The organism is Belliella filtrata (genome assembly GCF_022549775.1).
In the GTDB taxonomy this organism is placed as follows: domain Bacteria; phylum Bacteroidota; class Bacteroidia; order Cytophagales; family Cyclobacteriaceae; genus Belliella; species Belliella filtrata.
On the sequence record NZ_JAKZGP010000009.1, the window covers coordinates 57,672 to 102,840 of the forward strand.

General features: G+C 37.7%; 40 protein-coding genes (1 of these 40 running past the window's edge). 21 read left to right on the forward strand and 19 right to left on the reverse strand.

The features are described 5' to 3' along the window. From MM239_RS05695 to tilS, 4 genes are all read right to left on the reverse strand, one after another. Positions 1-414 carry the 5' portion of a hypothetical protein gene (locus tag MM239_RS05695; RefSeq protein WP_241347239.1) on the reverse strand. 2,304 nt of this gene lie to the left of the window's left edge, so only the first 414 of its 2,718 coding nucleotides appear in the window; the start codon lies at positions 412-414; its stop codon lies beyond the left edge, outside the window. A gap of 149 nt (positions 415-563) precedes the next feature. Further along, positions 564-1,502, reverse strand: a complete 939-nt coding sequence (gene mdh / locus MM239_RS05700; protein ID WP_241295991.1) for a malate dehydrogenase — start codon at positions 1,500-1,502, stop codon at positions 564-566. A 156-nt stretch (positions 1,503-1,658) separates the two neighbouring features. After that, on the reverse strand, positions 1,659-2,183 hold the full coding sequence (locus MM239_RS05705) for a Crp/Fnr family transcriptional regulator (RefSeq protein WP_241347240.1): 525 nt from the start codon (positions 2,181-2,183) through the stop codon (positions 1,659-1,661). A 2-nt stretch (positions 2,184-2,185) separates the two neighbouring features. After that, the gene (gene tilS, locus MM239_RS05710; RefSeq protein WP_241347241.1) at positions 2,186-3,502 is read right to left on the reverse strand and encodes a tRNA lysidine(34) synthetase TilS; all 1,317 of its coding nucleotides are present in this window, start codon (positions 3,500-3,502) and stop codon (positions 2,186-2,188) included. Positions 3,503-3,552: 50 nt separating this feature from the next. Here tilS and MM239_RS05715 point away from each other — a divergent pair, with 50 nt between their 5' ends. The 10 genes from MM239_RS05715 (at position 3,553) to MM239_RS05760 (ending at position 14,153) form a co-directional block, all read left to right on the forward strand. After that, the gene (locus MM239_RS05715) at positions 3,553-5,193 is read left to right on the forward strand and encodes an OstA-like protein (RefSeq protein WP_241347242.1); all 1,641 of its coding nucleotides are present in this window, start codon (positions 3,553-3,555) and stop codon (positions 5,191-5,193) included. A gap of 165 nt (positions 5,194-5,358) precedes the next feature. Further along, a complete protein-coding gene (locus tag MM239_RS05720) occupies positions 5,359-6,069 on the forward strand; it encodes a T9SS type A sorting domain-containing protein (RefSeq protein WP_241347243.1) in 711 nt (236 codons plus the stop codon). A gap of 67 nt (positions 6,070-6,136) precedes the next feature. After that, on the forward strand, positions 6,137-7,075 hold the full coding sequence (locus tag MM239_RS05725; protein ID WP_241347244.1) for an outer membrane protein assembly factor BamD: 939 nt from the start codon (positions 6,137-6,139) through the stop codon (positions 7,073-7,075). 8 nt (positions 7,076-7,083) lie between these two features. Then, positions 7,084-7,401 carry a DNA-directed RNA polymerase subunit omega gene (locus tag MM239_RS05730; protein ID WP_241347245.1) on the forward strand — a complete coding sequence of 106 codons (318 nt, stop codon included), beginning with the start codon at positions 7,084-7,086 and terminating at the stop codon, positions 7,399-7,401. Next, complete coding sequence (gene coaBC, locus MM239_RS05735; protein WP_241347246.1) at positions 7,398-8,606, forward strand: bifunctional phosphopantothenoylcysteine decarboxylase/phosphopantothenate--cysteine ligase CoaBC; 1,209 nt, start codon at positions 7,398-7,400, stop codon at positions 8,604-8,606. Before MM239_RS05730 ends, coaBC begins: the two co-directional genes overlap by 4 nt. A 41-nt stretch (positions 8,607-8,647) precedes the next feature. After that, entirely contained in the window at positions 8,648-9,550 is a 903-nt protein-coding gene (gene porD, locus MM239_RS05740) for a type IX secretion system protein PorD (protein ID WP_241347247.1), read from the forward strand. A gap of 44 nt (positions 9,551-9,594) precedes the next feature. Next, on the forward strand, positions 9,595-11,250 hold the full coding sequence (gene recN, locus MM239_RS05745) for a DNA repair protein RecN (RefSeq protein WP_241347248.1): 1,656 nt from the start codon (positions 9,595-9,597) through the stop codon (positions 11,248-11,250). A 76-nt stretch (positions 11,251-11,326) separates the two neighbouring features. Then, positions 11,327-12,142 carry an enoyl-ACP reductase FabI gene (locus MM239_RS05750; RefSeq protein WP_241347249.1) on the forward strand — a complete coding sequence of 272 codons (816 nt, stop codon included), beginning with the start codon at positions 11,327-11,329 and terminating at the stop codon, positions 12,140-12,142. Between the two features lie 197 nt (positions 12,143-12,339). Beyond that, positions 12,340-12,981: a DUF2911 domain-containing protein gene (locus tag MM239_RS05755; protein WP_241347250.1), complete on the forward strand. Its 642-nt coding sequence runs from the start codon at positions 12,340-12,342 to the stop codon at positions 12,979-12,981. Positions 12,982-13,085: 104 nt separating this feature from the next. After that, on the forward strand, positions 13,086-14,153 hold the full coding sequence (locus MM239_RS05760) for a 6-bladed beta-propeller (RefSeq protein WP_241347251.1): 1,068 nt from the start codon (positions 13,086-13,088) through the stop codon (positions 14,151-14,153). 73 nt (positions 14,154-14,226) lie between these two features. On the opposite strand, the gene truA is transcribed toward MM239_RS05760, so the two are convergent. Together truA and MM239_RS05770 are read right to left on the reverse strand one after the other, a co-directional pair. Then, positions 14,227-15,021: a tRNA pseudouridine(38-40) synthase TruA gene (gene truA, locus MM239_RS05765; RefSeq protein WP_241347252.1), complete on the reverse strand. Its 795-nt coding sequence runs from the start codon at positions 15,019-15,021 to the stop codon at positions 14,227-14,229. Between the two features lie 7 nt (positions 15,022-15,028). Continuing rightward, positions 15,029-16,006 (reverse strand): glycoside hydrolase family 5 protein, encoded by a 978-nt coding sequence (locus MM239_RS05770; RefSeq protein ID WP_241347253.1) that lies wholly within the window; start codon positions 16,004-16,006, stop codon positions 15,029-15,031. 572 nt (positions 16,007-16,578) lie between these two features. Here MM239_RS05770 and MM239_RS05775 point away from each other — a divergent pair. Genes MM239_RS05775 through MM239_RS05795 form a run of 5 tightly spaced genes read left to right on the forward strand, consistent with a single transcriptional unit; the run spans position 16,579 to position 23,788 of the window. After that, positions 16,579-17,448, forward strand: coding sequence for a sensor histidine kinase (locus tag MM239_RS05775; protein ID WP_241347254.1), 870 nt, complete (start codon positions 16,579-16,581; stop codon positions 17,446-17,448). A 50-nt stretch (positions 17,449-17,498) separates the two neighbouring features. Then, positions 17,499-19,496: a cellulose biosynthesis cyclic di-GMP-binding regulatory protein BcsB gene (locus MM239_RS05780; protein WP_241347255.1), complete on the forward strand. Its 1,998-nt coding sequence runs from the start codon at positions 17,499-17,501 to the stop codon at positions 19,494-19,496. Beyond that, on the forward strand, positions 19,483-20,334 hold the full coding sequence (locus MM239_RS05785; protein ID WP_241347256.1) for a hypothetical protein: 852 nt from the start codon (positions 19,483-19,485) through the stop codon (positions 20,332-20,334). Before MM239_RS05780 ends, MM239_RS05785 begins: the two co-directional genes overlap by 14 nt. Beyond that, complete coding sequence (locus tag MM239_RS05790; protein WP_241347257.1) at positions 20,331-22,244, forward strand: glycosyltransferase family 2 protein; 1,914 nt, start codon at positions 20,331-20,333, stop codon at positions 22,242-22,244. The genes MM239_RS05785 and MM239_RS05790 overlap by 4 nt, the downstream gene beginning before the upstream one ends. Then, positions 22,241-23,788 (forward strand): hypothetical protein, encoded by a 1,548-nt coding sequence (locus MM239_RS05795; RefSeq protein WP_241347258.1) that lies wholly within the window; start codon positions 22,241-22,243, stop codon positions 23,786-23,788. The genes MM239_RS05790 and MM239_RS05795 overlap by 4 nt, the downstream gene beginning before the upstream one ends. A gap of 58 nt (positions 23,789-23,846) precedes the next feature. On the opposite strand, the gene leuB is transcribed toward MM239_RS05795, so the two are convergent. The 9 genes from leuB to ilvD form a co-directional block, all read right to left on the reverse strand. After that, positions 23,847-24,908: a 3-isopropylmalate dehydrogenase gene (leuB, locus tag MM239_RS05800; RefSeq protein WP_241347259.1), complete on the reverse strand. Its 1,062-nt coding sequence runs from the start codon at positions 24,906-24,908 to the stop codon at positions 23,847-23,849. Next, a complete protein-coding gene (locus MM239_RS05805) occupies positions 24,877-26,505 on the reverse strand; it encodes an alpha-isopropylmalate synthase regulatory domain-containing protein (protein ID WP_241347260.1) in 1,629 nt (542 codons plus the stop codon). The genes leuB and MM239_RS05805 overlap by 32 nt, the downstream gene beginning before the upstream one ends. Before the next feature lie 232 nt (positions 26,506-26,737). Next, on the reverse strand, positions 26,738-27,331 hold the full coding sequence (leuD, locus tag MM239_RS05810; RefSeq protein WP_241347261.1) for a 3-isopropylmalate dehydratase small subunit: 594 nt from the start codon (positions 27,329-27,331) through the stop codon (positions 26,738-26,740). A gap of 18 nt (positions 27,332-27,349) precedes the next feature. Next, complete coding sequence (gene leuC, locus MM239_RS05815) at positions 27,350-28,750, reverse strand: 3-isopropylmalate dehydratase large subunit (RefSeq protein WP_241347262.1); 1,401 nt, start codon at positions 28,748-28,750, stop codon at positions 27,350-27,352. 1 nt (position 28,751) lies between these two features. Beyond that, a complete protein-coding gene (locus MM239_RS05820) occupies positions 28,752-30,263 on the reverse strand; it encodes a 2-isopropylmalate synthase (protein ID WP_241347263.1) in 1,512 nt (503 codons plus the stop codon). 4 nt (positions 30,264-30,267) lie between these two features. After that, complete coding sequence (gene ilvC, locus MM239_RS05825; RefSeq protein WP_241347264.1) at positions 30,268-31,311, reverse strand: ketol-acid reductoisomerase; 1,044 nt, start codon at positions 31,309-31,311, stop codon at positions 30,268-30,270. Between the two features lie 12 nt (positions 31,312-31,323). Beyond that, positions 31,324-31,836 (reverse strand): acetolactate synthase small subunit, encoded by a 513-nt coding sequence (ilvN, locus tag MM239_RS05830; RefSeq protein ID WP_241347265.1) that lies wholly within the window; start codon positions 31,834-31,836, stop codon positions 31,324-31,326. A 13-nt stretch (positions 31,837-31,849) separates the two neighbouring features. Further along, positions 31,850-33,532 carry a biosynthetic-type acetolactate synthase large subunit gene (gene ilvB, locus MM239_RS05835; RefSeq protein WP_241347266.1) on the reverse strand — a complete coding sequence of 561 codons (1,683 nt, stop codon included), beginning with the start codon at positions 33,530-33,532 and terminating at the stop codon, positions 31,850-31,852. 13 nt (positions 33,533-33,545) lie between these two features. Beyond that, entirely contained in the window at positions 33,546-35,222 is a 1,677-nt protein-coding gene (gene ilvD / locus MM239_RS05840; RefSeq protein ID WP_241347267.1) for a dihydroxy-acid dehydratase, read from the reverse strand. Positions 35,223-35,792: 570 nt separating this feature from the next. On the opposite strand from ilvD, the gene ispE reads away from it, so the two are divergent. From ispE to MM239_RS05855, 3 genes are all read left to right on the forward strand, one after another. Beyond that, on the forward strand, positions 35,793-36,599 hold the full coding sequence (ispE, locus tag MM239_RS05845) for a 4-(cytidine 5'-diphospho)-2-C-methyl-D-erythritol kinase (RefSeq protein ID WP_241347268.1): 807 nt from the start codon (positions 35,793-35,795) through the stop codon (positions 36,597-36,599). An 81-nt stretch (positions 36,600-36,680) separates the two neighbouring features. After that, positions 36,681-36,923, forward strand: a complete 243-nt coding sequence (locus tag MM239_RS05850; RefSeq protein ID WP_241347269.1) for a ribbon-helix-helix domain-containing protein — start codon at positions 36,681-36,683, stop codon at positions 36,921-36,923. After that, complete coding sequence (locus MM239_RS05855) at positions 36,910-37,242, forward strand: type II toxin-antitoxin system PemK/MazF family toxin (protein WP_241347270.1); 333 nt, start codon at positions 36,910-36,912, stop codon at positions 37,240-37,242. The genes MM239_RS05850 and MM239_RS05855 overlap by 14 nt, the downstream gene beginning before the upstream one ends. Positions 37,243-37,733: 491 nt before the next feature. Here the strand turns inward: MM239_RS05855 and MM239_RS05860 are convergent, their stop codons facing one another. From MM239_RS05860 to tgt, 3 genes are read right to left on the reverse strand one after another with little or no spacing between them, the layout of a single operon-like run. Continuing rightward, positions 37,734-38,654, reverse strand: coding sequence for a DMT family transporter (locus MM239_RS05860; RefSeq protein WP_241347271.1), 921 nt, complete (start codon positions 38,652-38,654; stop codon positions 37,734-37,736). A gap of 2 nt (positions 38,655-38,656) precedes the next feature. Beyond that, positions 38,657-39,730 (reverse strand): LptF/LptG family permease, encoded by a 1,074-nt coding sequence (locus tag MM239_RS05865; protein ID WP_241347272.1) that lies wholly within the window; start codon positions 39,728-39,730, stop codon positions 38,657-38,659. Position 39,731: 1 nt separating this feature from the next. After that, complete coding sequence (gene tgt, locus MM239_RS05870; RefSeq protein ID WP_241347273.1) at positions 39,732-40,862, reverse strand: tRNA guanosine(34) transglycosylase Tgt; 1,131 nt, start codon at positions 40,860-40,862, stop codon at positions 39,732-39,734. Between the two features lie 137 nt (positions 40,863-40,999). On the opposite strand from tgt, the gene MM239_RS05875 reads away from it, so the two are divergent. The 3 genes from MM239_RS05875 (at position 41,000) to MM239_RS05885 (ending at position 43,298) form a co-directional block, all read left to right on the forward strand. Next, positions 41,000-42,139: a glycosyltransferase gene (locus tag MM239_RS05875; RefSeq protein WP_241347274.1), complete on the forward strand. Its 1,140-nt coding sequence runs from the start codon at positions 41,000-41,002 to the stop codon at positions 42,137-42,139. Continuing rightward, a complete protein-coding gene (locus MM239_RS05880) occupies positions 42,130-42,741 on the forward strand; it encodes an RNA polymerase sigma factor (protein ID WP_241296025.1) in 612 nt (203 codons plus the stop codon). The genes MM239_RS05875 and MM239_RS05880 overlap by 10 nt, the downstream gene beginning before the upstream one ends. Positions 42,742-42,977: 236 nt before the next feature. Beyond that, on the forward strand, positions 42,978-43,298 hold the full coding sequence (locus tag MM239_RS05885; RefSeq protein WP_241347275.1) for a hypothetical protein: 321 nt from the start codon (positions 42,978-42,980) through the stop codon (positions 43,296-43,298). Positions 43,299-43,474: 176 nt separating this feature from the next. Here MM239_RS05885 and MM239_RS05890 read toward each other — a convergent pair whose 3' ends face one another. After that, the gene (locus MM239_RS05890; protein WP_241347276.1) at positions 43,475-44,512 is read right to left on the reverse strand and encodes a LacI family DNA-binding transcriptional regulator; all 1,038 of its coding nucleotides are present in this window, start codon (positions 44,510-44,512) and stop codon (positions 43,475-43,477) included. Between the last annotated feature and the right edge of the window lie 657 nt (positions 44,513-45,169).

Here is a 45,169-nt window from a genome sequence, read left to right on the forward strand (position 1 = left end):
GCTAGTTTCTAGCGCGGCGATAAAAGACCGGTCTGATTTTTTTGAGAAAGAAAGTGTAAACATAAAGTCAAACTCTTCTTTTCCAATACCATGAAGTGACACTACCAATTGATTACCTTTGAGCGACCTGTCAAGATTTCCAGATCTTCCCACCAAGCTGTCTAACCCAATCAATTGCTCTTCGGCATTTTTCAAAGCTGGTATCTCATTTAGTTTTTGCCAAAATGATTGAGTGACCATTTGATTCCAGGCCAATACTGGCTCATGCGTCTCAAAAACAAAAACTGCATCAGCTGCAATGAGATCTAACGCATCCACCTGACGATTCCCTAAGGTGCCATTATATAAAAAGTAAGCTGCTAATGCTGTAAGGACTAAGAAAATGCTGATAAGGGAAATCTTTATTTTTTGCACTTTATAGGATGATTGCTTGGTGTGACATGATCAAAACGAAAACAATGTATGCTAAATTATGAAAATAAATAGGTAGGTCAAAAATAAAAAAACCTAGAGACTAAAATGAAAATCATTAAAGTCTCTAGGTATTGTTTGACTAGGGAATATTACTTGCTTGTAATTTTCTCTAACACACTCATCACTTCTTTCACATGTCCTCTAGATACTTCAAGTAGTGCTTTTTCATCTTCATTAAGGTCAAGTTCGATAACCTTTTCGATACCATTTTTGCCCAAGATCACTGGTACACCTAGGTAGCAATCGTCAATGCCATACTCTCCATCGAGCTTGATACATACTGGGAATACTCTCTTTTGATTTTTCAAGATAGCTTCTACCATCTGTGCCGCCGCAGAACCTGGTGCATACCATGCAGAAGTACCCATCAACTTCACAAGCTCACCACCACCGAATTTTGTACGTTCGATGATTGCATCTAATTTATCTTTAGCGATAAGTTCAGTCACAGGTATACCTGCTACAGTAGTATATCTTGGTAAAGGCACCATGGTGTCACCATGTCCCCCCATTAAGATAGCTTGGATTTCTTTCGGAGAAATATCAAGTTCTTCAGCAATAAATGCTCTATATCTAGCCGTATCTAGTATTCCTGCCATTCCCATCACTTTTGTTCTAGGAAGCTTAGATGTGATATGTGCTTGGAAAGTCATTACATCTAGTGGGTTAGACACTACTATGATAATCGCATCTGGCGAATATTTCACTACATTTTCAGTCACAGACTTTACGATACCAGCATTGGTTTCGATAAGGTCATCTCTGGTCATACCCGGCTTTCTTGGTAGACCTGATGTGATTACTACTACATCTGAATTTGCAGTTTTGGAGTAGTCATTCGTGCTCCCTACAGTTCTGCTATCATATTGATTGATTGGTGCTTTTTGCCAGATATCTAGTGCCTTACCTTCGGCCACTCCTTCTTTGATGTCTACCAATACGATCTCTTCTGCAATCTCTCTGTAAGCCAACACATCTGCGCAGGTTGCTCCCACGTTACCAGCTCCAACTACGGTTACTTTTGCCATGATTTATATGTTTGTATTTAAGTTTTAATTTATTTTTTTCAAAAGTCTCGCTAAGTTATTAAACAATGGACACTTAATAAAGCCACAACAAGTATTACTTCAAAATTGGAAAAAATGTTTTGCTAAAAAGTATAGATTTCACATGCGACTCATCAATCACTCTTCTGAATCAAACATTTGTGCCAAATTGAAGAAACCGAAAGAGCCCTGATAAGATTTAAATAGCTTTTGATTATTTTGGTTATAAAACTCCGCCAACGAAGTCATAACCTTACCCCTGATTTTTGGATTGGCTTCAAATATCTCCTGAATCGAAAAGTGCGGGATCACCATCAGTTCCGCTTCTTCAGACTCTACTATGGCTGTATATATTCTTTTAGAATCTTGCAAAAGTGAGTTTTCACCAAATGCTTCTCCTGCCCTCAATTCCAAAATAGTTTCAAAATTCTCCTTAATATCAATGGTCAATTTCACCATGCCCTTCTTTACGATATAAAGCGCTTGACTTGGATCGTTACGAAAAAATACAACCTCATTTTTTTTATACTTACGCTGATGTATGGCAGGGAGAAACCTGTGCATTTCATGATGTCTGAGTCTTTCAAAGAATTTTACTTGTGATAAGAAATCAAATAACGCTAGTTCTGAGGGCGTAAATGTTTTAGAAAAAGGATTGATCATGTTCACGCTTTTTTGAAATATACAATTTTTTTACTGAAATCATCACATTTAAACCGATCACTAATTCTCAAACCGATCAGCCATACTATTTCTTCACCTGCACACATCACCTTAACATCCCTTTTTTGAATCATCGGAACCTTCATGTCTATCAATATATCAGATACTTTCTTTTCATGCTTCATTCCCAGAGGAATCATTTTGTCTCCATGAGCCCAAGTCCTGATTTCAAGCGGAAAAGCTAACTTATCCCTATCAAGCATCGCATTCTGAGATGATTTATCAATCGTAACAGGTGACTGCATGTGAAGTACCTCATATTTTTCTCCGTTGATTTGAAAAAGGATATCAGTTTCATCAATGCTGAATGCATCCATAGTTCCTTTCACCTTTCCCAATATAAAAACATCTCGATCCACATTGAGAGAATACTCACTAGAATAGAACAGCTTGCCCGTGCTTCCACTCTCGGCAACTTTTAAAATATCAGAAATATCCGCTGTAGAAAACCCATAATCTCTCAACCAATAATACAACATGGAGCTTCTTCCGGGCAGATTTATTACAGATTGCATCTCTAGGTATTGATAGCTCCCCTCATGTTTTATGGTTTCAGACTTCCATTGTTCAAAAAGGTAAAAGAATGCTTTACCTGTGTCTTTGACCCGCTGAAAACTCCCACCTAAGAGTTCTAAAGCGTTGGGGAAACCACTTTCAATTAATGGCATCATTTCATTCCTTATGAAATTCCGCTTGTAAACGTTCTTCTGATTGCTGCTATCGATTCTCCAAGGAAGCCTATGCGCTACCATGTAGGCTTCAAGTTGAGACTTCTTGAATGGCAACAAGGGACGAATCAGATGACCTCTTCTATCCGCCATCCCATACATTCCCTCAATCCCTGACCCTCTCAAAAGGTTTAAAAAAACTGTCTCCACTTGATCTTCCATATGATGTGCCACAATCACACCTGAGTAATTTCCAGACTGGTAAACATGCTCAAACCAACGGTACCTCAAGTCTCTCGCTATCATTTGAATAGATTTTCCAGGCGTTTGAAAATCAATATCACTAGCTCTCTGAACATACATTTGTACCCCCCACGTATCCGCTAGCTCACTTACAAACGCCTCATCTCCATTACTTTCCTCCCCTCTCAATCCGAAGTTATAATGCAGAAGAGAAAACTTCACGCCCGCTTCCTTGAGTAAATACCCAAGACAAGTGCTGTCTACGCCACCACTTATCGCTAATAAATAGTGATTTTCTAAATCAAAAAGATTTTTTGACCGTATATGCTGGATAAAATGTTCAACCATAGATCAAAAATATCATTTTTGCTTAAGTTTGTCGCCGAGTTAAGAATCAAATGATCAAAAAATATATAATTCCCACCTTATTTTGTCTTTTCACAACACTTGTGGCATTCAGTCAGTCTGACAATTCATTGGAAATCAAAAAGGCAGATAGGCTCATAGGTAGTGGTGGGTTCCAAAGACTTTTGGGTAATGCTGAAATGAGACACCAAAACTCTCTAATCTATTGTGATTCAGCTCACTTTTATGAAAAAGAAAACATGGCCAAACTGTATGGCAATGTTAGAATCATCGATCAGAATGATCCCGTTTCTACTGTAAGTAGATATGCCGAATACGACGGAAACACAAAAATAGCAAAGCTTAGAACCAATGTCGTATTCAAAAACGAGTCAACAACATTATACACTGAATTTCTCGATTATAATAGAGAAACTGGTATCGCAAACTATTTCAATGATGGCAAAGTAGTAGACTCCACCAATGTTTTGACAAGTAAAAACGGGGTGTATGAAACTGCTATAGAAAAAATAACTTTTACTGATGATGTGATTCTCGTGAACCCAGACTATACGCTAAAAACTAATTTCCTCATCTATTTCACAATTCCAAAAACAGCCGAAACAGTTGGTTTAACAAACATTGTATCGGCAGAAGGCAACAAACTGAATGCCCAAAAAGGAAGCTTCTATGATACTGAAAATAAAATATTCCGGTTCTATGAAGGCGATGTAGAAACTGAGACTTCTTGGGTCTATGCTGACAATCTCTACTACGACGAAAACGAACTCTATTACGAAGGAAGAGGAGATGTAGCTGTGTACAACAAAGAAAGGAAGACAGAGATTTTTGGTGATGAAGGGAAGTATTGGGAAGACAGGAAATATTCTAAAGTATATGGCAAAGCTCTTGTGAAAAAATACTTTGAGCAAGATACCATGTATATGATCGCTGACACCTTAATTTCTCAAGACAGCGAAGAAGCCGCTGAAAGATTTCTTCAAGCCTTTTACAATGTCAGAATCATCAAATCAGACCTTGCCGGCAGAGCTGATTCACTTAGTTACATTTACTCCGACTCTACAATACACCTTTATGATGACCCTGTGATTTGGAATGACAAAACTCAAATTTCGGCTGATAGCATAAGGTTCTTAATAGCAAATGAAGAAATTGAAAGGGTATTTTTAAATCGAAAAGCATTTTCCGTTTCCAAAGATACTTTGGGCCATTTCAATCAGCTGAAAGGAAGAAATATGGTTGGATACCTTGAAGATTCTCAAATCCAAAGGCTTGATGTAACTGGCAATGGAGAGTCTTTATATTTCGATCTACTCAATGACAGCACCCTAAGAGGTATAAATAAAAGCCTCTGCGCCAACATCATCATGTATTTTCAAGAAGGAAATGTCAGAAAAATCAACTATCTGGTAAAGCCTGAAGGCCAGTTCACTCCAAATCATCTCATCAAAGATGATCAAAAATCTTTGGAGGGCTTACGTTGGAGAGAGGCTGAAAAACCTAACATGGAAATCATCAAAGCTTGGCGTGATCCGATCAATCGGAGAGAAAATCAAGAGAACCTTTTTGATATACCAGAGATCGATATTCCCCTTCCGACAGATGAGGAAATTCAGAAATTAATTGAAGAAAGACTGAACTCAGACGAAATAAACAACCCCGACAAGATATAAAGTCAATAAAAAATACGGTAAACGATTAAGGCATAAAAAAATTTTAAGGAGAGTTAACAAAATTTAACCCACAAATCTTTTTAACCTGAAACCTATTCGGTAATTTTATACGTATTAGTATGAAGTAAATCAGTTAATTAGTTCAGCTTATCGTAAAAACTTTACATGAAATCTTTCCTCTTGATACTTGCATGCACATTGCTGCTGTTTCCGCTGTATTCGGAAGCACAAGTGCGCGTGTTGTCCGAAAGGGGAGAATTTATCGGTAAAATTGGCGCGACTCAGAGAAAATCTATCATTATTCAAAATGAGAGTAATGCTAAGAAGGATTATATTTTAAGATTTCTCAGGGGAAATGTCGGAACATCTCAAAAGGTGAAAATTTGTGTTGGCGATCAGTGCTACGACCCAACAAAGGAATTAAGCAAAATCAAGATAAGTCTCAAACCTGGAGAATTGGTGACTGATTTATATTTGGAATTCGATCTTGGGATAATAGAAACTAAAGGAAACTTTGAGCTTCATTTTGCAAACACAGAAAATAATAAAGACATATTTATAGTCGAATCAGTGTATAACGTTTCCAATCCAGAAAATAATTTGGATAAAACAAATCATAAAGACATTGCCATCGGTGATGTATACCCAAACCCAAGCAATAGAGTCGCACACTTAGATTACGAATACAAAAACAAAAATGCCTTGGCTAAAATCAGCATAAACAGCTTTATCGGAAACCCGGTGGCAGAATACAAACTTGATCCATCTCAGAGTACCTTAGTGATGAACATAGAAGGTCTCAGACCTGGAGTTTATTTTTATACTTTATTTGTAGAAAACAAAAATATAGTCACCAAAAAGCTCGTTGTGGAATAATAGGCTGTAGGCCAAACCGAAAGTTTGATCAAGACCAATAATTCCCTTATATTTGCACCCTGAAATTATGAAGAAATCCATTATTTATATCTTTACCTTCTCACTAATCTTAGCTTTTAGTGCCTGTGGCAAATTCTATAAGCTAGAGAAAAGTACAAATTGGGAAGAATTATACGAAGCTGCAAATAAGTATTACGAAAAGGGAGAGTACAACAAAGCCATTATTCTATACGATAGAGTCTTACCTGTAATCAGGGGAAGTGAAAGGGCCGAATTAGCAGATTTCAATTATGCCTATAGCCACTTTAGAACAAAAAGGTACATAGAGGCAGCAGGCTATTTCAACACTTTCTACCAAACATACAGCAGAAGCCCAATGGCCGAAGAAGCTATGTTTATGAATGCGTATTCGCTATATCTTGATGCACCAGATTACAATCTTGATCAAAAAAGCAGCAAAGATGCAGTAAATGCCATACAGCTATTCATCAACAAATTCCCACAGTCAGACTCTTATGAACGAGCAATGGGAATGATTGATGATTTGCAAAGAAGATTCGAGGAGAAAGCATACAAAGAATCATCCATGTACCTAAGACTAACGGAAGGTTTGTTCCCAGGTGATTTCTACAGGGCTTGTATCATCAATTTTCAGAATTTTGCCAAAAATTACCCAGATAGTAAGTACAACGAAGAACTAGCATTCAGACTTGTTGACGTATCTTTTAGCTACGCAGAGCGAAGCAATTTCGATAAAAAAGAAGATAGACTCAAAGACGCTATTAAGTTTGCAGAGCAATTCAAAAGAAAATATCCAGAAAGTAAATACTTATCTCAAGTAGACGCATTGTCACTAAAGACAACAAAAGAGTACGATAAATTCATCGTGATGAAGAAAGAGTACGATGAGCGACTAGCCAAGTACAAAGAAGAAGAGGCAGCAAGAGCTGTTTCAATCGAAGGAGAAGAGGTAAGAACTATCCCATTAACAGAAACAAATAATTAAAAATCGATATGGCAATCAATCCATCCATCATCACCAGAGATTTGGACAAAGTCGCAGAACCTACTGGAAATATCTATGAATCAATCCATGTAATCGGACAAAGAGCTAAGCAAATATCTTCAACACAAAAAGAAGAATTGACGAGTAAACTGTCTGAATTTGCTTCTACAGTGGATAATTTGGAAGAAGTATTTGAAAACAAGGAGCAGATCGAGATCTCTAAATTCTATGAAAGAATGCCAAAGCCATCAACCTTGGCAATGGAAGAATTCATGGAATCAAAAGTATATTATAGACATACTGAAGCTGATAACAGCGAAAAATGAAACTAAAAGGTAAACGAATTTTATTGGGCATAAGTGGCAGTATAGCAGCTTACAAATCAGCCAATTTGACTCGATTACTTATCAAAGAAGGAGCAGAAGTACAGGTTATAGCCAGTGCTTCTGCTCTTGACTTTATTACCCCGATCACACTGGCCACACTTTCAAAGAAACCTGTCTTATCCACTTTTGAAAAAAATCAGGCTGGGGAATGGAATAACCATGTAGAGCTGGGACTATGGGCGGATCTTTTCATCATAGCTCCGATCACAGCAAATACTTTGGCCAAATTCGCTAATGGATTGTGTGACAACCTACTTTCAGCGGTGTACCTATCAGCAAGATGCCCAGTTATGATAGCTCCAGCAATGGACTTGGACATGTACGTGCATCCCTCCGTCCGCAACAACTTACAGACGATGAGATCCTATGGGCATGTAGTGCTTGATGCTGCTTCAGGAGAACTAGCGTCTGGACTTTCTGGTCAAGGCCGTATGGTTGAGCCAGAGTTGATTTTATCATCAGCTATTAGACATTTTGAAGAAAAAAATATTTTTTCGGGCACGAAAGTTCTCATCACTTCTGGACCAACGCAAGAAGCCATAGACCCTGTTAGGTTTATCAGTAACCATTCCAGTGGAAAAATGGGAGCAGCACTCGCTGACGCATTTGCCAATGCTGGAGCAGAAGTACATGTAGTATTGGGAAAAGGAGCGGCTCGTCCCGTAAACCAGAAAATCCAAATAAGTCAAATCACCTCAGCTCAGCAGATGTATGAGGCTTGCTTGCATATTCACAGTCAAGTAGATATCGCTATATTTGCGGCGGCAGTTGCTGATTATGCACCTAAAACTATCGCATCCGAAAAAATCAAAAAATCTGGTGATGTGATGACCATAGAAATGGTCAAAAATGTAGACATAGCAAAAGAGCTTGGTGGATTAAAGAAACAACATCAAATCCATGTCGGCTTTGCTCTGGAGACAGAAAATGAGCATGCAAATGCAAAGGACAAGCTAAAGAAAAAAAACTTTGACCTTATTGTGCTTAACTCTATGCGTGAAACTGGCGCTGGCTTTCAGGTTGATACCAACAAAGTAACAATCTACAATCAATTTGACCAAAGTGTTACTTCTGAGCTTTTGCCCAAACCAGAAATTGCTTCCTTGATATTACAAGCTATTCAAGATTTACCAAAATCAGTTTAAACTTTTTTTTAACTTTACACAGTCACGAAAGCTTTGCTGTAATGAAAAGATTTATTTTAGGAGTTCTACTTATTGCTTTACCCCTGATTTCAAATGGGCAAGAGCTCAATTTTCAAGTAATCATAAATAGTGATCGCGCAAGGACTCAGGAAAAAGACGTTTTCGAAAACATGAAAAATACGTTTGAGCAATTTCTCAATGGGCGAAATTGGACAAATGAAGAATTTCGAGCATCCGAAAGAATCAAGGGTAACATGCTCATCACAATCAATGATATGCCTCAAGTAGGGGTATACAATGCTACAGTCCAAATCCAAGTAGTAAGACCAATATATGGGACAGGATACGAGTCTATGTTACTTAATTTCGGGGATAGAAACTGGTCTTTTGAATTCATATTAAATCAGCCCTTGGAGTTCAACAGGTTTTCATATTTAAACAACATTTCTTCCCTTCTTGCCTATTATGCTTATATGGCTATTGGGATAGATTTTGATTCCTTTTCTCTTAGAGGAGGCGATCAATACTTTGAAATAGCCAACAATATCGTCAATAATGCACAGCAATCGAATCGTGCAGGATGGAGTCAAAGCCCAAATGATCGTAGAAATAGATACTGGCTGATCAATGATATCTATGCTTCATCGGTCTATGCTCCCATTAGAGAAGCATATTACCTCTACCATCGTAAGGGCATGGATCTACTAAACAAAAAACCAGAGGAAGCATTTAAAAACATGCTAGAAGCTATCCGTAAAGTGGAAGAAGCAAATACAGCTCAGCCAAATGGCATATTTACTATTTCTTTTATGGATGCTAAAAGTGATGAAATCAGCAAGATTTTTAAGAAAGCTCCTTTAGAAATAAGACAAGAAGCTGTAGAAATCCTCCTCAAAGTTGATCCAAACAACGCCAGAAAATACAACGACCTCCTGAAAGGTTAAAGACATTTTATTAGATTTACAAGTCTGAATAATAAACACACTTCATGCTCAAATCCCTTAGCATTGCAAACTACGCACTGATACAGTCATTAGAAATGAATCCATGTAGATCTTTGAATATGATCACTGGAGAAACTGGTGCTGGGAAATCCATCATGCTGGGTGCAGTGGGCTTATTACTTGGAAATAGAGCAGACACTAAAGCCCTTTTTGATGAATCGAAAAAGTGTATCGTAGAGGGTGAGTTTGACATCCAGGCTTATGGCTTGCAGCATTTTTTCCAAAATGAAGACTTAGATTTTGACCAAAGCTGTATCATTAGGCGGGATATTAGTCCCAATGGAAAGTCTCGGGCATTTATCAATGATAGCCCTGTAAAGCTTGAGGTTCTCAAAGAGCTTGGAAAGTCTCTCATGGACATCCATTCGCAACACGACAGTTTACAGCTTGGGGAAGGTGCTTATCAGCTAAGCTTACTGGATGCTTATACCAATACAAAGTCCGAACTATTGGCATACAAAACGGCATTCGGTGAATATCATCAGGCTAAAAAAGCTTTTGAGAAACTTAAAGCAGAAGCCCAAGAACTGAAAAAAGAAGCTGACTTCAATCAGTTTCAACTTAATGAACTTTCTAGCCTCTCACTTCAGTCAGGAGAGCAAGAAGAACTAGAGTCCTCACAAGAGATCCTTGAAAATGCCGAAGAAATCAAAAGCAAAATTGCAGAAGTCCTTGGTTACCTACAGGACGATCAATTTGGTGCTTTTAATATCATGAGTCAAGCCTCTATTTCTTTGCAACAACTTAGCAAAATAGCGCATAAGTTTGACGCTTACAGGGAGAGGTATCAAAGTGCACTCATCGAGCTAAGAGATATTGCTGCTGGATTGGAAGACGAAGATGGTCAAGTTGAGGTAGATTTTGAAAAGTTAGAAGTTACAAGAGATAGGTTGAGTAAAATCTATCTTCTTCAACAAAAGCACGGATTGGAGTCTGTAGATGACCTTATATTATTAGAAAAATCCTTAGCAGAAAAAGCTTTTCAGATTGAAAACCTAGAAGACTCGCTCAATCAGCTTGAAAAAGACAAAGAAACCAAACTTAAAGAACTGAATAGGGTCGGCAATCTGCTTAGTATAAAAAGGAAATCTGGATTCAAAGAATTCTCAACGGAATTGGGCCATTTACTCCATCAGCTTGGAATGGAAAATGCGAGCATTGACTTTACCCATGAAGTGATCGCTCCTACTTCAACAGGACTTGACCAGATAGACTTACTTTTCTCTGCAAATAAAGGTGTAAAACCGCAAGCACTTCGACAGGTCGCCTCCGGCGGAGAGTTTTCCAGGCTTATTTTTGCCATAAAATATATCATGGCAGATAAAATGGCGCTGCCTACTTTGATATTTGACGAAATAGACACGGGTGTCTCAGGTGAGGTTGCCCTTCAGATGGTCAGGATGATGCAGCAAATTGCAAAAACACATCAAGTGATTTGCATCAGCCATTTACCGCAAGTAGCCGCTAAAGGAGAACAGCATTACTTTGTATTCAAGGACAACAGCAGTGCAAGAACAGTGTCAAAAATAAAGTTGCTCAATACCGAGGATCGTATCCTAGAAATCGCCAAAATGATAGCAGGATCAAACCCTTCCGAAAGCGCCATTGCAAGTGCAAAGGAATTGCTTAAAACAGCTTAAAAAGCTTCAAGTGTATTGATCAATTTTTTTTATGTATTTTTACCCCTTCAAAGAAGAACTAAAATCTATTAATATTATGCCTGAGAATTTACTTAAAGGAAAAATCGGTATCATCACTGGTGCTTTGGATGAGAACTCAATCGCTTGGAAAACAGCACTCAAAGCCAAAGAACAAGGTGCTAAATTTGTATTGACCAATGCACCTATCGCAATGAGAATGGGAGCAATCAACGAGTTGGCTCAAGAATGTAACACCATTGTGATCCCGGCTGATGCCACTTCCTTGGAGGATTTAGAAAAACTTTATTCAGAAGCCAAAGAATATCTCGGTGGTAATTTTGACTTCTTGCTACATTCAATAGGCATGTCTCCAAATATCCGTAAGGGCAGATCTTATGGCGATTTGAATTATGACTGGGCAATGAAATCATATGATGTATCAGCAGTATCATTCCACAAAATGATGCATGTAGCCGAGAAAATGGACATCATGAATGAGTGGGGATCCATTATGGGACTTTCCTATATAGCAGCTCAGCGTGTGTATCCTTTCTACACTGACATGGCTGATGCCAAGGCTTTGCTAGAGAGCATTGCAAGAGGGTATGGTTATAGATATGGAAAACTTAAAAAAGTCAGGGTAAATACCATCTCACAATCACCTACAAAAACTACAGCAGGAACAGGAATTGGCGGATTTGATACATTTTTCAATTTTGCAGATAAAATGTCTCCACTTGGAAATGCGTCAGCAGAGGCTTGTGCTGATTATATCATCACGATGTTCTCTGACTTAACTAGGTATGTCACCATGCAGAACCTTTTCCACGATGGAGGATACTCTTTCACAGGGATTTCCGAGGATTTGATGGAAGGTTTTAAGGAAGAGTAATAAGAAAGACTTTAAATCCGTCCCTTTAGCTATCGGGACGGAGGTTGTCCCAAGATTTGAAAGATTTAAAAAGCTTGTCCAATCCCGAAACTCGAAACAAGATCTTGCAGTTTGATTTCAATTCACACTTATTCCAAATATATCGCCGGAGGCATATTTCTACTCAATATCGCGAAGCATATATCAATTTATATATCATGAAAAAAACACTTATCACAATACTTTCTGCTTCACTACTATTCTCCTGTGGTGGTGAACAAAAAGAAGCCACTGAAGTAACACTCGAAGAACCCTCTGAGGAGCTTTCTAACTTAGAGAAAGAGCATCTACCCGAAAAGGTAGCATATGCTGATAGTGTCAATGCTGGACTTCTCGAAGACACATTCAAAGGAAGTGCAAGAAGAGAAGCACAAGCTTCAATCGGCGATGCCATAGTCACAGTCAACTATGGATCTCCGGGTAAAAGAGGCAGAGTGATCTGGAATGGCCTGGTGTCATATGACCAGGTGTGGGTGAGCGGTTCTCATTGGGCTACTGCTGTGACATTTTCAGAAGACATGGTGATCAATGAAGTTGAGATACCAGCAGGTATGTATGCATTCTTTACCATTCCAGGAAGAGAAACTTGGACATTGATTTTGAATAAAAATTATGATCAACACCTTGCGGACTCTTATGAAGAGTCTGAAGATGTCGTAAGAATTGAGGTACCTGCCCAATCACTAGACCAGGAGGTTCAAAGGCTGACTTATGAAGTAGAAAGTATCTCAGATACCGAAGGAGCTATCTCCCTCAGTTGGGATCAGGTCAAAGTTAGCATGCCATTTAGCATCAAATAATCTCAAAGCTGTCCGAAAGGGCAGCTTTTTTTTTAGGGAAACAATTCATTTAAAAGTTAATTAGGGCAAATTGATACCTATACCTAAAAGTCAATTTAAAAAACATGAACATAAAAACCGCTTTATGCTTGATTTGGATTTGCTCATCTCTATGTTTTGGCTGTGATCAAAACCAAACGGATACGCTCCCCATGATTGAAGTTGACCTTAAAAAATCAGATGAATTATCGCTGTCCGATGTCACTAAAGATGTCAATTTGATCCGATTGGAAACTACTATAGACTCCTATATAATCAATCTAACAGATTTACTTCACTTTAATGACAAGTTATACATCAAATCTTCAAATCAAAAGGTTTTGGTGTTTGACATGGATGGTAATTACATTCAGAGGCTTGGTAAAGAAGGTGATGGTCCTGGGGAATATAGGTTTGTCAAATCAATCATGGTCAATGAACAAACAAATGAAATCTATGTGGCTTCGACTAGAAAAGTTTTGGTCTACTCGCCCAATCATGACTTGAAAAGAGAAGTATTATTAGAAAATTCATGGGACTATATAGGCTTTTTTGAAGGCAAAATGTACTCCGTAGAGCATAAGTATAGCATACCAATCGAAAATGGCTTTGCAAGCTATACCAGCCTTTATGAAATCAACTCGGAACTCTCAATCATCGATACACTTTTTGTACGAGAGGTGATTCGACCGAATAAAACTGCATCCGCATATACACACAATCACTATTTGTCCATCATAGATAATGATGCTTACTTTTATGCTTCAGTATTTACCAATGAAAAAATTCACAGAGACACTTTATACCAAATTAAGGAAAGTAGCGTATCACCACACTTAAAATTGGATTTCGGACAACTAGTACTTAATGAGAAAGGCATAAAATCAACTTTGATTTATAACATCATTCATTCGAAATCCTATATCATCTGTGAGTATTCTCATAACGGCAATAAAATGCTATTCCTTTATAACAAGAAGGCTTCAAAGGGGTACAACTTGAAAGAAGGTATTCTAGATGAAAAAGGTAGCCCAGTTATACTGCGACCTTTTGACTTGTCCAATGATACATTTTACTTCGTAAAAAACTCAGAATATACTAGCCGATCTATTGAGGAATCTAACCCAATTATTGGCATAGTTACACTAAAGTAGATTCTTACAAGTACTTAATCTTTTGAAAGTTTATCCCAAGTAGGTAAAAAAGACTAGGTATTAATAAATAAAATTAAATACGCTTCACCCCCTTAAATTCCACTTCATAGAGCACCAAGCCATTTGCAGGAACCTTCCCACACAAAGGGCTAACCTCAGCACTTTCTAGAGCCGCTTGAATCTCTATTTCACTAATCTCCCCAAGACCCAGTACCAGTAAAGCTCCCATCATTAGCCTAACTTGATGCATCAAAAATCCTTTTCCTTTTACCCTATAGCAATATCTATTCACTTCAGAACCATCAGATAAAATCACCCTATCTTCCAAAATCTCAGACTCAAAAATCTGTCTTCGATAATTGTCCGATTGCTTACCTTTGGCGCAGAACCTCCTAAAATCATGCTCACCTTCGAAAAGACCTGCTACTGATTGCATTCGTTTCACATCCAGATCTCCCTGAAACAATGTCAGGTTACCTGCTCCAAAAGGATGAAACTTCTCCCCTATAGCAAAGTAATACCTGTACTCTTTAGCAGCTACATCTTGTATGATATTGAAGTCTAAAGAAACCCTTTCACCTTCCATCAGTCTGATATCATCTGGGAGATTTTGATTGACTTTTACAATAAAATCATCTAGATCAACTTCTTCAACATTAAAAAGTTCAAACGCTCCTCTATGACAAGAAACCCCAGAGTCAGTCCTACCCGCACTTAAAACCGTGAAATCTTCATGCCCCAACACATACCTAATCACACGCTCTAATCTACCTTGAATGGTCTTCAAGCCAGGTTGTTTTTGCCAACCATGATAGCGAAGGCCAAGGTATTGAATATAAAAAAGGTAGGTAAAGGGTCTTGTTTGCATTCTTAAATTACTTATTTGACAAGTTCATGATCTCTTTAACCCCAAAGTTACCCTCCCATTCCCATAAAAATGATGGTATACTATATTTTCTTAGTATTTGACTTACATCATTCAAATAATTTATCCGTGACTCTCTATCTGCATTTTCTGTAACACCATATTCAGTACACCAAATAATCACATCGTGAGTCTTTGCCCAGTTGAAGATTTGAGAAATCTTGTCCTCTACAGCTACAATATTCCCTGTCTTGTCGTAATCTCTAAAATTCACTTCTCCTGAAGTACCTTTGACTTTAGTGTTCATTACTGGCATCATTTCTTCATCATAGGGATAAGGTATTCCCACGGTAGCATGTTGATCTCCAGTCCAAGAAGTCCCTTGATGAGTAAATATATATGGCTCATAATAATGGAAAGTGTAAATCAGGTTTTTAAAGGGATAAGGTTTCATCCTACTCAATTCAAACATACTATTGGCGTTTGAAGCACCAACAATAATTGAAATTTCATTATTCCGTTTTCTAATTTCTGATAGAATTGACATAGAGGCTTTGTACCATGAAGATGGAGAAATAGTTGGTTCATTTACAATTTCTAAAAAAACACCCTTTGTGTTCTTAGGTAAAATATCCAAAACAGCCATCCATTGATCTATAATTTGAAAAGTTCCCTCTTCTAAATGCTCTTCAGATAATTGATGATCAAAATTTGCTAAGATTAATTCAATTTTCACCTTAGCACAAGATCGAAGTAATCTCCTAAGCTTTTTGCCAAAGTCTGGGTCTGATTTCAAGTGATACCTAAAGGAAATCGGCAGGCGAACAGCTTTTAGACCTAAATCTTCCACTCTCTTGATCTCCCTTTCAAGTTTGCTCACATCAAAGGTAGGACAATCCCACGTCCTTTCATTACCTGTCAAATTCACTCCATATGCACTTGATATAGACAATACTTGTGCGCTACTTGTAAAAGCAAGACTAGTCATTACGGAAATAATAATTAAATAGCAACTATTTTTCATACGCAAAATTACCCATAAGTGAAATAAAATTTTATATTTGAATTGAATTTAGCTAAAATATGGAGACCACTCTTTATCCAACAAATCAAGTTCCTAAAGAAATACAAAGTCACTATGATAAAAAATCATGGGATTCGGGCAACTATGTATACTGGGGTATCACTAGTATATTGCTAGGTCTATTTATTTTGGAATTTTTTATCTTAAAATCCATTTGGCATACAACACTTTTGTTTAAATCAATTTTAATTGGGTTAGCTTTTATAATGTATCACCTATTAAAAAAACATTCCCCAACCCCCAATGTACTGGTTTTAATCTATGTTTCTTTATTTTCTGTCTATTGTATAACAATTATACATATTGAAGTTGGGTTTATAGTAACTCTATACTTCGCTATCTTAACCTTGGTAATTAGTGTCACCAATTACCTGATGTTGTGGGAGTCCAAGTTTTCAATTATCGAAATCCTTGTTGTATGTTTTATCTTTTTGACTTTCCAATGGTTGAATCAATTTACAAACTTATGGGAAGTAATGGCTTTAGGAGGATATGTGTTCTTTTTATTTATCATTCTTACCTCCTTTATTCCAGATGCACGAAAGAGGAACTATCTACTCAATATTGACAGGGATTTAAAAAAGAATAACATCATAAACAATCTCAACATAAAAGTCAATGAGCTTCAAGTTCAAATGGAAGAAATCCAGCAACTTAATAAGATTGACAGAGAGAAAGAAAAAATCCTACGTCACGACCTAAAAAACAAAATCAGTAATATCATAGGCTTGTCTCAATTAATTGACGGTCAGGAAGCCGAGGAAGATCAGATGTATATCCAACTTCTTAGAGATGTCAGTACAGATCTACTCAAATATGCGGATAGTCTTTATAGCAAAAATGAAGAGAAATTAAAATCACCATTGAACATCAATCTAGAACTTCTCAATATATACGCAGCTTTCAGAAAGTCTAAAAATGAAATGAAGGCTAAGCTCGAAAAAAAGGGCATCGAACTGATTTTACCTGAAAGCGACCCTCAAACCTATATTGAAGCTGACCTTTTGATTATCAACAATATTTTGGAAAACATCCTAAATTATCTTATTGACTGGTCAAATATTCAAAGTAAAATAATTGTATCTTTTGTTGAGAGCCAACCGAATTTGAAGGTTCAAATAGAGGCACCATCTACCCAAGTTAGTCCAGAAAAACTAAATAATATTTTTATGCCAATTGAAAATTTTGAATTCACTTCAAGTTTCGCAAAACCCAAAGGACTTGGACTTCAAATTGCAAAAAGTATGACTGAAAAACTAGGAGGATACTTTAAATACCAAACCAACTTAAATGGTGGTGTGACTTTTAAGCTTGAATTTAAATCTCCTGAAAAATCAGCATCATGAGGTCAAAACACATACTTATTGTTTTATTTTTCTTTTGTAATGCTTTTGTAATGGCTAAAGATCCAGTCAAAAGATCATTTACAGAATTTGGATATCCAAAAAGCACCATCTCATTTGGTGAAAAAAGTGGTGCTGAATTTTATTTCAAAAATGACCCTTTGAGGGATCTTGCTCAAAGTGGATTTTTTTTAGAAATCCTTGTCTCACCATCTATCCAAAAAGAGAAAAGTAAAATAGGTATAAAACTAGACAATAATCCTGTATTAGAGATAGATTTAAGAGAGCAATCTGACACCATACAAGTCTTTGTTCCTTTACAAAATAGTACGTCCGAATCAGGTTATACTAAATTGAGTATCGAGCCATCATTTAGAACTACTAATGATGATTGCATGGATATTGACCAAAAAGGCACTTGGTTCAGCATCTCGGAAAATTCGTATTTTCAAGATAAAATGAAAGAGCCTAATTCTGAATATAAAGAATGGACCATATCTGAATTTCTACCTAGTGCTCAGGCGATTTTAATCCCAAAGGCAAATCTAGAGTCCTATGCTAATACCATTTCTCATCTTCATTTTTTCTTTCTGAACACCCAAGGCAGAAATCTTTCATTGAAATTCTTAGAAGATGCAGAGCCTTTGGATTTTCACCATGCTGTACTGTTAGGTGAGCCCTCAGCAATTCGAAATGGCTTACCTGATTCATTTGTAAGCAAGAAAAAAATAGAAACTTCGGGATTATCTATCCATACTTTTGAATTTTCAGACTCTTTAAAAAGTGAACCTATCTTCCTAAACAATCTCTTTATCTTGGGACAAAAACCATACGATTTAGATCAATTGATTCAAGTTTTGTTTACAGATTTTGGAAAGAGTGTTTTTTTAAATCAATCCTTATCAATTATTGATAAAAAGCACCATGTCGATCCAGTTTATAGGTTTGATATTGGGAAGAGTTATAATCTTGCTGCACTAGGATTAAATGAAGAAGTGATCAATGGAAAAGGGCGTATGCGAAAAAACATCCCCATTCCAGAATTTTTAGCTAAACAGGCTCTGAACACAATATCATTTAATATCTCGGTCAATCACACCCCTATAAAAACTACTGAAAAGGCTTATTTAAATATTTTTATCAATAACAAACTTCTCCAAACTTACCAACTAGACGGAAATGGAGTAATAGAGAAGACTATTGATTCAAGAAAAGCTCAACTTGGGGCAAGTAATTATATCGGTTTTGAATTTATTTACATCCCTGAAGGTGGAATGTGTGATCAAGATGCTCCAGATTTCTTTGCACAAATCGATCCTTCAAATTCATCTGTCAGCTTTCAATACCACAATAAAATTCCTGAAACCTTTCATGCATTCCCAGCAAATTTTGCTGGGAGTGAAGTAGACTTAATTTATGATTACCAATTAACTTTAGAAGATATCCCTAATTTTTCTAAGCTCATTAGTCTATTAAATCTAAGGGACACAAAAGCATTAGGCATATACTTACCAAGAGTAAGCAGCTTAAAAAACAGTCGAGATTCACTTCTCAACAAGAATTTAATACTACTATCAAGGTCTGACAACAACTTTGAGGAAATTCTTCAAAGTAACTCATATGTTGAATTTTCACAATCGAGAGTAAATTATAGATCAGATGAACTTGACACATTCTTTGGTTTTGTTTCTGACAAACCCCTGAATTACGTTCAATTAACTAATAATAAAGGAAATAAAATTCTAAAATTTAACCTCTTTTCAAAGGACAGGATGGCCTTTGAAAGACTTTTGGATGGATTTAGAGAACAATACCTCACAAATACTGGTAATGTTATGATTTCTAACTCAGAAAGATATTTCTTTTTTGATTTGAGTCAATCTGATCTAAAGAAGCAGAAATCGGAAAGTGAGGTCAGATTTATCTCATTTTGGAGCAGTTATAGAATCCTTATCATCAGTATGCTAGCCGCATTATTCATCGTATTACTCATTTACATTTATAAGAAATCACGCTTTGCTCAAAAATCTATTGAAGATGCAAGAAAATAAATTATGCTGTTTGATAATTCTATTGATGTTGGTTGGGATAGCTCAAAGCTATGCGCAAAATCCATGGCAACAGGATAAAGGCGAAGCATTGATTTCTCCATTTGTCAGCCATTATAGGGCAACAGCATTTAGGTCTAGAGATGGGGAAAAGATTCCATTCCAAGACCAAGGGTTGTTTACCAATTATAACCCCCGTATGTATTTTTCTTTACCACTGAATGGCTATAAAGTGAATTTTTTTGGATCAATTCCTTTATTCATAAATAGATTTGATGACACACAACAACGTCAACGTAATGTAGATCTTGGCGATCTGGAGCTGGGAGCGAGATTTCACCTGAGACAGATGAAAAACCATTACCTCATGGGGGCATTGACGGCATTCATCCCTGCCTATCAAAACAACAACCTTCCTTATGCTGGTTTCGGAAGGTTTGGAATGGAAGGAAGGTTAATATTAGCTGGCAACTCCCCTTGGTTGGGGGAAAGTAACAACTTTCATAAGGTGGAAGGAGCGTTTAGACAATTTTTCCCTGGAGGGCCTTCTCAAATCAGGCTATTTTCCTCCCAAGGTATCCGATTCGCACCAAAAACAGTACTTCTTGGAGAAATCGATGGAATGTTCTCTTTCAGCAGGGAGAGTCAATTTTTCGAAAACAATCTTCAACTGGTGTCAGATTTCACGATGGTAAAGGCCTCTCTAAATATTGGTTATGAGTTCACTCCTGAATTCTCTTTATATGGTGGATTATTTCATGATATTTTGAATAGAAACTCTGGTATAGGAAGTGGCTTTCAAGTATTCTCAGTTATTCGAATGAAATCTAAAGTAAAATGAGACTAGAATATTATAGAAAATCATTGTTTCAGGAAAAGGCCAAGCTTAATACTATCCAAATAGAAGAAATTGAGCGCTTGGAAAGAAAACTTAAACAAAGCTTTCTAAAAATAGCACTTAACTTTGGCTATCTAAGTAGAAGTGCTTGGAGACAAACTTTGATAGATTCTGATATTGAACTGTACCAGTTTGATTATAATTCTTTACTACCGATTGAAAAGAGTAAACTTATTCAGGAAAACCTGCACCAGTTCTTAGATGCATTGATTTTTCCTATAAAACAAACTGATGATCAGCTTCACGTTATTCTATGTGACCCTTCAGACGGCATTAATATAAATAGAATTGAAGCTATTTTGGGTCAGAAGATAAATAGTTTTGAAATTGCCGAGGATTTAGATGTGTTAAAAGCTTTGCATGTCACTTATGGGGCAGAATACCTAGACAAAGCCGTGTTTGGCATCTATGATAGTGATAGAGAAAGTTGTGCTATTGAGACATTTACAAAACCTCAGCTATACTTTTTGGGAATACTATTTTCGATTGGACTTTCATTTTTTTTCTTTTTCCCTATAGGAACTGCCATTACTATAAACATCGTACTAAACTTACTCCTCTTTATTTCAATTTCATTTAAGTTTGTTCTCACACTTTATGGATCCAAGTTTGAGGTTGCCAAGAAGATAAATCCTGATGAACTAGAGGCCATTGACGACAAGGAATTACCATTTTACACCATTTTACTTCCTGTTTTCAAGGAATCAGAAGTTATTCATAAGCTCGTCTATAATCTCAAAAACCTTGACTACCCTCTAGAAAAGCTGGACATAAAACTCTTGATCGAGTCGGATGACGAAATGACCTATAATGCAGTAAAAAACATGAATTTCCCTTGTGTTTTTGAACCTGTAATCATCCCCTATGCTCAGCCAAAGACTAAACCAAAAGCGTGTAATTATGGGCTATACTTTAGTAAAGGTAAATACCTCACAATATATGATGCTGAGGATATTCCTGACAACAACCAATTAAAACTGGTCTACACACTTTTCAAAAAAATCAGTGAAGAATATGTTGTCGTCCAATGTGCTTTAAATTATTTCAATAAAAAAGAAAATATCCTCACGCGATTGTTCACACTTGAGTATTCCTACTGGTTTGATTACATGTTGCCTGGCTTAGACAATCTAGATGTTCCGATACCACTCGGCGGCACATCGAACCACTTCCGATTTGACAAGTTGATGGAATTAGGTGGATGGGATGGATTCAATGTGACAGAGGATGCAGATTTAGGTTTAAGAGCTTATGCCAAATCCTATAAAGTCACTGTGCTTGACTCTACTACCCTTGAAGAGGCTAATAATGATTTTTTCAATTGGATTCGCCAAAGATCAAGGTGGATCAAAGGATATATGCAGACCTTTTTGGTACACATGCGTAATCCCCTGAAGCTTTACAAAAAAGTGGGATTAAAAGGGTTTCTCTCTTTCCAATTCTTTATTGGAGGTACCTTTTTCACTTTTCTTGTTTATCCAATATTACTAACCTTTCTCCTGTTCATACTCTTTTTATACACTGGTATTTTGGATAAAATGGTATTTTGGAATGAGATTGAAATCAGTGAAATCATCCTAGACAATGTTCGACTGTTTTTTCCTGACTGGCTTGTAATCTTATCAGTGTTCAATTTTGTAGTTGGCAACCTGATGATGATATATGTGAACATGATTGCTGTATTCCGAAGAAAAGCTTATAGTTTGATGTTGTTTTCATTGATCAATCCATTTTACTGGCTTATGCACTCAGTGTCTGCTTATAAAGGTTTGATTCAATTAATCACTAAACCATTCTATTGGGAAAAAACTAATCATGGTTTGACAAAAGCAACCAAAGGGCCTGTACAATGAAATCAAAAAAAATCATATATTTCCTCACTTGGCTGCTATTAAGTTGTGGGTATCTTATGCTGAGCTACTGGCTTCAGCAAAGGGGTTACTACAATTTGGAATCATACTTTATAGACTATAAAAAACTCATTACATTGATGGATGAAGATAGCCTTTTGAGAACTGTATATTTCACGGAGCCATTTCTCTTGTTTTTAGGTTCTTCTCTTTTTGGTTTCCCCAAATTCATTGGTTCTACATATATTTTCAATGCATTTATTATTGGATGGCTCTCAAACCACCTCATTCATAAATCCATCTCAAATCAAAAAATCCCTTCTTATCTGATTGTATATATTATTTTTAGTCCTGTAATTGTGTACGCTGGGATTTCGGGAGGAAGCTTGGCTTTATATTTATTGTTCCATTACCTTTTTTTCACATTAGTGTTAAAATATACCGAAACCTATTCTGTATTTCATCTTACACTTTTGAGTATTCTTATTGGCGTATTTATCCTTCTCAACCTCGAAGTGCTAAAATTGATACTCCTTTTAATCCCTATATTCTTTTTTAGTAGTTTTCACAAAGCAAAAGGAATTTCAGGATCCTTTTATAATCGAGCTTCTCTCATTCTGAGCAATGATTCTCAAAGGAGAAAATTCTTCTCAAGTTTCTTTTCTTCAATCTTCGTTGTGGCTTTTATCCCGCTGATGGGCTTAACTACTTTTCTTATTTTGAATAAGGTTTTTGCAGGGAGTACTTTCTATTTTATGGAAAGTTATGGTAATAACTGGAACAGCTACTCAACAATATTCCCTTTCATTGCTGAAGTTGAAAAATACAGCCCATTTATCGCTTCGAACACACCTTACTATCTTTTTAGCTTTTTATCAGTTTCATTACTTACAGTTTTCCAAATTTTCAATTATGGAGGTGTTAAGGCTAAAAGTATATTGATGCTATTGGCAATTTTATTTTTGCTTTCTGAAATTCAAGAGTTTAAAATCGAAAAGTTAAACATTCAATACCTTAGTTTGCTTTCTGGAGCAGGTATTGCCTCAGCATTTTTCTTCAGAAAGGACTTCCAAAAACCTAGCAAATTAAACTACCTGCTTATTTCAATTATTGCCACTTTAGGAATTTACCTTCAATGGCAATATTTCAACATCAGCATTCAAGAAAATGAAAATCTCTTTGCCAAATCTATCGTAGATCCACAAGAGGGTATAAGAGTAAAAAGCATAGACAGTTTTGAAAAAACATTCAAAAAACTACCTTCAGGAAGGATATTGATTGATGATGCTATTTTCTACCCAGAACTCACAACGCTACCAAAGGGTTTTGTATGGGAAGGCCACTTTAGTTCAAGTTATCAACAAGCTTTGCAGATTCCTGAATTATATGCTGATTATGTGGTGATGACCAAAAGTACCCATCCACTATACTTAGATGACATTGTAGCTACAGCATTCAAAAGGTTAGATTTACTTCAAGTAAGAACTAGCTTAGCGCTATTATTTGAGGATGATTTTATGGAAATCTACAAAATTCAAAAAAAATGAGGGTTAAAAAGTAAACCTCCTCAGCAATATCTACGCCAGAGGAGGTTTACATTACACTTTAGAGATTCTCAGCCAACCAGTCTCCTACTTCAGAGGTTTTATAAGCTTTACCTCCTTCAGCGATATCTTCTGTGACAATACCTTCAGCCAAGGATTTATTCACCACATCAGAGATGGCTTGGGCTTCCGCTTTCATATCGAAAGCATACTCAAACATCATAGCTGCTGAAAGGACTGTAGCAAGAGGGTTTGCAATATCTTTTCCCGCTGCCTGAGGATATGATCCATGAATTGGCTCAAATAGTTTGTTTTCAGTACCTACAGATGCAGATGGCATCAAGCCCATAGATCCCGAAATCACAGAAGCTTCGTCAGTCAAAATATCACCAAAAAGGTTCTCTGTGATCAAAACATCATAAGCTTTAGGCCATTGAATCAATCTCATGGCTACCGCATCAACGAACTCGTACTCAACTTTTACATCTGGATATTCAGGTGCCAGTTCTTGCACAGTCTCTCTCCACAATCTGGAAGTAGCCAACACATTGGCTTTATCTACACATGTTAGAATTTTTCTTCTCTTTTGAGCTGCTTCAAACCCCATTCTTGCAAGTCTTGAGATTTCTTCCTTAGTATACACGTTGGTATCAAAAGCTTTGGTTCCTTGCTCATTTCGTCCTCTAGGTTCACCGAAGTAAACTCCACCAGTAAGCTCTCTAAAAAACACAAAATCCACACCTTCTACCCTCTCGAGCTTCAAAGGAGATTTATGAACCAAGGAAGGGAAGGTAAATGTAGGTCGCACATTTGCAAAAAGGCCAAGCTTCTTTCTCATAGCAAGAAGTCCTTGCTCAGGTCTTACTTTAGCTTTGGGATCATTATCATATTTCGGATCACCTATCGCACCGAACAACACAGCGTCTGCTCTCAAGCAAACTTCATGTGTAGCATCTGGATAAGGGTCTCCAGTCTGATCGATTGCTGTAGCTCCGACTACTCCTTCTTCAAAATTGATCGTATGGCCAAATTTCTTTCCTACTGCTTTGACCACTTTTACTGCCTGAGCTATTACCTCAGGTCCTATGCCATCACCTGGCAGTAGCGCTATATTCATTTCCATAGAAATTCTCTTTGTCTTGTTTGGGATTGTGATTTTTTAGTTCCTTTAAGTTTACCTTATCAGGATTATTTATATCTATTTTGTCTATAATATTCAACATTTTCTCTGTGGCCATCATCGCGGCTACAGTTTGATCTGAGTCCAATCCCTTGGTCTTGAAAATACGTCCATAGTCCCAAGTGATTACTGTTTCCACAAAGGCATCTGTCTTTCCACCCGGAGGAATAGACACATGATAATCTGTCAATTTAGGAAGCTGAAGTCCTTGAGACTTGTATATCTTCACAAGGGCTCTCATAAAGGCATCGTACTGACCATCACCAGACGAATGCTCTTCAAATGACTTCCCATGGATACTCATTTTTAACTGTACTGTAGGCTTCAAACCTCTGGAATGAGTCATGTGATAGCCTTCGATAAATATTTCCTTTGTGATAGAATTGTTTTGCAACACATCAGAAATAATATAAGGTAAGTCTTCTGTAGTAACCCTTTCCTTCTTGTCGCCTAGTTCTATGATCTTTTGGGTAACTTTAGTAAGTTCATCTGGCTCAAGAGATATTCCTAACTCTTGCAAATTCTTTAAGATGTTGGCTTTCCCAGAGGTTTTACCAAGGGCATATTTTCGCTCTCTACCAAAACGCTCTGGCAGTAAATCATTGAAATAAAGGTTCTTTTTATTATCTCCATCAGCATGAATACCAGCAGTTTGGGTAAAGACATTTTCACCAACCACCGGCTTATTGGCTGGAATATGTTGACCAGAAAACTGCTCTACAAGCTTGCTGACTCTATAAATCTTGTTCTCATTGAGACCAATCTCAAAATCAGTAAAGTCCTTAATAATGGCCGTCACAGATTCGAGAGGGGCATTACCAGCCCTTTCTCCAAGTCCATTTACAGTGGTATGTATCCCGGAGATTCCGCCATTGATGGCCTCCAATACGTTAGCCACAGAAAGATCATAATCATTGTGCGCATGAAAATCAAAATGACAATCAGGGAACTTAGAAGTAATCAACTGGATAAACTCGGAGGTTTCTTTTGGATTCAGAAGACCCAATGTATCTGGTAGCATGATCCTACTCACCTCGATTTCATTCAAAAAAGCAATCAGTGACAAGGTATAATCTATGGAATTTCTCATCCCATTACTCCAGTCCTCAAGGTACACATTGACGGTGATATCCTTAGATTTTGCATAATCTACTGCTTTCTGGATATCTTCAAAATGTTGCTCCGGAGTTTTTTTCAATTGGTGGACCAAGTGATTCAATGAACCTTTTGTAAGCAAATTCATCACTTTGGCACCTGCCTCCACTAGCCAATCCACAGATGCAGGCGTGTCGACGAACCCAAGTACTTCGACTTTCTGAAGATACCCTCTCTCTCCTGCCCATTGGGTGATCTTCTGAACACCCTCCATCTCTCCTTGGGATACGCGAGCAGAAGCCACTTCAATTCTATCTACCTTGAGTTCTTCCAATAGCAGCTTAGCTATCTGAAGTTTTTCAGAAGGTAGAAAAGATACCCCCGAGGTCTGTTCCCCATCCCTCAAGGTTGTATCCATGATTTCTATTTTTCTCTGGTTTCCCATAATATTTTAAATTGTTGAGGGTAGATTTTGGAAGGTTGAAAGATAAGTCTTGAAGGATAAAATTTCGGTTTCAGCTGTATTGAGTTGACTGATGTTGTTTCCTCTATTTATAAACTTCAAAAGCTCAAGATTCCCATCTATCCGTAATCATCAGCTAATTAGTCTACACTTATGTTCACTGTCTCCAATAGACTCAAACGCTTCATCCCTCAGCCTTCTACCTTCATCTTTTTTACCTTCTCTCTTTCTCAAAGGCTACTATTTCCTCTTTTAAATTCAATAGGTAATCGATATCATCAAAGCCGTTTTTCATGTTCTCTTTTTTGTAGGCATTGATATCAAAAGATTCAGATTGACCTGTGCTTAATAGCGTAATTGTTTGCTTGTCTATGTCTACTTCTACTTCAGCGCTAGGGTCTGCTTCTACAGCAGAGAAAATTACTTCTGCGAATTCTGGGGTAACAGTAACAGGTAGGACACCAATATTCAAGCAATTATTTTTAAAAATGTCTGCAAAGAAACTGGACACTACACACCTGAAGCCATAATCATAGATTGCCCACACGGCATGCTCTCTACTAGACCCAGAGCCAAAGTTTCTACCAGCAATCAGAATTTTTCCTGAATAGGTTGGGTCATTGAGGACGAAATCCTTTTTCGGATTCCCTTCTACATCATATCTCCAATCTCTAAATAAGTTGTCCCCAAACCCTTCTCGCTCAGTTGCCTTCAAGAACCTTGCTGGTATAATCTGATCAGTATCTACGTTCTCTGTTGGAAGAGGAACCACTGTAGAAGTCAATACATTAAATTTATCGTAAGCCATATTTTTTTCTAATCTTAATTAAAATACTTCTCTTGGATCACATATCTCGCCCGTTACCGCTACAGCAGCTACAGTAAGAGGACTAGCCAACATGGTGCGAGCTCCTGGACCTTGGCGACCTTCAAAATTTCTATTGGAAGTCGAGACTGCGTATTTCCCTGCTGGTATCTTGTCATCATTCATGGCTAGACATGCGGAGCAACCTGGTTGCCTCAATTCAAAACCTGCTTCCTCCAAAATCTTCACGAGCCCCTCTTCATGAGCAAGTTTCTCTACTTCACGAGAACCTGGCACAATCCAAGCAGTGATATTGTCTGCCTTTTTCTTTCCTTTGACAAAACCTGCCACTGCACGGATATCTTCAATTCTTCCGTTGGTACAGCTTCCTACAAAAACAAAATCCACTTTCTTGCCTTTGATCGCTTCTCCAGGAGCAAATCCCATATAGTCCAAAGACTTGAGGTAGGTTTTCTTATTGCTACCTTCCATTCCTTCAGTAGAAGGGATATTGCCTATTACTTTGATCCCCATTCCTGGATTGGTTCCATAAGTTATCATCGGCTCAATGTCCTCGGCATCGAAGTTGTACTCTTTGTCAAAAGTAGCGCCTTCATCTGTTTTGAGCTGCTTCCAATCTGCTACTGCTTTATCCCATGCCTCACCTTTTGGAGCATATTGTTTACCTTTTAGGTAATTAAAAGTAGTCTCATCTGGAGCAATCAAACCTCCCCTAGCCCCCATTTCAATACTCATGTTGCAAATGGTCATCCTAGCTTCCATGCTTAAGCTTTGGATGGCGGATCCTGCATACTCTACAAAGTAACCTGTAGCACCTGCAGCTGATATTTTAGAAATTATATATAGAATGATATCCTTTGAAGTGACACCTTTACCTAGTGTTCCATCCACTGTAATTCTCATTTTCTTAGCCTTACTTTGCATGATGCATTGTGTAGCGAATACCATCTCAACTTCTGAAGTACCAATACCAAAAGCAATGGCTCCAAAAGCACCGTGAGTTGAAGTATGACTATCTCCACATACTATCGTCATACCTGGCTGCGTAATACCAAGCTCTGGACCAATCACGTGAACGATACCGTGATGTGCTGACCCTAGATCATGCAAATCAATCCCATGTTTTTTGCAGTTTTCACGAAGTTTTTCAACTTGCATCCTTGAAAGCTTATCCTTGATCGTTTTATCTTGATCAATGGTAGGAACATTGTGATCCGGAGTAGCTACTGTCCTTTCTGGAAACATCACGTCTATACCACGCTTTTCCAAATTTAGGAATGCCACTGGGCTAGTCACTTCATGGATAAAATGCTTATCTATGAAAAATACATCTGGTCCATCTTGCACAGACTTTACTACATGTGCATCCCAAACTTTATCAAATAATGTTTTCTTTTCCATCTTAGGCTACTGTCACTTTATTTTTGACTGGTATTTTATTTAGTGCATCGACAAATGCTTGTGCAGATGCCAAGACAATGTCTGTGTTGGATGCAAATCCATAGTAAGGCACTTTGCCTTGCATGATTCGCATGTGAACTTTGGCCACGTCATCACTTCCAGCTGTGATGGCTTGGATCAAAAATTCCTCTAATTCAATATTTGGTTTTACAATCTTGTCAATTGATTTTAAAACAGCATCCACTGGGCCATTACCAGAAGAAGTTTCCTTTTTGATCTCTCCACCCACTTTAAGTGTCACTTCTGCCTGGATCTCTCCATTGGACTGATATGAGACACGCTCCAATTCGATCAAAGTAGAATCATCAATGTACTTCCCTACCAGGGTCAACAAGTCCTTAGGGCTAATATCTCTTTTGGAGTCAGCAAGAATCAAAAATTCTTCATAAACTTCTCTCAAAGCCTCACCTTCTAACACAACTCCAAGGTTATCCAAATGGTGCTTTAAAGCCGCCCTACCACTTCTGGCAGTGAGAACGATAGAGGATTCATGAACACCAACATCTTTTGGGTCAATGATTTCATAGTTTTCTCTATGCTTCAAGACACCATCTTGGTGAATCCCTGAGGAGTGTGCAAATGCATTTCGACCGACGATTGCCTTATTTGGTTGCACAGGCATATTCATCAGTTTTGATATCAACCTGCTCGTTTCATAGATTTTTGGCGTGACGATATTGGTTTCTACAGGTATATCATGATGACACTTGATTGCCATTACGACTTCCTCCATAGAAGTATTGCCTGCACGTTCACCTATACCATTGATCGTTACTTCTACTTGACGAGCACCATTTTGTACACCAGATATGGTATTGGCAGTAGCCATACCTAAATCATTGTGACAATGGGTAGCGATGATTGCTTTATCGATATTTGAAACATTTTCTTTCAAATGCCTGATAATAGCTCCATACTGCTCTGGTAGCGTGTAACCTGTGGTATCAGGAATATTTACTACTGTAGCACCTGCCTTGATTGCCTGCTCTATGATGCGAGCCAAAAAGTCTTTCTCTGCCCTACCGGCATCCTCTGCGTAGAACTCTACATCCTCCACGTATCTCTTCGCGTATTTGACAGCACGAACTGCCCTTTCGATGATTTCGTCTGGTGTAGACCTAAGCTTGTACTGAATATGGTAAGGAGACACACCGATACCAGTGTGAATCCTTCCTTTTTTGGCATATTTGAGCGCTTCAGCAGCTACTTCTATATCCTTTTCCACAGCTCTGGAAAGGGCACAGATGATTGGATTGGATACTGCTTTGGAGATCTCCACTACGGAGTTGAAATCCCCTGGGCTGGAAATCGGAAATCCAGCCTCAATGATATCTACTCCAAGTTCTTCTAATGCCTTAGCGACCACAATTTTTTCTCGGGAATTCAACTGACATCCCGGCACCTGTTCCCCATCACGAAGGGTGGTATCGAATATCCATAGCTTATCACTCATATCTTTAATTATTTTCTGGTCTCAATTTTCTGACGACTGCACCTGCTTGCCACATTTCTGAATCTCTCAACTCTTTCAACTCCACCTCTAACTTTTCTCTATAATCTTCTTTGCTGTTAGAGTCAATTGACTTTTGCGCCTCTTTGCCTGTTTTTACAGAATCGTACAATTGCTCAAAAACTGGCTTAGTAGCATCTCTAAATGGCTTCCACCAGTCTAATGCACCTCTTTGAGCTGTTGTAGAACAGTTGGCATACATCCAGTCCATACCATTCTCCGCTACCAAAGGCATCAATGATTGTGTCAATTCTTCCACGGTTTCATTGAATGCTTCTGAAGGTGTGTGACCATTGGCTCTCAACACCTCATATTGAGCAGCAAATATCCCTTGAATAGCCCCCATCAAAGTACCTCTTTCTCCAGTCAAATCTGAAGTCACTTCTCTGTAGAAATCTGTCTCAAACAAATATCCAGAACCCACTCCTATACCCAATGCAACTACACGGTCTTTGGCTTTTCCAGTTCCGTCCTGGAAGATTGCATAAGAAGAGTTCAAACCTCTACCTTCTACAAACATTCTTCTCAATGATGTACCTGAACCTTTTGGTGCCACCAAAATCACATCTACATCTGCTGGTGGTACGATTCCTGTCTTTTCTTTGTAAGTCACACCAAATCCGTGAGAGAAATACAATGCCTTACCTGGAGTCAAGTGTTTTTTCACCATTGGCCACAAAGCAATCTGCCCAGCATCTGAAAGTAAAAACTGTATGATAGTTCCTCTTTCACAAGCTTCTTCTAGGTCAAACAAAGTCTCGCCTGGAACCCAGCCATCTGCTACTGCTTTATCCCAAGTTTTAGAATTTTTTCTTTGACCTACGATTACGTTGAAGCCATTATCCTTTAAGTTCAAAGCTTGACCTGGCCCCTGTACACCATACCCTAGTACAGCGATCACTTCGTCCTTCAATACTTCTCTGGCTTTTTCCAAAGGGAACTCTTCCCTGGTTACTACATTTTCCTCTACTGATCCAAATTTCAGTTTCATAGTTATTGGTTTTTATAAGGTTTGATGATTTAAATATTCCGATACGGAGAATCTAGGCTTAGCAATGGCCACGCGACCTGACCTAGAAAACTCCAAAAGTCCATAAGGCTTTAGTGTTTCCAAAAGTGCTTGTGTATCTTCTTTATGACCTGTAAACTCTACAACGACAAAGGCTTTTTCAGCAGCGATGATGTGTGCATTATACCTTCTGATTACTTTTTCAAGACTTGCATCTAAGCTTTCAATTGGCAATTTGTAAAGTGCGATTTCCTGGTATACTACTTCAGAATCTTCAAAATAGTATGATTTGATCACATCAGTGATTTTCTCAATTTGCTGTACCAAATGGACAATCTGATCTTGTGTCACTGTACACTCTATCGTGATCTTGTGAATCCCGTCAAGTCGACTCTCTGATGCTGTAAGTGCATCGATATTGATCCCTCTTCTGGTAAAGATGATGGTGATCCTATTCAAGATCCCTATGAAATTTTCTGTATAGATTAATATGGTATATCTATTCATAATTTTTACGAATTTAGCTAAGCCTCACTTCTTCTACTGAACTTCCCGTAGCGATCATTGGAAACACATTGTCTTCCTTCTCTACAACTACTTCAAGGAAGTACGGCCCATCATGAGTCAACATGTCTGCTACTGCATCACTTAAGTCATCTCTTTCATTGACTTTTGTTGCTTTTATATTGTAAGCTTCGGCAAGTTTGATAAAGTCAGGATTGTCCAATTCTGTAAATGAATACCTTCTATCGAAAAACATCTGCTGCCACTGCCTCACCATGCCTAAGAAATTGTTGTTCAATAAGACAACTTTTACTGGTGCTTTGGTTTGCATGATCGTACCCAATTCCTGAATGGTCATCTGGATACCACCATCACCAACTACACATATTACCTGTCTGCTATAATCTGCCATCTGCGCACCAAGAGCAGCTGGAAGAGCAAAGCCCATCGTTCCTAATCCACCAGAAGTAACTTGAGTTTTACTAGTCTTGAAATTGAAGTATCTCCAAGCTATCATCTGATGTTGTCCAACATCCGTAACTAACACAGCATCATCTGCCTTGTATTGATTGACATACCTGATCACCTCTCCCATGGTCAAGCCTGTCTTGGTTGGAGAAAGGTCATGGTTGATTACCGATTCCTTTTCTAACAATTCCAACTCACGAAACTTCTCCATCCATCCTTCATGGGTGCTAGATTTCACTTCAGCAGTCAGCATAGCAAGACTTTCTTTACAATCTCCTAAGACTGCTACTTCACATTTCACATTCTTATTGACCTCTGCAGGGTCTAGTTCTAGATGAATGACTTTAGCCTGCTTGGCATATCTGCTCAAGTCTCCAGTCACCCTATCATCGAATCTCATACCTATTGCAATCAACACATCACATTTATTTGTCAAAAGGTTTGGCGCATAATTGCCATGCATACCGAGTTTCCCAACAAATGATGGATGATCTTCAGAAAGTGCTCCTGAACCCAAAAGCGTAGAAGCTGCAGGAATTCCTGTTTTATCTAAAAATGCCTTGAACTCTTGCTCTGCTTTACCTATGATTATCCCTTGTCCAAACAATACATAAGGTCTTTCGGCTTGGTTGATCAACTCAGCCGCTGCTGCGATCGCCTTGGCTTCAACAGGGATATTTGGTCTATAAGAACGAATACTTAAGCAAGGCACGTAGTTGAAAGCCCCTGACTCCACTTGTGCATTTTTGGTAATGTCTATCAAAACAGGTCCTGGTCTCCCCGATCTTGCAATGTGAAAGCCTTTAGCAATAGCAGGCGCTATATCCTCTGCTCTTCTTACTTGGATATTCCATTTGGTCACAGGCATAGAGATACCCACGACATCTGTTTCTTGAAAAGCATCAGTACCTAACAGTTGAGCAGCTACTTGACCAGTGATACATACCAATGGGGTACTATCTATCATTGCATCTGCAAGTCCTGTGATAAGGTTAGTCGCTCCTGGGCCTGAGGTAGCTAACGCAACTCCAACTTTCCCAGATACTCTTGCATAGCCCTGCGCAGCATGGATAGCTCCTTGCTCATGGCGCGTCAGAATATGTTTGATTTGATCATGATAATCATACAGTGCATCATACACTGGCATAATTGCCCCACCTGGATAGCCAAAAATATGCTGTACGTTTTCGGAAATTAAAGATTTCACTACGATATCTGCTCCTCTTATCATTTGTTGCTGGGTTTTATTTATCAGTTACACAACCTTCTGATGCGGTTGAAACGAGTATATTGTACTTTTTTAAAGTGCCTTGTAAGTCGCTTAAATCCTTTCTCTTCCAAACTTTTCTTCTTGCTTCAAACTCCTCGTCCGATACATCACAAGTCAATTTCAGATTATCAGCATCTATAGTAACCATATCTCCATCCTTCAAGAGTCCAATAGGTCCTCCTAAGTAAGCTTCAGGAGTGACATGCCCTACTACGAAGCCATGCGTACCACCTGAAAATCTCCCGTCTGTGATCAAGGCTACATCTGAACCAAGCCCTGCTCCTATGATCATAGACGTTGGCTTCAACATCTCTGGCATCCCTGGACCACCTTTTGGTCCAATATTCCTGATGACGATAACGGAGCCTCTATTCACTTTATGATCTCTGATCGCTTCATTTGCTTCTTGTTCCGAGTCAAAGACCTGTGCAGGTCCAGTGAAAGCATTTCCTTCTTTTCCTGTGATTTTTGCAACAGCACCTTCTGGGGCTAAGTTTCCGTCTAGGATACATAAGTGACCAGTTGCTTTGATTGGTTGCTCTAGCGGATGAATCACATTGACCAATGATGGACTGATAGGATCTATATTTTCAAGGTTTTCTTCCAATGTTTTTCCTGTCACTGTGAGACAATCACCGTGAAGATATCCATTCAAAAGCATGTATTTCATAAAAGCAGGAAGACCACCTTGCTCATGCAAGTCTTCCATCATAAACTTTCCAGATGGCTTAAAATCACCAATCATTGGTGTCTTAGCATTGATCTTTTTGAAATCCTCTATGGTGAAATCCACCCCCGCTGTGCGTGCTATAGCGATGATATGCATCACAGCATTCGTACTGCCACCAAGGGCTATAGTCACTGTTACTGCATTTTCTATACTTTTTCTAGTGATGATATCTGTTGGTTTGATATCTTTCTCTAGAAGAATTTTCATGTACTTATTTACTTCTCTACACTCTCTCAATTTCTCTGGAGAATTAGCTGGATAAGAAGCTGAGTAAGGCAATGACATTCCCATGGCTTCAATTGCTGAAGACATGGTGTTAGCCGTATACATCCCTCCACAGGCACCCTTTCCAGGGCAAGCATTTCTGATTACACCATCATAATCCTCATCAGATATACTTCCATTCACACGCTTACCAAATGCTTCAAAAGCAGATACTATATTTAGCTTTTCTCCTTTATAATTACCTGATGCAATCGTACCTCCATACACCATGATAGATGGTCTATTGGTACGTGTCATTCCCATGACAGCCCCAGGCATATTCTTATCACAACCAGCTACCGCTACACAGCCATCGAAGGAATGGCCTATGATAAATGATTCAATAGAATCTGCTATAATCTCCCTAGACACCAAAGAATATCGCATGCCTAAGGTTCCCATACTAGTACCATCAGATATACCAATGGTATTAAAAACCAAACCGGTCAGATCATGTTCTTGAGAAGAAGCTTTGATCAGACCGGCGAAGTCGTTGAGGTGCATGTTGCAAGGATTACTTTCGTATCCACAACTCGCTACCCCTACAAAGGGCTGGTTCATCTTTTTATCCGTCAATCCAGTCGCATAAAGCATGGCTTTACCTGCTGGATGCTCTTCGTTTTGGCTGATTTCCCAACTATATTTTTTCAAACTCATGGTATCAATAGGTTTATTAATTTGCTTGTATAAAAAAAAGTGCCCCACTTGGATGAGGCACCTAGATTTATATGGTTGTTTTAATGATATAGTCTAGCGCCTCATTGCTTTCCAATAATGAGAATAAGGAATCCAATAAAGCTGACTAGACGTGTCATGTGGTTTTGTTTTATTATCAATCAACGATACAATATTAAAGTGCATTTTCGACACTTACAATATTTAAATTCTATTTTTTACTCACTAACAATTTTTTCAATATGCTTTTAATTATTTTTAAAAAATTAAATAAACACATAAATTAATCAAACAAAACATTATTGTTTTAAATATCGATTTATTTTAAATTTTTGAAATAAAATATCAATTTACTTAAATGATAAGAAAAAGCCATTTTTTCTGATTTTTTTATAAGAAAAAAATTCGCTAAAGATTTTTTATGCAATAAAAACCGAAAATTTTTAAAAAGAAGAAATGATCAAAATCGGCACATTATTCCGTTTGACTCTAAAAAACAAATGTATTTTTCAAAATCATGTAGATTTGATCTGAAATTTTTAATTTCGAATTATGATATCATTCCCAAACGCAAAAATCAATCTTGGCCTCCATATTACATCCAAAAGAAAGGATGGCTATCACGAAATTGAAACTTGTATGGTTCCAATTCCTCTATATGATGCACTTGAAATGATATTGGATAAAAAAACTACTTTTAGAAGTACTGGCCTAGCTATCCCTGGATCTGACAAGGACAATCTAATCCTCAAAGCCCTGAAGCTACTACGTAAGGACTTCAATGAACTACCACATGTAAGTATTCATCTTCACAAAAACATCCCTATGGGTGCTGGCTTGGGAGGAGGCTCCGCAGATGCTGCTTTTGCATTGAGTATGATGAATAATCTTTTTGACCTCTTGCTCGAAGATTGGTTTTTGGAAGATTATGCAGCACAGCTAGGTAGTGACTGCCCATTCTTTGTAGAAAACACTCCTAAGATTGCTAAAGGAAGAGGTGAGATTTTGGAGCCTGTCAACATTGACCTTAAAGGTAAATACCTTGTATTGGTCAATCCAAACATACACATTGGCACCAAAGAAGCTTATGCTGGCGTAATTCCCCAAACGCCTAAGATCAATCTAAGAGACGTACTTGCTGACAGCTCAAGATGGAAAAATGAGTTGGTCAATGATTTTGAAGCAAGCATTTTTCCTAAATACCCAGAGATTGCTGCTATCAAGTCCAAACTCTATGAAATGGGTGCTTTCTATGCCGCCATGTCGGGATCTGGCTCAACGGTATTTGGCCTTTTTGATGAGAAGGTGGACAAAGGAATTTGGAATGAAGGATATTTTGTGTTTGAGGAGGTGATGTAGTAAAGTTCATAAGTCATTCACGACAGATTCATATTTAAATTTCATAAATATATTTTGTATTTTTACTTCAAAAGTAAAAATATGACAACTTTCACTAGCTCACTTCCAAATGACTTATTGGAAATGCTCGACGAGCATGCCAAGAAATTAGAGATTCCTAAAAACAAGCTTATTGAAAAAGCCTTAAGATTATACCTTGAGCATCTCAAAAGAGCGGCGTATGTAAAATCATATAGTCAAGCCAAAGAAGACAAGGACATGGTCAATTTGGCAGAGGAAGGTATGGCGCAATACTTCAAGCAGATAGAAGATGAAACAAGGTGAAATCTGGTATGCTGATCTAAATCCTAGTAAAGGTTCTGAGCAAGCTGGATTCCGCCCAGTTGTCATTATCAGTGGAAACTTACTCAACAAACACCTCAAAGTAGTCATCACGATTCCTTTGACTTCCAAAATAAAAAATTATCAAGGCAACCCAATTTTAATCCCTGACACGAGCAATAACCTGAGGGAAATATCTGAATTGATGGTATTTCATATCCGATCTATTTCGAAAGTGCGCTTGGTAGAAAAAATCGGTAAAATTTCCGACAAGGAACTGCAAATGGCACTGGCAACTTTGGGGGATATTACTACGCTGTAAATTCGTAGAAACTTTTCATTGAAAGTTAAAAATCACAATTAACGGAATCTATGAGCATTTTTACTGAAAATTAAAACACTCCCAGTTGTTCAGATTTTACCCTATTCGTTTAGGGGTCGAAAAACAGCTAATTTAAAGGGAATATTTTCCAAGCCTACATTTGATGGAATTAGCAAATAAAGGCGAGCATTAGGATCATCATTAAGATTGACATCATCAATCTTTTTAAAGAGATCAGAGAAAGATAACTCCTAAGAAATTCTGTAACAATCATTTTCATAAGCTTGAATTATTTGGTAATAAATCTGTTTGTACAAAAATAACCGATTAGAAAAGTGTGAACAATACCCTTTTTAGGGTATTTTTTTAATAAAAAGCATTCCTTTTGCACTTAATTTTTATTGATTGATGAAAAAAATTGAATTTATTTATAGTTAAGGACAATGTTCAAGTACAATATTTCAGCTCTAATAAAATCACTATCTCATCTTTCACACTCCAGGCACCCTTTTCACCTTTCTCCGCTTGTTCAAATAATTAAAAACAGGGTACAATAACACCGAAATCAGAATAATCAAAGTACCTAAGTAAAAACCTGAAGTCATTTTTTCTCTTTCTCCAAAAATCAAAACAGCCAATACAATTCCATATACAGGCTCTAAATTCACCGTCAGGTTTATAGCAAAAGCAGTCAACCTACGCATCAGCTCTACGGAAACGGAAAAGGCATAAACAGTACAAACCCCTCCCAAAACAAATAACCACAACCAATCCAAGCCAATTGGTACAAGCTGTAGACCAACCCCATCAGTAAAGAATACAGCATAAAAAGGCATAAATAAAACAGAAAATATACAAGCTCCCAACATTTCATAAAATGTCAATACATAAGGAGAATGCCTCTTGGTTAACCGACCATTGATGACCGTAAATATCGCAGCAATCAATGCCGAAGATACAGCCATTGTCAAACCTAACCAATAGCCACCTTCAAAGCTAAAAACTACATAAAGGCCTGAAATCACCATCATCCCAAGCATAATCTCAAACCATTTTACCTTCGACCGATTGACCAATGGCTCTACTAGCGCTGTCCACAATGAAGTCGTCGCCATACCTGCCAAGCATACAGAAGCAGTAGACACTTGAGCAGCCCAAAAAAACAATATCCAATGCAAGCTGATCAAAAAGCCTGTCCCAATTACCTTTCCTAACTCTTGGGAAGCCAATCTGATTTTTCGCTTTTTCACCAAAAACACCAAGCCCAAAAACCCACATGCTATCAAAGTTCTATAAAAAACTATCTCTACTGAAGGCAAAGTAATCAGCAGTCCTAATATTGCTGTAAATCCCCAAATCAACACGATAAAATGGAGCATCAAGTAGTCCTTGACGATATCTTTTTGACTCATGCTTACCTTGGTACAGTTTTGTACAAGAAAAGTCCAGTAAATGCAAACAAAAGGTTGGGTAACCAAATAACAAATATTGGATATGTGGTACCAGCCTCGGCAAATGTCCTTGATAGTAAGAACAATATGATATACACAAAGGCCAAGAGGAAGCCTAACGCAATCTGAAAACCAGACCCTCCCCTAGTCTTCTTGGAAGAGAGAATTACGCCAATGAATGTGAGAATGATTGCCGCAAATGGAGACATATACCGCACGTACCTTTCAATCTTATAATAATTAACATTATCCGCCCCCCTATCTTCAAGTGTCCTGATCTGCTGACCAAGCTGAGGAAGTGTCAGTGTTTCATGGTGATTGGTAGGCAAATCAAAGTCCGCAGGTGTTATGGAAAGCAATGTATCGAGGCTCTCACCCGTAGTGTAATCCTCCCCTCTTTCATTCAGCACACGCAGCTTCCAGTTCTTCACAGTCCAGGAATTGATAGCAGTATCCCATACGATTCTATCTCCTGATAGCTTTGCCAAAAGCTGTCCATCTCTGACTTGCTCCAAAGTAAAGCTATAGCCCATATTCCCAGATGGATAATATCTCGATATATATGCATACACATCTGGAGCAACTTTGATATGGATATTGGTTTCGTTATAGAATTTGGTCTCTTCCAAATACCTCGTCTTGAACTCCGTCACTCCAGAAGTGGCACCAGGAAGCACCCATCCATTAAGCAAAAAGCTTGCTGCACCTATCAAAGAAGCTCCTATAAAAAATGGCAGTAACATCCTGACAAAAGATGTTCCTGAACTGAGAATCGCAACAATCTCAGTTCTACCGGCCATTTTGGAAGTAATGAATATGACAGAGATAAAAACCGTAATAGGCGTGAGTAAATTATTCAGGTAAAGCCCATAATTAGCCAAATACTTCAGTATCTCTGATGCTGGTACTTTATTACGAATAAACGCATCATTCTTCTCCGTGAAATCTAACACCAAGACAATAAGAATCAACATCAAAACCACAAAAAAGTAGGTTTTGAGAAAATCCTTAATGATGAGTTTATCTAATATCTTCATATTATAATCTTGTGCTTACTTTTTTGACCATTTGATCTTTCCATGTGGAAAATTCGCCAGATTTGATTTTTTCTCTTGCTTGACCTACCAACCAAAGATAAAATGCCAAATTATGAATACTAGCTATCTGCGCAGCTAGTATTTCTTTGGCTATCGTCAAATGTCTCAAATATGCTTTGGAATAGAAACTACTTACATAAGAATTGATTCCTGTATCTATTGGACTGAAATCATCCTTCCATTTTTCATTCCTGATATTTATAATTCCTTCAGAGGTGAAGAGCATTCCATTCCGTGCATTTCTTGTCGGCATGACGCAGTCAAACATATCTACACCAAGTGCGATCCCTTCGAGAATATTAGCAGGCGTCCCTACCCCCATCAAATATCTAGGCTTATCTTTTGGTAAGATATCCGTCACCATATCAGTCATCTCATACATCATCTCCGCAGGTTCACCTACAGACAGTCCTCCTATGGCGTTCCCTTCTCTTTCACAAGAAGCTATAAATTCCGCGGATTGTTTTCTCAAGTCTTTGAATACAGAACCCTGCACAATCGGAAATAATGTCTGACTATAGCCATACTTCCCTTCTGTCTGATCGAAACGTTCTATGCAGCGCTTCAGCCAGCGGTGAGTCATTTCCATAGAGTTTCTAGCATATCCAAATTCACAAGGATAAGGCGTACATTCATCAAATGCCATGATAATATCCGCACCTATGGTTCGCTGAATATCCATTACTCCTTCAGGAGAAAAAATATGTTTTGATCCATCAATATGCGATTTGAAAACTACACCTTCTTCGGTGATTTTCCTCGTACCAGCCAATGAAAATACTTGATATCCTCCACTGTCTGTTAAGATTGGCTTGGACCAACCATTGAATTTGTGCAAACCACCTACCTTTTCTAGTACATCCAGACCAGGCCTTAGATATAAGTGATAGGTATTCCCCAAAATGATCTGTGCCTTGACATCATAAGTAAGCTCCCGCTGATGAACGGCTTTCACGGAACCCGCAGTACCCACTGGCATAAAAATAGGGGTTTCTATATCCCCATGATCAGTTTTTATTATTCCTGCCCTTGCTTTTGACTGAGGATCAGTGTCTGTTAATATAAATTTCATTTCCTAAAGTACAACACTCCAAATTGAATATACGGGCTTGACCGACTTTCAGCCATTCCCAATGCAAAAATATAAGCTTATTATTTAATTGAATGCTGAATTTGCTTTTATATTTGCCTTTCAAAAAATCAATCAGGATGATCAACGGAGTTTTATGGATACTTTTTTTGGTAGCGTTTGCTGTTCAATTAATCTATATCCTATTTATTTTTAGCCGATTGGCATTTTTCAAGACCAAAGAGTCTCCAATTTCCACCGAATCAAAAACAGAGGGCGTCACTGTGGTGATAGCAGCGCACAATGAAAAAGAAAATCTAAAAAAACTCATACCAATCCTTTGCAATCAAGACTACCCAAATTTTGACATCATGATCATCAATGATCGTTCGTTTGACGGTACGAGGTCACTATTGGAGAAAATGATGGCCAGGTATCCACAAATCAGAACGGTAACGGTCAAATATACTCCTGACCATGTGACTTCAAAAAAATATGCCCTAACACTAGGTATAAAAGTGGCCAAACATGATGTGCTTTTACTCACTGATGCAGATTGCATCCCTACATCAGACCAATGGATCAAGCAAATGACAGCTCCTGTAAGAGAACAAGGTAAAACTTTTGCTTTAGGATATTCTCCTTATGAAACTGACAGGGGCTTTCTGAACAAATGGATACAGTTTGAAACCCTTTGGACCGCAATTTTGTATTTTTCATTTGCTTTATGGAAAGCTCCATTCATGGGAGTCGGGAGAAATTTGTGCTATCGTAGAAGTTTTTTTATGGAGAAAAAAGCATTCAAAGACCTCTGGCAAATCACCTGTGGAGATGATGACCTATTTATCAACAAGTATGCAACTGGTAAAAATACTGCACTAGTGATTTCCCCTGACAGTATCACTATTTCTAAGCCAAAAAGTACTTGGAAACAGTTTTTTATACAGAAAAAAAGACACTTCTATGCAGGTAAATTTTATAGAGCTAGAGACAAAAATAAAATAGGATTTTATACATCTACCCATCTCCTTTTTTGGATTGTAGGTATTTGTTTGATGATTTTTTTGGCAATTGAAGGAAAATGGGAACAATTTGCTGGAATTCTAGGTATAATTACCGTGAGATCAATGATGCTCACCTGGATATTTACAGCTGCAAGAAGAAATTTGCAGGGGATTCGAAAAGTGTTTTGGCCAATATTTTACGATTTCATTTATCTGGGCTATTTTTGGATCATTGGCACTATAGGGTATCGTTCAAAAACAGTTAAATGGAAGTAAATTCAAGAGGATTTTCAAACAAGGCATTAGAAGACTTTGATCTAATAGATCAAGCAGTGGAGCAGAAAGATCAGCAAGCTTATGCCACATTGATGAAGCGCTACAAAAAAGCAGTTTACTTCATGATCTTGAAAATGATCCGCGATGCCGATGATGCGGAAGATTTGACTATGGAAGCTTTTGCAAAAGCTTTCAAAAATCTTCACAAGTTCAAAAAAGACTATACATTCAGTACTTGGCTTTTCAGGATAGCTACGAACAATACCATTGATTTTATCCGAAAGAAAAAGTTGAAGACCATGAGCTTGAATACCACCTTGAGTGATGATGGTGGTAATTCGGTCAATATCGATGTGGAAGATGATGACAACAATCCACAAGACGAGTTTATCAAATCTCAAAGAATCGAGATGGTCAGGGTGTTTGTAGATAAGTTGCCTGCGAAGTACCGTAAACTGGTAGAGTTACGCTATTTCCAAGAGTTGTCTTACGATGAGATAGCTCAGGAACTAGACAAGCCACTAGGTACCGTCAAAGCTCAGCTTCACAGGTCTCGCGAATTGCTTTTTGAAATAGCCTCTGGGAAAGAAAAGCATATTTAAAGTTAGGAGCTTTAAATGTTGAAAACTGGGAGATTGAATTGATCTTGTTGGAAGGTTAAATAGCTGAAAGATTCGGTTATCCGAGAGGTTTTTTGATTAGGTTGTAGCTTGATGTGCGTTTATGAATAGACTATTGGTATTGTAGGTTGGCCCGGGTTATAAGATTTTTTTAAATGAATTGAATTATTTAATACCAACTAACACCTCTTCTTTGTACCCTCCATCTTGATTTAGGCATGCATATTTTGAGTGTCTTTGACATGTATGGAAGCATCAAACTAAAAATTTTAGCAGAAAGGGAGTTCAATAACGATAAGAGAAAAATTGTTTTTTTTAACCGAGTTAAAATAAAAAGTGATCAAATAATTACGACCTACCTAGGTGAGGAAAAATTTGTTTTCAAAGAAGGTTCTTCTCCACGAGGAAAAGAAGCCACAAAATTCCTTTTCTTTGACTTTTATGGAAACTTCATCAAAGTAATTGAAGCTAAACATGAAATCTATGATTTTACTATTGATGAGGAAAACAAACCTGTTTTTTTTCCATTTTGTAGATAGAGAAATCCCAATAGGATTTTCCATTATGATTAAAAGAAGAATTGAAAAAGGATAGCGATTTTTTTTCCAAATTGAACGGACTAGTTATAAAAAAAATTAAACAATCAACATAAATAATAGCACTAAATAAACTTAACACCTGTGAATCACCTGTATTTCAGTTACAACCTAAACACTCACTGGACTTTATTTGCTTTTTTAAAAGAGGATGATTCTCGAGGGATCAATTTCGCTTGTAAAACCGTCTGTTTAATATCTCTACTCACTTCATTTTCAATCTCTTCTAACAATAATGAGAATGCCTCTCTTCCCATTTCAAATGTCGGATGAGTAACAGCTGTCAAATTAGGCTCAACAACAGTAGCGTGAAATTCATCTGTGAATCCTACTAAAGCAATATCATCCGGCACTTTGAGGTTTCTCTTCCTTATCTCCTTCATCGCTGAAAAAATAACAGTATCATTAACTCCGAATATCGCATCTGGTAAAGGATGATTTCTCAACAATTTATTTGTAGCCCTAGCAGCATCATCTATACTTAAGTCACAATGTTCCAAAAGCTCTTCTCTATAAGGCAATTTGCATTGATCTAAACCATATTTATATCCCTCAATTCTTTCCTTTGAAATATTGAGATGGCTTGGCCCAGCTATATGAGCAATGTTTGAATAACCATTTTCTACCAGATGCATTGTAAGTTCTTTGGCTGCCGATACATTATCAATTATCACAGATGAAAATTCTTTTTTTCTACAGATACGATCAAAAAACACTAGTGGAATTTCAGAATCACCTATCTCATCAAAATGTTCGAAGGAGTTGGTTGACTGAGATAAGCATACAATAAAGCCATCTACCCTCAGGTCAAGAAGGTTTTTCACGTTTTCTTTTTCTTTCTCAATAGATTCTTGAGAAGAAGCTATCACTATATAATAACCATTTTCGGTGGCCTTACTTTCTATCCCACTAATGATTGAAGCATAGAAATAGGTGACTATATCTGGGACTATCACACCAATAGTCTTTGTCTTTTGCTTGAGAAGTCCCATTGCTAAAGGATTAGGCGTATAATTCCATTTTTCGGCTAGATCCTTGATTTTTTTCTTTAACTCGGGACTGATATCATAATGGTCTTTGAGTCCTCTTGAGACTGTAGAGATTGACACACCAAGTTCCTTAGCAATATCCTTTAGAGAAACTCTTCTTCTTCCCATGACTAAAGTTATAGATTTTTTTCAGAAAAATAGGAAACGCAACTTCCTGTTATTTTCATAATTGATTTTGAAATTACAAAAAATAGACAGCAATTCTCAAATTATTCAACAAAAGTCTAAACGCTTAGCACTTAATTAAGATTAAATGCTGCTTCTGCTTAATTTTTCATAGGACTACCCACTTTTTTTTACATAGCCAAAAAATAGACTACTAGACAGCAATTCCGAGCATAAATTTTCAAGTTGATTGTTAGGTTGTTACAACTATGCTTAAGAATTAATCTTCGGGCTATTCAAAAGGAACGTAAAAAATCCTATATAACTGAACCTGAGTTACATGCATAGAATTTCCACTTTCCAGTGGAAATACCTATCTTTGGTCTCATATTTTATTAGATTTTAAAGGGGCTGTGTCTTGGGAGACTTATCCAGCCCCTTTTTCTTTTACCAAAATAGCGATTTTTGTCTGATCTACCCACTTTTTGGCCATTTTTTGTCGGTTTTTTTCCGTGCTTTTGTTCTTTTTAATCAGAGGAAACAATCAAAAATCTCGTGCAGACAAAAACTGGGGAAATTCCAGGGAAAACAACTGGTCATCTTTGTTCTTATAGTGTTAAAAAGGCATTACCCCGACTTTACAACGTTGTTGGATTCCAT

What these genes read in the sequence shown, in the direction of transcription:
- mdh (WP_241295991.1), bottom strand. Translation starts at nt 1,502, where the DNA reads ATGGCAAAAGTAACCGTAGTTGGAGCTGGTAACGTGGGAGCAACCTGC.
- MM239_RS05705 (WP_241347240.1), bottom strand. Translation starts at nt 2,183, where the DNA reads ATGATCAATCCTTTTTCTAAAACATTTACGCCCTCAGAACTAGCGTTA.
- tilS (WP_241347241.1), bottom strand. Translation starts at nt 3,502, where the DNA reads ATGGTTGAACATTTTATCCAGCATATACGGTCAAAAAATCTTTTTGAT.
- MM239_RS05715 (WP_241347242.1), top strand. Translation starts at nt 3,553, where the DNA reads ATGATCAAAAAATATATAATTCCCACCTTATTTTGTCTTTTCACAACA.
- MM239_RS05720 (WP_241347243.1), top strand. Translation starts at nt 5,359, where the DNA reads ATGAAATCTTTCCTCTTGATACTTGCATGCACATTGCTGCTGTTTCCG.
- MM239_RS05725 (WP_241347244.1), top strand. Translation starts at nt 6,137, where the DNA reads ATGAAGAAATCCATTATTTATATCTTTACCTTCTCACTAATCTTAGCT.
- MM239_RS05730 (WP_241347245.1), top strand. Translation starts at nt 7,084, where the DNA reads ATGGCAATCAATCCATCCATCATCACCAGAGATTTGGACAAAGTCGCA.
- coaBC (WP_241347246.1), top strand. Translation starts at nt 7,398, where the DNA reads ATGAAACTAAAAGGTAAACGAATTTTATTGGGCATAAGTGGCAGTATA.
- porD (WP_241347247.1), top strand. Translation starts at nt 8,648, where the DNA reads ATGAAAAGATTTATTTTAGGAGTTCTACTTATTGCTTTACCCCTGATT.
- recN (WP_241347248.1), top strand. Translation starts at nt 9,595, where the DNA reads ATGCTCAAATCCCTTAGCATTGCAAACTACGCACTGATACAGTCATTA.
- MM239_RS05750 (WP_241347249.1), top strand. Translation starts at nt 11,327, where the DNA reads ATGCCTGAGAATTTACTTAAAGGAAAAATCGGTATCATCACTGGTGCT.
- MM239_RS05755 (WP_241347250.1), top strand. Translation starts at nt 12,340, where the DNA reads ATGAAAAAAACACTTATCACAATACTTTCTGCTTCACTACTATTCTCC.
- MM239_RS05760 (WP_241347251.1), top strand. Translation starts at nt 13,086, where the DNA reads ATGAACATAAAAACCGCTTTATGCTTGATTTGGATTTGCTCATCTCTA.
- truA (WP_241347252.1), bottom strand. Translation starts at nt 15,021, where the DNA reads ATGCAAACAAGACCCTTTACCTACCTTTTTTATATTCAATACCTTGGC.
- MM239_RS05770 (WP_241347253.1), bottom strand. Translation starts at nt 16,006, where the DNA reads ATGACTAGTCTTGCTTTTACAAGTAGCGCACAAGTATTGTCTATATCA.
- MM239_RS05775 (WP_241347254.1), top strand. Translation starts at nt 16,579, where the DNA reads ATGGCTTTAGGAGGATATGTGTTCTTTTTATTTATCATTCTTACCTCC.
- MM239_RS05780 (WP_241347255.1), top strand. Translation starts at nt 17,499, where the DNA reads ATGGCTAAAGATCCAGTCAAAAGATCATTTACAGAATTTGGATATCCA.
- MM239_RS05785 (WP_241347256.1), top strand. Translation starts at nt 19,483, where the DNA reads ATGCAAGAAAATAAATTATGCTGTTTGATAATTCTATTGATGTTGGTT.
- MM239_RS05790 (WP_241347257.1), top strand. Translation starts at nt 20,331, where the DNA reads ATGAGACTAGAATATTATAGAAAATCATTGTTTCAGGAAAAGGCCAAG.
- MM239_RS05795 (WP_241347258.1), top strand. Translation starts at nt 22,241, where the DNA reads ATGAAATCAAAAAAAATCATATATTTCCTCACTTGGCTGCTATTAAGT.
- leuB (WP_241347259.1), bottom strand. Translation starts at nt 24,908, where the DNA reads ATGGAAATGAATATAGCGCTACTGCCAGGTGATGGCATAGGACCTGAG.
- MM239_RS05805 (WP_241347260.1), bottom strand. Translation starts at nt 26,505, where the DNA reads ATGGGAAACCAGAGAAAAATAGAAATCATGGATACAACCTTGAGGGAT.
- leuD (WP_241347261.1), bottom strand. Translation starts at nt 27,331, where the DNA reads ATGGCTTACGATAAATTTAATGTATTGACTTCTACAGTGGTTCCTCTT.
- leuC (WP_241347262.1), bottom strand. Translation starts at nt 28,750, where the DNA reads ATGGAAAAGAAAACATTATTTGATAAAGTTTGGGATGCACATGTAGTA.
- MM239_RS05820 (WP_241347263.1), bottom strand. Translation starts at nt 30,263, where the DNA reads ATGAGTGATAAGCTATGGATATTCGATACCACCCTTCGTGATGGGGAA.
- ilvC (WP_241347264.1), bottom strand. Translation starts at nt 31,311, where the DNA reads ATGAAACTGAAATTTGGATCAGTAGAGGAAAATGTAGTAACCAGGGAA.
- ilvN (WP_241347265.1), bottom strand. Translation starts at nt 31,836, where the DNA reads ATGAATAGATATACCATATTAATCTATACAGAAAATTTCATAGGGATC.
- ilvB (WP_241347266.1), bottom strand. Translation starts at nt 33,532, where the DNA reads ATGATAAGAGGAGCAGATATCGTAGTGAAATCTTTAATTTCCGAAAAC.
- ilvD (WP_241347267.1), bottom strand. Translation starts at nt 35,222, where the DNA reads ATGAGTTTGAAAAAATATAGTTGGGAAATCAGCCAAAACGAAGAGCAT.
- ispE (WP_241347268.1), top strand. Translation starts at nt 35,793, where the DNA reads ATGATATCATTCCCAAACGCAAAAATCAATCTTGGCCTCCATATTACA.
- MM239_RS05850 (WP_241347269.1), top strand. Translation starts at nt 36,681, where the DNA reads ATGACAACTTTCACTAGCTCACTTCCAAATGACTTATTGGAAATGCTC.
- MM239_RS05855 (WP_241347270.1), top strand. Translation starts at nt 36,910, where the DNA reads ATGAAACAAGGTGAAATCTGGTATGCTGATCTAAATCCTAGTAAAGGT.
- MM239_RS05860 (WP_241347271.1), bottom strand. Translation starts at nt 38,654, where the DNA reads ATGAGTCAAAAAGATATCGTCAAGGACTACTTGATGCTCCATTTTATC.
- MM239_RS05865 (WP_241347272.1), bottom strand. Translation starts at nt 39,730, where the DNA reads ATGAAGATATTAGATAAACTCATCATTAAGGATTTTCTCAAAACCTAC.
- tgt (WP_241347273.1), bottom strand. Translation starts at nt 40,862, where the DNA reads ATGAAATTTATATTAACAGACACTGATCCTCAGTCAAAAGCAAGGGCA.
- MM239_RS05875 (WP_241347274.1), top strand. Translation starts at nt 41,000, where the DNA reads ATGATCAACGGAGTTTTATGGATACTTTTTTTGGTAGCGTTTGCTGTT.
- MM239_RS05880 (WP_241296025.1), top strand. Translation starts at nt 42,130, where the DNA reads ATGGAAGTAAATTCAAGAGGATTTTCAAACAAGGCATTAGAAGACTTT.
- MM239_RS05885 (WP_241347275.1), top strand. Translation starts at nt 42,978, where the DNA reads ATGCATATTTTGAGTGTCTTTGACATGTATGGAAGCATCAAACTAAAA.
- MM239_RS05890 (WP_241347276.1), bottom strand. Translation starts at nt 44,512, where the DNA reads ATGGGAAGAAGAAGAGTTTCTCTAAAGGATATTGCTAAGGAACTTGGT.